The 57,671-nt window shown below is 65.8% G+C and carries 51 protein-coding genes (1 of these 51 running past the window's edge); 22 read left to right on the forward strand and 29 right to left on the reverse strand.

Annotated elements, in window-relative coordinates:
* Positions 1–953: 953 nt before the first annotated feature.
* Positions 954–2,198, reverse strand: a complete 1,245-nt coding sequence (locus QX128_RS31500; protein WP_316239494.1) for a cytochrome P450 — start codon at positions 2,196–2,198, stop codon at positions 954–956.
* Positions 2,199–2,477: 279 nt separating this feature from the next.
* Here QX128_RS31500 and QX128_RS31505 point away from each other — a divergent pair, with 279 nt between their 5' ends.
* The 3 genes from QX128_RS31505 to QX128_RS31515 all read left to right on the forward strand — a co-directional run bounded on the left by QX128_RS31505 (position 2,478) and on the right by QX128_RS31515 (position 7,538).
* Positions 2,478–3,164, forward strand: a complete 687-nt coding sequence (locus QX128_RS31505; protein WP_316218885.1) for a helix-turn-helix domain-containing protein — start codon at positions 2,478–2,480, stop codon at positions 3,162–3,164.
* 1 nt (position 3,165) lies between these two features.
* A complete protein-coding gene (locus QX128_RS31510; RefSeq protein WP_315801367.1) occupies positions 3,166–4,356 on the forward strand; it encodes an efflux RND transporter periplasmic adaptor subunit in 1,191 nt (396 codons plus the stop codon).
* Positions 4,357–4,439: 83 nt separating this feature from the next.
* Entirely contained in the window at positions 4,440–7,538 is a 3,099-nt protein-coding gene (locus QX128_RS31515) for a MexW/MexI family multidrug efflux RND transporter permease subunit (RefSeq protein ID WP_316239495.1), read from the forward strand.
* 234 nt (positions 7,539–7,772) lie between these two features.
* On the opposite strand, the gene QX128_RS31520 is transcribed toward QX128_RS31515, so the two are convergent.
* The 10 genes from QX128_RS31520 to QX128_RS31565 all read right to left on the reverse strand — a co-directional run bounded on the left by QX128_RS31520 (position 7,773) and on the right by QX128_RS31565 (position 19,794).
* Positions 7,773–8,603, reverse strand: coding sequence for an ABC transporter permease (locus QX128_RS31520; RefSeq protein ID WP_316239533.1), 831 nt, complete (start codon positions 8,601–8,603; stop codon positions 7,773–7,775).
* A gap of 64 nt (positions 8,604–8,667) precedes the next feature.
* Positions 8,668–9,609 carry an ABC transporter permease gene (locus tag QX128_RS31525; protein ID WP_315715755.1) on the reverse strand — a complete coding sequence of 314 codons (942 nt, stop codon included), beginning with the start codon at positions 9,607–9,609 and terminating at the stop codon, positions 8,668–8,670.
* A gap of 220 nt (positions 9,610–9,829) precedes the next feature.
* On the reverse strand, positions 9,830–11,341 hold the full coding sequence (locus tag QX128_RS31530) for an ABC transporter substrate-binding protein (protein ID WP_316239496.1): 1,512 nt from the start codon (positions 11,339–11,341) through the stop codon (positions 9,830–9,832).
* An 84-nt stretch (positions 11,342–11,425) separates the two neighbouring features.
* A complete protein-coding gene (locus QX128_RS31535) occupies positions 11,426–12,136 on the reverse strand; it encodes a DUF1028 domain-containing protein (RefSeq protein WP_316239497.1) in 711 nt (236 codons plus the stop codon).
* A 15-nt stretch (positions 12,137–12,151) separates the two neighbouring features.
* On the reverse strand, positions 12,152–13,954 hold the full coding sequence (locus QX128_RS31540) for a gamma-glutamyltransferase family protein (protein ID WP_316239498.1): 1,803 nt from the start codon (positions 13,952–13,954) through the stop codon (positions 12,152–12,154).
* Between the two features lie 165 nt (positions 13,955–14,119).
* A complete protein-coding gene (locus QX128_RS31545; RefSeq protein WP_316239499.1) occupies positions 14,120–15,127 on the reverse strand; it encodes an oligopeptide/dipeptide ABC transporter ATP-binding protein in 1,008 nt (335 codons plus the stop codon).
* Positions 15,124–16,107 (reverse strand): ABC transporter ATP-binding protein, encoded by a 984-nt coding sequence (locus QX128_RS31550; protein ID WP_316239500.1) that lies wholly within the window; start codon positions 16,105–16,107, stop codon positions 15,124–15,126. Before QX128_RS31550 ends, QX128_RS31545 begins: the two co-directional genes overlap by 4 nt.
* 34 nt (positions 16,108–16,141) lie before the next feature.
* Complete coding sequence (locus QX128_RS31555) at positions 16,142–17,107, reverse strand: ABC transporter permease (protein ID WP_316183420.1); 966 nt, start codon at positions 17,105–17,107, stop codon at positions 16,142–16,144.
* 2 nt (positions 17,108–17,109) lie between these two features.
* The gene (locus tag QX128_RS31560) at positions 17,110–18,090 is read right to left on the reverse strand and encodes an ABC transporter permease (RefSeq protein WP_316239501.1); all 981 of its coding nucleotides are present in this window, start codon (positions 18,088–18,090) and stop codon (positions 17,110–17,112) included.
* Positions 18,091–18,198: 108 nt separating this feature from the next.
* Positions 18,199–19,794, reverse strand: a complete 1,596-nt coding sequence (locus tag QX128_RS31565; RefSeq protein ID WP_315801360.1) for an ABC transporter substrate-binding protein — start codon at positions 19,792–19,794, stop codon at positions 18,199–18,201.
* A 524-nt stretch (positions 19,795–20,318) separates the two neighbouring features.
* Between QX128_RS31565 and QX128_RS31570 the strand changes: the two genes are divergently transcribed.
* Positions 20,319–20,579, forward strand: a complete 261-nt coding sequence (locus tag QX128_RS31570; protein ID WP_315801359.1) for a DUF6489 family protein — start codon at positions 20,319–20,321, stop codon at positions 20,577–20,579.
* A gap of 139 nt (positions 20,580–20,718) precedes the next feature.
* Positions 20,719–21,723 (forward strand): alpha/beta hydrolase, encoded by a 1,005-nt coding sequence (locus QX128_RS31575; protein WP_316218873.1) that lies wholly within the window; start codon positions 20,719–20,721, stop codon positions 21,721–21,723.
* A gap of 275 nt (positions 21,724–21,998) precedes the next feature.
* Here QX128_RS31575 and QX128_RS31580 read toward each other — a convergent pair whose 3' ends face one another.
* Positions 21,999–22,919 (reverse strand): alpha/beta hydrolase, encoded by a 921-nt coding sequence (locus tag QX128_RS31580; protein WP_315801357.1) that lies wholly within the window; start codon positions 22,917–22,919, stop codon positions 21,999–22,001.
* 146 nt (positions 22,920–23,065) lie between these two features.
* Between QX128_RS31580 and QX128_RS31585 the strand changes: the two genes are divergently transcribed.
* From QX128_RS31585 to paaE, 8 genes are all read left to right on the forward strand, one after another.
* Positions 23,066–23,875 (forward strand): hypothetical protein, encoded by an 810-nt coding sequence (locus QX128_RS31585; RefSeq protein WP_316239502.1) that lies wholly within the window; start codon positions 23,066–23,068, stop codon positions 23,873–23,875.
* A gap of 150 nt (positions 23,876–24,025) precedes the next feature.
* Positions 24,026–24,502 (forward strand): phasin, encoded by a 477-nt coding sequence (locus QX128_RS31590; protein ID WP_315801355.1) that lies wholly within the window; start codon positions 24,026–24,028, stop codon positions 24,500–24,502.
* Positions 24,503–24,593: 91 nt separating this feature from the next.
* Positions 24,594–25,475, forward strand: a complete 882-nt coding sequence (gene paaX / locus QX128_RS31595) for a phenylacetic acid degradation operon negative regulatory protein PaaX (RefSeq protein WP_315801354.1) — start codon at positions 24,594–24,596, stop codon at positions 25,473–25,475.
* 78 nt (positions 25,476–25,553) lie between these two features.
* Positions 25,554–26,543, forward strand: a complete 990-nt coding sequence (paaA, locus tag QX128_RS31600; RefSeq protein ID WP_316183426.1) for a 1,2-phenylacetyl-CoA epoxidase subunit PaaA — start codon at positions 25,554–25,556, stop codon at positions 26,541–26,543.
* A 15-nt stretch (positions 26,544–26,558) separates the two neighbouring features.
* Positions 26,559–26,846 (forward strand): 1,2-phenylacetyl-CoA epoxidase subunit PaaB, encoded by a 288-nt coding sequence (gene paaB, locus QX128_RS31605; protein ID WP_006613353.1) that lies wholly within the window; start codon positions 26,559–26,561, stop codon positions 26,844–26,846.
* 141 nt (positions 26,847–26,987) lie between these two features.
* Positions 26,988–27,764: a 1,2-phenylacetyl-CoA epoxidase subunit PaaC gene (paaC, locus tag QX128_RS31610; protein ID WP_316239503.1), complete on the forward strand. Its 777-nt coding sequence runs from the start codon at positions 26,988–26,990 to the stop codon at positions 27,762–27,764.
* Positions 27,758–28,261 (forward strand): 1,2-phenylacetyl-CoA epoxidase subunit PaaD, encoded by a 504-nt coding sequence (gene paaD / locus QX128_RS31615; protein WP_316239504.1) that lies wholly within the window; start codon positions 27,758–27,760, stop codon positions 28,259–28,261. Before paaC ends, paaD begins: the two co-directional genes overlap by 7 nt.
* A gap of 105 nt (positions 28,262–28,366) precedes the next feature.
* Positions 28,367–29,446 (forward strand): 1,2-phenylacetyl-CoA epoxidase subunit PaaE, encoded by a 1,080-nt coding sequence (gene paaE / locus QX128_RS31620; protein WP_316218866.1) that lies wholly within the window; start codon positions 28,367–28,369, stop codon positions 29,444–29,446.
* An 89-nt stretch (positions 29,447–29,535) separates the two neighbouring features.
* On the opposite strand, the gene paaK is transcribed toward paaE, so the two are convergent.
* Both paaK and paaI read right to left on the reverse strand, forming a co-directional pair.
* A complete protein-coding gene (paaK, locus tag QX128_RS31625) occupies positions 29,536–30,864 on the reverse strand; it encodes a phenylacetate--CoA ligase PaaK (protein ID WP_316239505.1) in 1,329 nt (442 codons plus the stop codon).
* A gap of 4 nt (positions 30,865–30,868) precedes the next feature.
* Positions 30,869–31,330, reverse strand: coding sequence for a hydroxyphenylacetyl-CoA thioesterase PaaI (gene paaI, locus QX128_RS31630; RefSeq protein WP_316239506.1), 462 nt, complete (start codon positions 31,328–31,330; stop codon positions 30,869–30,871).
* 215 nt (positions 31,331–31,545) lie between these two features.
* Here paaI and QX128_RS31635 point away from each other — a divergent pair, with 215 nt between their 5' ends.
* Positions 31,546–32,619, forward strand: a complete 1,074-nt coding sequence (locus tag QX128_RS31635) for a YeeE/YedE family protein (RefSeq protein ID WP_316239507.1) — start codon at positions 31,546–31,548, stop codon at positions 32,617–32,619.
* Here QX128_RS31635 and QX128_RS31640 read toward each other — a convergent pair whose 3' ends face one another.
* From QX128_RS31640 to QX128_RS31665, 6 genes are all read right to left on the reverse strand, one after another.
* Entirely contained in the window at positions 32,620–33,837 is a 1,218-nt protein-coding gene (locus tag QX128_RS31640) for a bifunctional alpha/beta hydrolase/OsmC family protein (RefSeq protein ID WP_316239508.1), read from the reverse strand. It abuts the gene before it with no gap.
* A gap of 766 nt (positions 33,838–34,603) precedes the next feature.
* The gene (locus QX128_RS31645) at positions 34,604–34,969 is read right to left on the reverse strand and encodes a hypothetical protein (protein ID WP_315801345.1); all 366 of its coding nucleotides are present in this window, start codon (positions 34,967–34,969) and stop codon (positions 34,604–34,606) included.
* 192 nt (positions 34,970–35,161) lie between these two features.
* Positions 35,162–35,824, reverse strand: a complete 663-nt coding sequence (locus QX128_RS31650) for a sulfite oxidase-like oxidoreductase (protein WP_316239509.1) — start codon at positions 35,822–35,824, stop codon at positions 35,162–35,164.
* 26 nt (positions 35,825–35,850) lie between these two features.
* Positions 35,851–37,173: an MFS transporter gene (locus tag QX128_RS31655; RefSeq protein ID WP_315801343.1), complete on the reverse strand. Its 1,323-nt coding sequence runs from the start codon at positions 37,171–37,173 to the stop codon at positions 35,851–35,853.
* 401 nt (positions 37,174–37,574) lie between these two features.
* Entirely contained in the window at positions 37,575–38,996 is a 1,422-nt protein-coding gene (locus tag QX128_RS31660; protein WP_316239510.1) for an amidase, read from the reverse strand.
* Positions 38,997–39,075: 79 nt separating this feature from the next.
* Positions 39,076–39,852: an SDR family oxidoreductase gene (locus QX128_RS31665; protein ID WP_316239511.1), complete on the reverse strand. Its 777-nt coding sequence runs from the start codon at positions 39,850–39,852 to the stop codon at positions 39,076–39,078.
* 168 nt (positions 39,853–40,020) lie between these two features.
* Between QX128_RS31665 and QX128_RS31670 the strand changes: the two genes are divergently transcribed.
* A complete protein-coding gene (locus QX128_RS31670) occupies positions 40,021–41,094 on the forward strand; it encodes a tartrate dehydrogenase (protein ID WP_316239512.1) in 1,074 nt (357 codons plus the stop codon).
* Positions 41,095–41,498: 404 nt separating this feature from the next.
* On the opposite strand, the gene QX128_RS31675 is transcribed toward QX128_RS31670, so the two are convergent.
* From QX128_RS31675 to QX128_RS31685, 3 genes are all read right to left on the reverse strand, one after another.
* Positions 41,499–42,410, reverse strand: a complete 912-nt coding sequence (locus QX128_RS31675) for an NAD(P)-dependent oxidoreductase (protein WP_316239513.1) — start codon at positions 42,408–42,410, stop codon at positions 41,499–41,501.
* A 218-nt stretch (positions 42,411–42,628) separates the two neighbouring features.
* A complete protein-coding gene (locus QX128_RS31680; protein WP_316239514.1) occupies positions 42,629–43,879 on the reverse strand; it encodes a Zn-dependent hydrolase in 1,251 nt (416 codons plus the stop codon).
* The gene (locus QX128_RS31685) at positions 43,876–44,838 is read right to left on the reverse strand and encodes a LysR family transcriptional regulator (protein WP_316239515.1); all 963 of its coding nucleotides are present in this window, start codon (positions 44,836–44,838) and stop codon (positions 43,876–43,878) included. Before QX128_RS31685 ends, QX128_RS31680 begins: the two co-directional genes overlap by 4 nt.
* Positions 44,839–44,951: 113 nt before the next feature.
* On the opposite strand from QX128_RS31685, the gene QX128_RS31690 reads away from it, so the two are divergent.
* The 6 genes from QX128_RS31690 (at position 44,952) to QX128_RS31715 (ending at position 50,606) form a co-directional block, all read left to right on the forward strand.
* Positions 44,952–45,770 carry a putative hydro-lyase gene (locus tag QX128_RS31690; RefSeq protein WP_316239516.1) on the forward strand — a complete coding sequence of 273 codons (819 nt, stop codon included), beginning with the start codon at positions 44,952–44,954 and terminating at the stop codon, positions 45,768–45,770.
* A gap of 96 nt (positions 45,771–45,866) precedes the next feature.
* Entirely contained in the window at positions 45,867–47,111 is a 1,245-nt protein-coding gene (locus QX128_RS31695) for an ABC transporter substrate-binding protein (RefSeq protein ID WP_315801335.1), read from the forward strand.
* A gap of 193 nt (positions 47,112–47,304) precedes the next feature.
* Positions 47,305–48,183, forward strand: a complete 879-nt coding sequence (locus tag QX128_RS31700) for a branched-chain amino acid ABC transporter permease (protein ID WP_316239517.1) — start codon at positions 47,305–47,307, stop codon at positions 48,181–48,183.
* Positions 48,183–49,190, forward strand: coding sequence for a branched-chain amino acid ABC transporter permease (locus QX128_RS31705; RefSeq protein ID WP_315801333.1), 1,008 nt, complete (start codon positions 48,183–48,185; stop codon positions 49,188–49,190). The genes QX128_RS31700 and QX128_RS31705 overlap by 1 nt, the downstream gene beginning before the upstream one ends.
* Positions 49,187–49,918, forward strand: a complete 732-nt coding sequence (locus QX128_RS31710; RefSeq protein ID WP_316239518.1) for an ABC transporter ATP-binding protein — start codon at positions 49,187–49,189, stop codon at positions 49,916–49,918. The genes QX128_RS31705 and QX128_RS31710 overlap by 4 nt, the downstream gene beginning before the upstream one ends.
* Positions 49,902–50,606: an ABC transporter ATP-binding protein gene (locus QX128_RS31715; protein WP_316239519.1), complete on the forward strand. Its 705-nt coding sequence runs from the start codon at positions 49,902–49,904 to the stop codon at positions 50,604–50,606. The genes QX128_RS31710 and QX128_RS31715 overlap by 17 nt, the downstream gene beginning before the upstream one ends.
* 429 nt (positions 50,607–51,035) lie before the next feature.
* Here QX128_RS31715 and QX128_RS31720 read toward each other — a convergent pair whose 3' ends face one another.
* The 6 genes from QX128_RS31720 to QX128_RS31745 all read right to left on the reverse strand — a co-directional run bounded on the left by QX128_RS31720 (position 51,036) and on the right by QX128_RS31745 (position 56,730).
* Positions 51,036–51,938, reverse strand: coding sequence for an ABC transporter permease (locus QX128_RS31720; protein ID WP_316183452.1), 903 nt, complete (start codon positions 51,936–51,938; stop codon positions 51,036–51,038).
* Position 51,939: 1 nt separating this feature from the next.
* On the reverse strand, positions 51,940–52,875 hold the full coding sequence (locus QX128_RS31725) for an ABC transporter permease (protein ID WP_410053199.1): 936 nt from the start codon (positions 52,873–52,875) through the stop codon (positions 51,940–51,942).
* Between the two features lie 88 nt (positions 52,876–52,963).
* Positions 52,964–54,253 (reverse strand): PotD/PotF family extracellular solute-binding protein, encoded by a 1,290-nt coding sequence (locus tag QX128_RS31730; protein ID WP_315801328.1) that lies wholly within the window; start codon positions 54,251–54,253, stop codon positions 52,964–52,966.
* Between the two features lie 33 nt (positions 54,254–54,286).
* Complete coding sequence (locus tag QX128_RS31735; protein ID WP_315801387.1) at positions 54,287–55,324, reverse strand: ABC transporter ATP-binding protein; 1,038 nt, start codon at positions 55,322–55,324, stop codon at positions 54,287–54,289.
* A gap of 510 nt (positions 55,325–55,834) precedes the next feature.
* On the reverse strand, positions 55,835–56,047 hold the full coding sequence (locus QX128_RS31740; RefSeq protein ID WP_316239520.1) for a hypothetical protein: 213 nt from the start codon (positions 56,045–56,047) through the stop codon (positions 55,835–55,837).
* 5 nt (positions 56,048–56,052) lie between these two features.
* Positions 56,053–56,730, reverse strand: a complete 678-nt coding sequence (locus QX128_RS31745) for an aldolase (RefSeq protein WP_316239521.1) — start codon at positions 56,728–56,730, stop codon at positions 56,053–56,055.
* Positions 56,731–56,859: 129 nt separating this feature from the next.
* Between QX128_RS31745 and ltnD the strand changes: the two genes are divergently transcribed.
* Positions 56,860–57,671: the 5' portion of an L-threonate dehydrogenase gene (gene ltnD, locus QX128_RS31750; protein WP_316239522.1), read on the forward strand. The gene runs 103 nt beyond the window's last position; the window shows 812 of its 915 coding nt (coding positions 1–812); its start codon is at positions 56,860–56,862; its stop codon lies off the right edge, out of view.

Genomic DNA, 57,671 nt, shown 5'->3' on the forward strand with positions numbered 1-57,671 from the left:
CAAAAACCCACAACAGTTGAGCCTCGCAATATGCGGAAGCTGAACCGGACAGCCGTGGGTCAAGCCCGGGCATGACGAGTAACTCAATAGCTCGCCCCTCGGCGGTCTCCTTATGCGCGGCGTCATCGCGAGGAGCGCAAGCGACGAAGCAATCCAGAGTCGCGTGCGCGGCCCTGGATTGCTTCCGCCGTCGCCCTTCGGGCTTTGGCGGACACGTCGCTTCGCTCGCAATGACGGTGAGAGTTGTTCTTGGACGGTGAGACTCAAGCGGACGGCGGTGAAACATGCGGTCACCATCTCGCGGCGCGATGTCGCGTCCGAGTCTTGCCCTTCGTCCTACCCTCTCCGAAGAGAGGGCACGGGGAATGCCGGGCGCTGGCCGCACCCATGGCCCGCCTGCGGAAAAAAATGCAGGCGGCAGGAACCACAGGTTCAGCCGAGACATCCCGGCATTCCCCGCGCGATGGTTTTGACGGCTGCTTCGCGTTCTCCCCGGTGCTCCGGGCTTTCTGGCCACCGTTGCCCGCGCGGCGCGTGAGCGCCAACGCAAGCGTGACACCAGCGTCGGGGTGTCAGGACCACGCGACTTGACCGTGCGCATCGATGCCGTTCGTCGGCGCGGAAAACCACGCTGCGACACCAACACGCCCACCGCATCCCGCCTCAACGTTCGTGACGACCGCGAAGCGCCCCTCTTGTGAGACGGGACGGCGCGCGTATAACATGATTTCTGATGAAGCGAAACAAAAATCTTGCAATTCGAAAACAAAGCGAGGAGCGCTACGTAAAGTCGGTAGGGCGGATTAGCGAAGCGTAATCCGCCGCGCCAGCAGCAGAGCGTGTCCTTCAACAGCAGTTGACCGTGTCAGCGGCGGATTACGCTTCGCTAATCCGCCCTACGAACTGCCGCCCAGGCCGTCATGGCTGGGCCGTCTGAAGTCAAGACCGAGGGGCTATCGCGAGAGCGACGATCGCGTCAGCCCCCCAACCACACACGGCACGCTCGCAAACCCGCGAAATCTGACCCGCCCCCCACGCACCGCCTCGCCGTCCAGCTGATAGTTCGGAAACCGCGCCAGAAACCGCGAGATCGCCACCGCGCCCTCCAGTCTGGCCAGCGCCATCCCGGCGCATTGGTGGGCGCCGGTGCCGAAGGCGAGGTGGCGGTTGGCGAGGCGGGTGATGTCGAAGCGTTCGGGGTCGTCGAACTGGGCGGGGTCGCGGTTCGCGGCGCCGATGCACAGCGTGACGGAGGTGCCAGCCTCGAGCCTGACGCCGCCGAGCTCGACGGGCTCCGTGGTCATTCGGTTGCCGAGCTGGTTGGAGCTCTCGTAGCGCAGGATTTCTTCGACCGCGGTGCGGATCAGGCCGGGCGCCTCGATCAGCCGCTGCCGCTCGGCCGGATGCTGGCACAGCAGCACGAGGCCGTTGCCGATCAGATTGGTCGTGGTCTCGTGGCCGGCATTGAGCAGGAAGATGCAGTTGTGCAGCAGCTCCGTCTCGCTCAGCCGCTCGCCGTCGGCCTCGCCCTGGATCAGCCGCGTCAGCACGTCGCGCTCGGGATTGCCGGGGGCGGCGCGCCGGCGCGCGACCAGGGTTTCGAGATAGGTCAGCATGTCGCCGACGGCCTGGTTGCCGCGTGACAACTGCTCCGGCGTCAGCACCGGCTCCAGCGCGCCGAGGATGGCGAGAGACCAGTCGCGCAGCGGCGCGCGCTCGTCATGCGGCACGCCGAGCAGGTTGCCGATCACCTCGATCGGAATCGCGGCGGCGAAATCCTCGATCAGCTCGAATCTGTCCTTGGTCGCGATCCGGTCGAGCAGCCCGTCGACCAGCGCGATCAGCGCAGGCTCCATCTCGGCGATCGCGCGCGGCGACAGCGCGCCCATGATCAGGCGGCGCACCCGTGTGTGCGCCGGAGGATCGTTGAAGACGAGGCTCGTCGTGTGATGCTCGTACAGCAGCGAGTTGCCGTATTTCGGCGCGAACTCGCGCTTCTTGTCCGACGAGAACGTCCTGGTTGCCTTGTAGGCGGTGACCAGATCGTCGTAGCGGGTGAGGAAATAGGAGCCGTTGCGCATGCGCTTGACCGGGGCGTGCCGGCGCAGCGCGCGATAGGTCGGGTAGGGATCGGCGTAGAACTCCGGCGTCAGGCTCTCGAGATCGAACTGGCTGGCGAGCGCTGCGTCGTCGGTCATGTCTGGTCCTCCCGGCCGATTCTTGTTGTTGTCGCGGTGACCGTCGCATGGCGCGCGGCGGAAGAAAATGCGCCCGCGGCGGTGGTCCCGCGCGGTATTGCACCCATCGATGGAGCGGTGCCGCAGATCCGCCGCTTTGAGAGGTATAGAATTGCCTTTGGCGCCCGTGAAATCCCACCTGTAATTTCAGGGACTTGGCCGCCGACCCTGCTGCGCCGCGGCATCTTTCTTGACATAGATCAAGTGAGTATTTACTCACGGCCGATGTCCACTTTGCGCATGACAAGCGATCTCCGGAGGCAGCTGATCCTCGGTGCAGCCAAGCGCTGCTTCGCGCGTCATGGCTATGCCGGCACCACGACCAAGAGCGTGGCCGCGGCGGCGGCGATCTCCGAAGCGCTGCTGTTCAAACATTTCCCCTCCAAGGCGGCGCTCTATGCGGAGATCCTCACCGAGGAGTGCGAGACCGATCCGGATTTCGAGGTGCTGCTCAGTCAGGAACCTTCGACCGCGACGCTGGTCATGATGATGGCCGGGATGGTCCGGCATTTCCTCGGGATCGCCGACGGCCCCAATGAGGAAGAAGAGCAGCGGCTGCGGCTGATGGCGTCGAGCCATCTCGACGATGGCGAATTCGCAAGGCTGCTGTATACGAAGATCGATGATCTGATCGGCGCGAAGTTCGTTAACTCCTTGGAAAGTGCCATTGCGTGTGGTGATGCCGTGCGTCTCGTGGCTGCGCCCCGTGACCTGTTCTGGTTCGCGCACCACACCGTATTGATGGCGGCCTTGACGCGGCTTCCATCCGTTCCGTGTGTGCCGTATGGAACTGCTGCGAGCCTGGAGCGCCAGCTCAGCGAATTCATTCTCCGCGGCATCGGCCTGACCGATGCCGCCATTGCGTGCCACCTCGATCACGAATTGTCGCAACCTCCGGCCCGGCCGGCGACGGCAGAAAGTGCATGACATGAACATTGCGACGGAACCCAAGCTCTCCGGAAAGCCGGTCGACGACAAGCCGCGCAAGCGCACCCGCCCGGTGCTGTGGTTCATCGTCGTGGGCGCGCTGCTCGCGGCGCTGGTCGGCGGCTTCGTGTGGTTCAACATGTTCCGCGACAAGATGATCGCGCAGTTCTTCGCCAACATGAAGCCACCGCCGCTCAATGTCAGCGTCGCGACGGCGAGTTCGGAGACGGTGCCGAACCTGTTGACCGCAGTCGGCGATCTCGCCGCCGTTCATCAGGTCAACGTCACCTCCGACGCCTCGGGCCGCATCACCGACATCATGTTCACGCCGGGCACGACGGTGAAGCAGGGCACGCCGCTGGTGCAGCTCTATGATGCGCCGGAGCAGGGCGACCTCGCCAACTACAAGGCCCAGGTCACCGTGGCGCAATTGTCGCTCGACCGAGCCAAGCAATTGGCCTCGCGCCAGTTCGGCCCGCAGGCGACCGTCGACCAGGCCCAGGCCGCCTACGACCAGGCCCAGGCCGGCGTCGCCAAAACCGAAGCGCTGATCGCGCAGAAGCTCGTGCGCGCGCCGTTCGACGGCGACCTCGGCGTCCGCAAGGTCGAAGTCGGCCAGTATCTGTCCGCCGGATCGCAGATCGTGTCGCTGACCGATCTGTCGCAGCTCTGGGTCAACTTCACCGTGACCGAAAAGGACAGCGGTCAGCTCAAGGTCGGACAGACCGTGCGCGTCGGCGTCGATGCCTATCCGGGCAAGACGTTCGAGGGCAAGATCACCACGATCGAGCCGCAGATCGCGACCGACACACGCAACATCCGGGTGCAGGCGACGATCGCCAATCCGGAGCGCATCCTCAGGCCCGGCATGTTCGCGACCACCACGGTCGTGCTGCCGGACAAGCCGCCGGTGCTGACGGTGCCGGAGACCGCTGTCGACTACACGCTCTATGGCGACTCGGTGTTCGTCATCAACGAGAAGAAGACCGACGACGGCAAGACCGCGCTGACGGCCGACCGCATCTATGTGCAGACCGGCGACCGCATCAACGGCCGCGCGGTGATCCTCAAGGGCCTCAAGGAAGGCGATCGCGTCGTCGCCGTCGGCCAGCTCAAGATCCAGTCCGGCGCCGCGGTCGCGATCTCCACCGATCCGCTGCCGCCGGTCCCGGCGAAGCCGCCGCGCTACTGAGCGACCTCTGAGCCAATGACGGGCCGCCTGATCGTGGCGGCCCGTCCGGACCTCATCTGACCTCTGCTGACGGGATTGCCGCGATGCGTTTCACCGATATCTTCATCAAGCGCCCGGTGCTGTCGGTCGTGGTCAGCCTGCTCATTCTGCTGCTCGGCCTGCGCGCCGCCTTCGTGCTGCCGATCCGGCAATATCCGAAGCTGTCGAACACGGTCGTCAACGTCACGACGGTCTATCCCGGCGCGTCCGCCGACCTGATGCAGGGCTTCATCACCACCCCGCTGGAGCAGGCGGTCGCCTCCGCCGAGGGCGTCGACTACATCACCTCGTCCTCGGTGCAGGGCACCAGCACGATCCAGGTGTTCATCAAGCTGAATTTCGATCCGAACCAGGCGCTCACCGAGGTGCTCGCCAAGGTCAATTCGGTCCGCTACCTGATCCCGAAGGAATCCAACGACCCGATCGTCACCAAGACGACGGGCCAGACGACCTCGGTGATGTATCTCGGCTTCTCCAGCGAGGAGCTGTCGGGATCGGCGATATCCGACTACCTGACGCGCGTGGTCCAGCCGGTGCTGTCGACGGTCGACGGCGTCGCCGCGGCGAACATCCTCGGCGGCCAGACCTTTGCGATGCGGATCTGGCTCAACCCCGAGAAGATGGCCGGCCGCAACGTGTCGCCGACCGACGTCGCGGCAGCGATCGCGGCCAACAACTTCCAGTCCGCGGCCGGACAGGCCAAGGGCTACTTCATCGTCTCCAACGTCACGACCAATACCGGCCTGACCGACGTCAACCAGTTCAAGCGGATGATCGTCAAGGCCAAGGACGGCGGCTTCGTTCGCATGGAGGATATCGCGACCGTCGAGCTCGCGGCGCAGAGCACCGACGCCAGCGTCGCCTTCAACGGCGAGCGCGCCATCTTCATCGGCGTCGATGCGACGCCACAGGGCAACCCGCTCAACATCGTCAGGGGTGTGCGCGCGCTGTTCCCGGACCTCGAGCGCAACCTGCCGCCGTCGATGAAGATGAAGGTGGCCTACGATTCCACCAAGTTCATCCAGTCGTCGATCGACGAGGTCGAGCACACGCTCGGCGAGGCCGTGCTGATCGTCATCGTGGTCATCTTCCTGTTCCTGGCCTCGCTGCGCTCGGTCATCATCCCCGTCGTGACGATCCCGCTGTCGCTGATCGGCGTCTGCACGATGATGCTGGCGCTCGGCTTCAGCATCAACCTGCTGACCCTGCTGGCGATGGTTCTGGCGATCGGCCTCGTCGTGGACGACGCCATCGTCGTGGTGGAGAACATCCACCGCCATCTGGAGGAGGGCAAGGCACCCGTGCAGGCTGCGCTGCAGGGCGCCCGCGAGATCGTCGGCCCCGTCATCTCGATGACGATCACCCTGGCTGCGGTGTATGCCCCGATCGGCTTCCTCGGCGGTCTCACCGGCTCGCTGTTCCGCGAATTCGCCTTCACGCTCGCCGGCTCGGTCATCGTCTCCGGCGTGATCGCCCTGACCCTGTCGCCGATGATGTGCTCGGTGCTGCTGCGCAGCGCCGAGGAGGGCCGCTTCGCGCGGCTCGTCAACCGGGTGTTCGGCGCGATGACGCGCTGGTACGGCCGCCAGCTCGACCGCTCACTCGACTACCGGCCGGTGACGGCGCTGTTCGCGCTGACGATCCTCGGCCTCGTCGGCTTCCTCTACGTGCACACCGCCAAGGAGCTGGCGCCGGAGGAGGATCAGGGCATCGTGTTCTCGATCACCAAGGCGCCGAAATACGCCAATATCGACTACATCAACTTCTACACCGACAAGGTCGACAAGGCGTTCCAGAAATTCCCCGAGACCGATCTGCGCTTCGTCCTGAACGGCATCCAAGGCCCGCAGGGCGGCTTCGCCGGCATGCTGCTCAAGCCGTGGGACGAGCGCACGCGCTCCTCGATCAAGCTGAAGCCGCTGGTGCAGGCGGAGCTGTCGAAGATCGAGGGCATCAACGCCTTCGCCTTCAACCTGCCGGCGCTGCCGGGCGGCCCCGGCGGCCTGCCGGTGCAGATGGTGATCAGCTCGACCAGCGGCTTCCAGGCGGTCTATGAGCAGATGGCCAAGCTGAAGGACGCCGCCCGCAAGAGCGGCATGTTCATCGTCTCCGACAGCGACCTCGATTTCAATCAGCCGGTGGTCAAGGTCTCGATCGATCGCAGCAAGGCGAGCGATCTCGGCATCAACATGCAGTCGATCGGCAACACCCTGGCCGTGCTGCTCGGCGGCAACTACATCAACCGCTTCAACCTCGAGGGCCGCTCCTATCAGGTGATTCCGCAGGTGCCGCGCGACAAGCGGATCTCGCCGGAATCGCTGTCCGGCTACTATGTCGCGACCTCGGCCGGCCAGCAGGTGCCGCTGTCGACCGTCGTCAGCATCGAGACCGCGACCGACCCGAACTCGCTGACGCATTTCAACCAGCTCAACTCGGCGACCTTCTCCGCCGTGCCGATGCCGGGCGTCACCGTGGGGCAGGCGGTCGACTTCCTGGAGAAGCAGGCCAAGAACCTGCCGTCCGGCTTCAGCCACGACTATCTCGCCGACGCCCGTCAATACGTCCAGGAGGGCAATCAGCTCGCCATCACCTTCGGCTTCGCGCTGATCATCATCTTCCTGGTGCTGGCGGCGCAGTTCGAGAGCCTCAGGGATCCGCTGGTGATCATGATCAGCGTGCCCATGGCGATCGTCGGCGCGCTGATTCCGCTGTTCTTCGGGCTGGCGACCATGAACATCTACACCCAGGTCGGCCTGCTGACGCTGGTCGGCCTGATCACCAAGCACGGCATCCTGATGGTGGAGTTCGCCAACGAGCTGCAGCTCAACGAGGGGATGGACCGCCGCACCGCCATCGAGACGTCCGCGCGCATCCGCCTGCGGCCGATCCTGATGACCACGGCGGCGATGGTCACCGGCCTGATCCCGCTCCTGACCGCGACCGGCGCCGGAGCCGCCAGCCGCTTCTCGATCGGCCTCGTCGTCGTCGCCGGCATGTCGATCGGCACGCTGTTCACGCTGTTCGTGCTGCCGGCCGTCTACACCGTCATCGCCACCAACCACCAGGCCGCCGCCAAGTCGCAGCGCGCCCGGCAGATCGCGCAGTTCGACGCCGAGACCGATCATGCGCTGAAGGCGACGTGACGAGGGCGCCTGGTCTCACGACATCGACGGCGGCTGCCCTGGCAGCCGCCGTTTTGTTTTGACCGGTCTCTCGACACCCCTCGCTGTCGTCCCGGCGAACGCCGGGACCCATAACCCCAGGCAGTGGTTTGAGGCAGGCGCGGAGTGACCTTCTCGCGCAACAAACGACCGACGGTGGCTATGGGTCCCGGCGTTCGCCGGGACGACACTGGAGGGTGTTGCGCTAGCGAGGGCCTACTCCTCCTGCTGCGGATCGAGCGCGTCGCGCAGGCCGTCGCCGAGGAGGTTGAGGGACAGCACCACCAGGAAGATCGCGAGCCCCGGCCAGATCGCCATCCAGGGGGCATTGGTGAGGAAGCGCTGGGCGGCGTTGAGCATGCTGCCCCAGGACGGCGCCGGCGGCTGCTGGCCCAGGCCTAGGAATGACAGCGCGGCCTCGGCGATGATGGCGGCGGCGACCGACAGCGTCGCCTGCACCAGCAGCGCCGGCATGATGTTGGGCAGGATGTGCCTGACCGCGATCTGCAGGTCGGTATCGCCGACGCTGCGGGCGGCCTCGACATATTCCTCGACCTTGACGCTCAGCACCTCGCCGCGGGTCAGCCGGACGAAGATCGGCGTCGCCGAGATGCCGATCGCGATCATCGCATTGCCGAGGCTCGGGCCCAGAAACGCCGCCAGCGCGATCGCCAGGATCAGGAACGGGCAGGCCAGCATCGCGTCGGTGATGCGGCTGATCAGGGCATCGATGAAGCCGCCGCGATAGCCTGCGGTCATGCCGATGGGGACGCCGATCGCCAGCGCGATGGCGACCGAGATCGCGCCGGCCAGCAGCGAGGCGCGCGCTCCATAGATCACGCGGGCCAGCACGTCGCGGCCGAGATCGTCGGTGCCGAACCAATGCGCCGCGGACGGCGCCTTGCGCACGAGCGCCCAGCTCGTCTTGACGGGATCGTAGGGCGCCACCAGCGGCGCTGATACGGCGAGCAGGATGAAGGCCGTGATCAGGCCGAGCCCGACCATTGCGCCTTTGCGCTTTACCAGCCGGCGCCAGGTGCGCTGCATCGGCCGCTCGAGCGGGGCGAGGGCGCGCGCGCCTGATGGAGCTGACAGCGTCGTCTCGGCCATGTCAGCTCCTCAAGCGCGGATTGACGAGGACATAAGCGAGATCGGCGATCAGGTTCAGCATGATGTAGACGGTGGCGGTGACCAGCACGACGCCCTGCACGACGGCGTAGTCGCGGTTGAACACGGCGTCGACGATCAGCTTGCCGAAGCCGGGGATCGAGAAGATCTGCTCGGTCAGCACGGCGCCGGACAACAGCGTGCCGAGCTCGAGCGCGCCCAGCGTGATCACCGGCGTCAGGGCATTGCGCAGCGCGTGGCGCAGGATGACCTGGCGCTCGGAGATGCCCTTGGCGCGCGCGGTGCGGATGTAGTCGCTGCCCAGGACCTGCAGCATCGCGCTGCGGGTGTGGCGCATCAGGATCGCGGCGATGGCGTTGCCGAGCACGAAGGCCGGCATGATGGTGGCTGCGAGGCTGGCGCGCCAGTCCTCGGCGGGCGAGACGTAACCGGAGGCGGGGAGCCAGCCGAGCTGGATCGAGAACAGGAAGATCAGCATGATGCCGAGCCAGAAGTTCGGCGTCGAAATGCCCCACAGCGCGAAAAGGTTGGCGGCATAGTCCCAGGCCGTCCCGCGCTTTACGGCGGAAACGATGCCGGCGGGAATGCCGATCAGGAACGCGATCACGATCGCCATCGAGGCGAGCTGCAGGGTCACGGGCAGCTTCTGCAGGATGAGATCGCGCACCGGCATCTTGATGCGCAGCGACTCGCCGAAATCACCCGAGAGCACGCCCTTGATCCAGTAGCCGTATTGAACGGGCAGGGGCTGGTCGAGGCGATACTGCTTGCGGATCTGCTCGATGACAGCGGGATCGCGCTCCTCGCCGGCCATCACGAGCGCGGGATCGCCGGGCAGCAGCTGCTGCAGCGAGAAGATCAGGATCGAGACGAAGATCAAGGTCGGGATAATCTGGGCGATGCGGCGGGCGAGGAAGGTCAGCATGATCAGTGCCTCTCCCGACGCTGATGCTTGCAATCAGACTCCGGTCGTGCCGCTTGCGTTCCCTCCCCCCTTGTGGGGGAGGGACAGGGAGGGGGGTGCCCCAAGCGAGATCGGAGTGCGTGGCACCCCCCTCCCCAACCCTCCCCCACAAGGGGGGAGGGAGCGGAGTGAGTGCGGGGCGCCGGCTGCGCGTCCCAACGACCAGGTGCCACCTGACCGCTCACTTCAGCTTCAGCCCGACCACCCTCACCAGGCCGTCCGGCATCTGCTTGTAGCCCTCGAGCTTCTTGGTGTGCGCGATCAGGATGCGGCGGTGATAGAGGTAGAGGATCGGCTCGTCCTCGATTTCGAGCTTGGTCAGCTTCTCGTAGAGCGCCTTGCGCTGGGCCATGTCTGTGACGAGGCGGGCGTCGTCGAGCGCCTTGTCAGCCTCGGCATTGGCCCAGACGCTGTAGTTCTGCGGCGCGTTGCTGTGCAGGAACACGTAGCTGTTGCCGTCGGGATCGATCCGGCCGCTCCATGACAGCATGAACGCCTGATAGTCGCCGGCCTCGGCCTGCTTCAGCGAGGTCGCGAACTCCGTCACACGGATCTTCATGTCGAAGCCGGCCTCGGCGGCCATCGACTGTACCACCTGGGCGGCCGCCTCGGTCTCGGCGCCCTTCGGCACCATGAAGTCGACCGCGACAGGCGTCGTCACGCCGGCCTCTTTCAGCAGCGCCTTTGCCTTCTCGACATCGCGGGCACGCACCGGGAAGGCCTTCTGATAATACGGATGCGAGGGATTGACCCATTGGTTGCCCGGCATGAATTCGCCGTTGAAGACCACCTGGTTGAGCGCCTCGCGGTCGATCGCGAGATCGAGCGCCTGGCGCACCTTCGCTGACTGGCTGAGTGGGCCCTTGGCCTTGTCCTTGCCGATGTTCAGCGTGATGCCCTGGTAGCCGAGCTCGATGGCGGTCGACAGCGCGAGCCTGGAATCGGCGCGAACGTCCTTGATGTCGGTCGCGAGCACGCGCTCGATCAGGTCGAGTCCGCCCGACTTCAAATTCGCCAGCCGCACCGTGGCGTCGACGATCGGCTGGTAGACGATCCTGTCGATGAAGACGTTGTCCTTGTTCCAGTAGTCGGCGAACTTCTCGAACACGATCTTGTCCTGCTGGACACGTTCGACGAACTTGTACGGACCGGCGCACACCGGATGCAGGCCGAACTTGTCGCCGGCCTCCTTGGCCGCCTTCGGCGACACCATCATGCCGGCGCGATCGGTGAGCTGGGCGATCAGCGGCGAGAACGGCGCTTTCAACACCAGCTTGATCGTCAGGGGATCGACGACGTCGACATGATCGAGCGAGGCCAGCTCAGGCTTGCGGAACGAGCCGGGAAAGGTCAGGTGGCGGTCGAGCGAGAATTTGGCGGCCTCGGCGTCGAACGGCTCGCCGTCGTGAAACTTCACGCCGGGCCGCAGCTTGATGGTGACCTCCTTGCCGTCGGCGGATGTCTGCTGCGACAGCGCGAGCTGCGGCACGATGTTGAGCTTCTCGTCGATATCGAACAGCTTGTCGCAGGTCGCGGCGAACACGATGCGGCCGACATAGGTGCGGGCCATCGTCGGATCGAGAACGTCGGGATCCTCGGCAAGCCCGATGCGCAAGGTGGTCTGCGCCTGCGCGGCCGGCCCCCAGGAGGCCACGACAACGGCCGCGACGGCGGCCAAGCACCAGTTCCTCATCATCCGATTTCCCCTACGAAAATGCAGCCTGCGTTGTTGCACTATCCATACCAACCCCGGTCACGCGCCGTCCTTCCGGCCCGGTCATGTCTGGTTCGCGAGCGCCGCGGCGATGTCGGCATCGATCGTGGCGCGATCCGTAATCCCCGCCGGATTGTCGCGCGTCGGCATGAACTGCCGGAACACCGCCCAATGCCTGCGGCTGACGCCTTCCAGGCGTGCGAGCTCGGTGAGCGGATCGGCGTGATCGTCGACACGCAGATCGAGCTCGGACCATTCCTCCTTGCCGTGGATGAGGAGGGCGGCGGACTGCTTCCCGCGCTTGTCACCGCCGGCGGCCTCGCCGGCCTTCATGGCCGCGATCAGACGCTGCGCGAAGGGCAGGGCGCCATGAGTGAGAAACGCGTTCGCGGTTTCGTTGAGCACCTGCGGGCCGGCCAGCATGTTGCCGGCAATCGAAAAGCCCCGGCCTTCGAGATGGCCGCACCAGTCGATGCAGTCGCGGCCGGTGTGGGCGGCGATCTGGCCGTTGTGATCGAGGATGTGGAGCTGGCGGCTCTCGCGGCCGGGATCGGCCGACGTCAGCAGTTGCACGATCTCGCGCGGGTGCCGGCCGTCGCGCAGCAGTGCGACGCCGTCGATGCCGTAATAGGGATTGACCAGCGCCTGTGTGGCGATGCCGCCGTGGCCGGCGACGATGAAGGGCACGCGCGCGCCGACGGCGAAGAAGCGGGTGGCGACGGCGATGCCGATCCAGCCGGTGAGATCGTCCTTGGCAATGATCGACCAGGTCATCGTCGCGCTGCTCTCTTATCGTCCGGCGGCGTAACCCTGCATACCCCGCGGATTGGCGGCGGCGCGGCGGCGGCGGCCGACACGTGATGCGGCCGTGAGCCGGCCCTCCGACCAGTCGGGGCCGACCTCGACGACATGGCCGCGGCGGCGCAGCTCCTCGACGGTCGCCTTGGGCACGCGGTTCTCGACCACGAGCACGCCGGGGCGTGCGGTGCGCGGCCAGAACGAGATCGGGAAGTGCTCGGAGTGCCACGCCGGGGCGTCGATCGCTTCCTGCAGGTTCATGCCGACATGGACGTGGCGCAGGAAGAACTGCGTGTTCCACTGGTCCTGCTGGTCGCCGCCGGGAGAGCCCCAGGCCACATAAGGCTCGCCGTCGCGCAGCGCCATGGTCGGCGACAGCGTCGTGCGCGGCCGCTTGCCCGGCACCAGCGCCGCGGGATGATCCTCCTCCAGCCAGAACATCTGCGCGCGCGTGCCCAGGCAGAAGCCGAGCTCGGGGATGACCGGCGAGGATTGCAGCCAGCCGCCGGACGGCGTGGCCGAGATCATGTTGCCTTGGGAATCGATGATGTCGAAATGCACGGTGTCGCCGCGCACCTCGCCGAAGCGGCCGACGGTCGGCTCGCCCGAGCCCATCGCGCCGACGGCCTCGCGGTGGCCTGTCGCCTCGCGCAGCTTGACCTTGGCGCCGTAGCCGTCGAGCGTGCCGGGACGCAGCTCGAGCGAGGCCTTGTCGGTGATCAGCTTGCGCCGCTCGTCGTTGTAGGCATCGGACAGCAGCGTCTGGATCGGGATGTCGGCGAAGGCGGGATCGCCATAGAACGCCTCGCGATCGGCGAACGCCAGCTTGGCGGCTTCGATCTGCCAATGGATGAAGTCCGGCCCGGTCGGATCGAGACCGTCGAGCGCAAAGCCCTTGAGCAGCGCGAGCTGCTGCAGCAGCACCGGGCCCTGGCTCCAGACGCCGGCCTTGCACACGGTGTAGCGGCCGTACTGATAGGTCAGCGGCGCCTCGATGGTCGGCTGCCAGCGCGCCATGTCGTCGGCGGTCAGCACGCCCTTGTGGCGCGAGCCCGAGACGTCCATGACCTCCTGCGACCGGCAGAAGCGGTCGATTGCCTCGGCAACAAAACCCTGCGACCAGGCCTGGCGCGCGCGCTCGATCTGCGCGTCGCGATCAGCACCCGCGCTTTCGCCTTCACTCAGGATGCGCGCGTAGGTTTCCGCGAGCCGTGGATTGGTGAACAACGTGCCCGGCCTCGGCACCTCGCCACTGGGCAGATAGAGCGCGGCCGAGGTCGGCCAATGCGTCTTGAAAAGCTGCTCGACGGTCTGGATCGTCGCCGAGACGCGCTCGACAAGCGGATAGCCGTCGCGCGCATAGGCGATCGCAGGCTCCAGCACGTCGCGCAGCCGCATCGTGCCGTAGTCGCGCAGCAGCAGCATCCAGGACTCGAACGTGCCGGGCACGCAGGCCGCGAGCAGGCCCGTGCCGGGCACCATGTCCAGGCCTTCGTTCCTGTAGTGCGCGATGGTGGCGCCTGATGGCGCCGGGCCCTGGCCGCAGATGACCTCGGTGCGACCGCGCTTGACGTCGTGCAGGATGATCGGCACGTCGCCGCCGGGACCGTTCAGATGCGGCTCCACCACCTGCAGGGTGAAGGCCGCCGCGACGCCGGCGTCGAAGGCGTTGCCGCCGCGCTCCAGCATCGCCATGCCCACCGCGGTGGCGAGCCAGTGCGTGGAGGTCACGACGCCGAAGGTGCCGTCGATCTCGGGGCGGGTCGTGAAGGGATCGGGGTTGATGAAGCTCATCGCCGGCTTTGCCTATCCTAAGTACTCGCCGTCATTGCGAGCCACCCGGTCCGCGCGAAGCGCGGCCGGATGACAGGCTCCGCGAAGCAATCCAGGGTTCCGATGTGACTCTGGATCGCTTCGTCGCTTCGCTCCTCGCAATGACGACTTCATTCAGATTCCGCTTCACGCAACCGATGCCGTCACAACGGTCCTGTCAGCCGGCTGGTTCACCGCATGGCAGGCCACGCCGCCGATGAGTTCAGGCGACTGCTGCCGACAGAGATCGAATGCAAGGGGACAACGCGGGTTGAAGGTGCAGCCCGAAGGCGGATTGATCGGGTTCGGGATCTCGCCCTTGACCGGGATGCGCTGGCGGCCGGACATCGACAGGTCCGGGACGGCGCCGAGCAGCATCTTGGTGTAGGGCATGCGCGGATCGTTGAAGAGCGAGCGGCCCTCCGCGATCTCGACGATGCGGCCGAGATACATCACGCCGATGCGGCTCGCCATGTGACGCACGACCGCGAGATTGTGGCTGATGAACAGATAGGTCAGGCCGAACTTGTCCTGCAGATCGCGCATCAGATTGAGGATCTGCGCCTGCACGGAGACGTCGAGCGCCGAGGTCGGCTCGTCGCAGACGATGAACTCGGCCTCGGAGGCGAGTGCGCGTGCGATCGCGATGCGCTGGCGCTGCCCGCCGGAGAATTCGTGAGGAAACTTCTGGCCGTCGTCCGGATGCAGGCCGACCAGGGTCAAGAGCTCGCCGACGCGCTCCTTGATCTGGCGCTCGCCTTCGATGACGTTGAAGGCCCGGATCGGCTCGGCGATGATGGAATCGACGCGGAAGCGCGGATTGAGGCTCGCATAGGGGTCCTGGAAAACCATCTGAATGCGCCGGCGCAGCTTGCGCCGCGCCGCGCCCTGGCGCGGATCGGTCATCGAGATGCCGTCGATGATCACATCGCCCGAGGTCGGCCCGAGCAGCCCCACCACCATGCGTGCAACCGTGGTCTTGCCTGAGCCGGACTCGCCGACGAGGGCAAACGTCTCGCCCTTCCTGATGCCGAAGCTGACGCCGTCGACCGCCTTCAGGAACTCCTGCGGCTGACGCTCGATCACGCGGTTGAGCCAGGGCTTCGAGACGTCGAACACCCGGCGCAGATCCTTGACCTCGACGAAATCGCTCATGCCGCGGTCTCCGTCGCGCGATCATAGAGGTGACAGGCGACCGCCTGCGTGCCCTGGCGCAGCGGCTCCGGCCGGTCGACGCGGCAGCGGTCGAAGGCTGCGCTGCAGCGCGGATTGAACGAGCAGCCTGGCGGGATGGCCGACAGCCGCGGCATCGAGCCTGGGATCTGCACCAGCCGCTTCTCCTCGCCGGCGAGCGTCGGGATGGCGCCCATCAGGCCCTTGGCATAGGGGTGCAGCGGGTTCTGGATCACCTCCTGCACCGGGCCGATCTCGGCGACGCGGCCGGCATACATCACCGCGACGCGGTCGCAGGTCTCGGCGATGACGCCCATGTCGTGGGTCACGAGCATCACCGCGGTGCCGTGGTCGCGGCCGAGCCGCTTGATCAGCGAGATGATCTGCGCCTGCACGGAGACGTCGAGCGCGGTGGTCGGCTCGTCGGCGATGATCAGTTCCGGCTCGGCGCACAAAGCGAGCGCGATCACGACGCGCTGGCGCATGCCGCCGGAGAATTCGTGCGGGTAGCCGTCGATGCGCTTCTCGGGCGCTGATATGCCGACCTCGGCGAGCAGGTCGATGGCGCGCTTGCGCGCCTGCTGCTCGGTGAGGTTGGTATGGGTCCTTATGGTCTCGATGATCTGGTCGCCGACGCGATACAGCGGATTGAGCGAGGTCAGCGGATCCTGGAAGATCATGCCGATGCGCTTGCCGCGCACCTTGCGCATCTCCTCCGGTGGCAGGTTGTCGATGCGCAGGCCGGAGAGCTGAATCTCGCCACCGGAGATGCGGCCCGGAGGATCGATCAGGCCGATCACGGCAAGGCCGGTGACGGATTTGCCGGCGCCGGATTCGCCGACGACGCCGAGCACCTCGCCCTTGGCGATGTCGTAGGAGACGCCATCGATCGCGCGCAGGATGCCGCGTCTCGTGGCGAACTCGACCTGCAGATTGCGCACGGACAGAACGGGGGCGGTCATGAGCTCGAGCCTCGGAAGGACGCAATCACGCGGGTCATCGCAGTTTCGGGTTGAGGGCGTCGCGCAGCCAGTCGCCGAGCAGGTTGATCGCGAGGATCAGCCCGGCGAGCGCGATGCCTGGGAAAGCGACGATCCACCATTCGCCGGCGAACAGATAGTTGTTGCCGATCCGGATCAGGGTCCCGAGCGACGGCATCGTCTCCGGCATGCCGGAGCCGAGGAACGACAGGGTCGCCTCGGTGATGATCGCCAGCGCCAGGTTGATGGTGGCGATCACCAGCACGGGACCGGTGGTGTTGGGCAGCACGTGGCGCAGCATGATGACGGGCGCGGGCAGGCCGATCAGTTGTGCGGCGGCGACGTAGTCCTTGTTCTTCTCGACCAGCACCGAGCTGCGCACCGTGCGCGCATACTGCACCCAGAAGGAGAGGCCGATCGCCAGGACCAGCACGACCAGCATGCTGAGCCAGTCCAGCCGGTTGCCGGATACGGACTTGGCGATGCCGTTGACCAAGAGCGCAATCAGGATCGGCGGAAAGGTGAGCTGGACATCGGCGATGCGCATGATCACGGTGTCGACCCGGCCGCCGAAATAGCCCGCGATCAGGCCGAGGCCGATGCCGAGCGCACCGGAAAAGGCGACGCCGAGAATGCCGACCAGGAGCGAGATGCGCAGGCCGTAGAGGATGGCCGAGAGCACGTCACGGCCCTGCTCGTCGGTGCCGAGCAGGAACGGGCTCTGCCCGTCGGCGGTCCACAGCGGCGAGATGCGCGAATTCAGGAGCTGCAACTGGGCCGGGTCGAACGGGTTCTGCGGCGACAGCAGCGGCGCGAAGATCGCCAGCAGGAAGAACAGCAGCGTGATCACGGCCGCGGCGACCGTCAGCTTGGAGCGGCGGAACGAGTAGAACAGGTCGCTCGCAAACGCACGCTTCAGCCAGCCGTCGGCGGCGCGCGGCGTCTCGACCGGCGTGGGGTGGGGGAGGGCGGCATCGCTCATGATCAGGCCGGACGGCTGATGGTCGCGCGCAGGCGCGGATCGACCACGGTGTAGAGGATATCAACCACGAGATTGATGGTGACGAAGATCAGCGACACCATCATCAGGTAGGCCGCCATGATCGGGATGTCGACATTCTGCACCGCCTGCACGAACAACAGGCCCATGCCCGGCCATTGGAACACCTGCTCGGTGATGATCGAGAACGCGATCACCGAACCGAACTGCAGGCCGACCACGGTGATGACCGGCACCAGCGTATTGCGCAGCGCGTGGCCGAAATGGATCGCGCGCGTGGTCAGCCCGCGGGCGCGGGCGAAGCGGATATAGTCGGTGCGCAGCACCTCGAGCATCTCGGCGCGGACCAGCCGCATGATCAGGGTCATCTGGAACAGGCCGAGCGTGATCGAGGGCATGATCAGCGCCTTCCAGCCGGAGACGGTGAACAGGCCCGATGTCCACCAGCCGAACCTGACGGTGTCGCCGCGGCCGAACGACGGCAGCCAGCCCAGCGTGACCGAGAACAGGTAGATCAGGAGGATGCCGATCAGGAAGGTCGGCAGGGAGATGCCGATCAGCGACAGCATCTGGAACAGCTTGGCGAGCAGGGAGTCGCGGTGCAGCGCCGAGAACACGCCCATCAGGATGCCGAAGACCAGCGCCAGGATCGTCGCGCAGACCGCCAGTTCCAGTGTGGCGGGCATGCGCTCCTTGAGGAGATCGGAGACCGGCTGCCGGAACTGATAGGAGACCCCGAACTTGAACTGCGCCGCGTCGAACAGATAGCGTCCGAACTGCACGATGAAGGGATCGTCGAGCCCGAGCGACTGGCGGATGCTGGCCCGTTCCGCGGCCGACGCATCGATCGGCACGATCTGGCTCACCGGATCTCCGGCGAATCGGAACATGGCGAACGCGATGATTCCGACGGCGATCATGACGCCGATGGCCTGAATTGCTCGGCGAAGCGCGAAGGCGAGCATCTGATCCTTTCAGGTCCCTCAAGATGCGGCGGCGCGTAGCACCTGCCGCGGGAAATGAAAAGTCCCGAAAAGCAGTTCTGCTTTCCGGGACTCGTCGTCGCGTGAGGACTACTCGGTCTTGGTGGCGAGGAACAGCAGCACGGCGTTGTCGGCGCGCAGCGGAATCTTCACCTTCTTCGAGACGCCCCAGGCCACCGCCTGCTGATGCAGCGGGATGTAGCCGTAATCCTTGATGCCGATCTCGAACGCCTGCTTGATCAGTTGATTGCGCTTGGCGGTATCGGTCTCGACCAGGACCTTGTCGGTCAGGGCGTCGAACTCCTTGTTGCAGTAATTGCCGAGATTGGCCTCGCCCCGGGTCGGGTCCTTGGCATCGTCACGGCAGCCCATGATGTCGTGCATCACGTTGTGCGCGTCCATCGAGGAGGGCGTCCAGCCGAGCAGGAAGAACGAGGTGTTGTAGCCGCCGGGCTTCAGCACCTTGGCGAAGTACTGCGCCTTGGGCTGCGCGTTCAGGTTCACCTTGACGCCGATGCGGGCGAGCATGCCGACCACGGCCTGGCAGATCGCGGCGTCGTTGACGTAGCGGTCGTTCGGGCAGTCCATGCCGACCTCGAAGCCGTCGGGATAGCCGGCTTCCGTCAGGAGCTTCTTGGCCGCGTCGGGATCGTATTTCGGCCGGGTGAACTCCTTCGACAGCGGGAACAGCTCCGGCGCGATCATCAGCGCCGACGGCGTCGACAGGCCGCGCATGACGCGGGTCTTGATCAGCTCGACGTCGATCGCCTTGTAGAAGGCCTCGCGGACGCGGATGTCCTTGAACGGGTTCTTGCCCTTGACGTTGGAGTACAACAGCTCGTCGCGCGTCTCGTCCATGCCGAGGAAGATCGTGCGCAGCTCCGGTCCCTTCAGGACGTGAGCGTTCGGGCTCGAGTCGACGCGGCCGATATCCTGCACCGGGACCGGCTCGATGATGTCGACCTCGCCGGACAGCAGCGCCGCGACGCGCGTGGCGTCGGAAGCGATGGTGGTGAACACGATCTCCTTCAGATTGTGCTCGGGCTTGCCCCACCAGTTCGGATTGACCTTGAACACGGTCTTCACACCGGGCTGATGGCTCTCGATGATGAAGGGGCCGGTGCCGTTCTCATGCAGCGCGGCGTAGCTCGGCGTGGTTGCCGACACCGGCGTCGGCGCGACCGAGTTGTTGTCCTCGCACCACTTCTTGCTCATGATGTACCACGTATCCCATTGCGAGATCAGGATGGGATTGGGGGCATCGAGCTTCACGTCGACGGTGTAGTCGTCGACCTTGATGAATTTTGCGTCCGGCGGAACGTTGGAGAGGAAGTTGGAGCCGGTGGCGCGGACACGATCGGCGGAGAAGATCACGTCGTCGGCGGTGAAGGGTTCGCCATTGTGGAACTTGACGCCCTTGCGCAGATGGAAGCGCCAGCGGGTCGGCTCGGGCGTTTCCCAGCTCTCGGCCAGCGCGGGGATGATCTTCAGATCCTTGTCGCGCGCGGTCAGCCCCTCATAGACGTGAGCATGGTGCGCAATCGTGGTCGATTCCTTGAAGGTGTAGGGATCGAGCGATTTCAGGGTGCCCTGGTTGGCATAGCGCAGGGTCTGGGCCGAGGCCGGCATGACGGCGAGGCCGAATGCGACCGCTGCCGCGATGAGCAGGGATTTGCGTCCCGACATATGTCCAAATTCTCCGCGTTTGACGCTTGGTTTTTCGGCAGGCGCGATTATGTCCGGCCTGCTTTGCTTCGAAGTTCGTGTTGTCTGCAGCGCCTCTTGCACGAACTTCAAGAAGCAACAAGACGCCGGGCGATATGCTTGCAAGTCTGATGCCGCGCCGGAATGAACTGATCCCGTTGGCTCTGGCCTGGCGGTGCGCCGTACGACCCGCGGCAGATCGATCCGAATATGTTGCCAGAGTTCAGCGGCGGCACACAAGTGCAGTTTGTTTAAGCCTAAACGATATGGTTATCCCCCGCGGCCGCTGTGCAGCGCACGCGACAGGCGGCGTCCGGGATCGGGCTGAGGGCCCGCCGGATTGACCATGTCCCGGGAATTGCGCACCTGCAGCAACGCGCCGCTTGCTAGAGGGGGGCCGGCGCGGTGATACTGGACATCCCTGCCGAGAGTCCGGGATGGGCGTTCCTTGTGAAGGGGGCCCGGCCCGGGGCTGGCGTCGGGATGGTTCGAACAGCGGAGCGGACATGAAAGTCAATATCGAGATCGATTGCACACCGCTCGAAGCGCGGCAGTTTTTCGGACTTCCCGATGTCGGTCCGATGCAGGCCGCGGTCATGGACCGGCTGCAGAACCAGATGACGAGCAACATCGACAAGCTCACGCCCGAAGCCATCATGCAGAGCTGGTTCACGTTCGATCCTCGCCTGGCCGAACGGTTTCAGGACCTGATGCTGACCATGACAGGCCTCGGCGGCAGCCGTTCGAGCGACAAGAAGTCGGCCTGACGAGGCAAACGGCTGCTCGGATTTCGCTCGCGCGGAACTCCGAGGAGAAGCGGCGTGACGTCACGGCATGGAGCAGGCTCCACGCCGGAGCCGAAGACCGGTCGAAAAAGGCCGGCTGAACAGCTTCAGGGGAGGAGGCATGACCGATCCGTCTTGGATGCCGGCGCTGCAGTTCGCGACGACCAATGGCATTCGCATGGGCTATTACGAGGCGGGCCCCGTCAGCGACAGGCCGCCGATGATCCTCTGTCACGGCTGGCCGGAGCTGGCCTTCTCCTGGCGGCACCAGATCAAGGCGCTGGCCGAGGCTGGCATCCGCGTCATCGCACCCGACCAGCGCGGCTATGGCGCGACCGACCGGCCGGAGCCGGTCGAGGCCTATGACCTCGAGCATCTCACCGCCGACCTCGTCGGCCTGCTCGATCATCTCAACATCGACAAGGCGATCTTCGTCGGACACGACTGGGGCGGCTTCGTCGTCTGGCAGATGCCGCTGCGATACCCCGATCGAGTCGCGGGCGTGGTCGGCATCAACACGCCGCATCTGCCGCGCGCGCCTGCCGATCCCATCGCCATCATGCGCAAGCGGTTCGGCGACATGATGTACATCGTGCAGTTCCAGGATCCCGCACGCGAGCCGGACCGCATCTTCGGCAGCCGCGTCGGGGAGACCTTCGATGCGTTCATGCGCAAGCCGCTGCCGCGCAGCGATGCGCCGCCGACGGAGCCGCCGGCCGGCGGGATCGCAGCGTCGCCGTCGCTCAATCTGGCGTTCCCGCAGATGATCGCGGCCTATGACGCCGCCAAGGACACGCGGCAGCCGATCCTGTCGGAGGCCGAGAAGCAGGTGTTCGTCGACACCTTCACGCGCACCGGCTTCACCGGCGGCATCAACTGGTATCGCAACATGACGCGCAACTGGCAGCGCGCCGAAGGGCTCGACCATACGGTGCGCGTGCCGTCGCTGATGATCATGGCGGAGAACGATGCCGTGCTGCCGCCCTCGGCCACGGACGGCATGGAGAAGCTTGTCCCGGACCTGGAGAAATATCTCGTCCGCGACAGCGGCCACTGGACGCAGCAGGAGCAGCCGGAGGAGGTGAGCGCCAAGCTGATCGAATGGCGGCGGCGGAGGTTTGGGTAGGGGCTTCCGGCGGTTCGTTTGAAGAACGGCTGAGACACAGACTCGCGTCGGGTGAGGCAATAGCGACCCCCAGCAACATGTGTCGTCCCGGACAAGCCTGTCGACGCAACGCGTCGGCAGGCGCCGATCCGGGACCCATAACCACAGGCCCGGATGGCTGAAGCGGGCTGGAGCCACAGCCCGTCGCCATCACCAAAGCCGGTGGTTATGGGTCCCGGCGTTCGCCGGGACGACAGCTCGTTTCCGGGCGGCGGCGGTGACCACCGACTGCCATTCTACGCCGCCTGCGCATTCGCGCCGTGCGCGTGCTCGGCGATGGCGTCGATGATCTGCGGCCACATCGGCCGCGGGGTGGCGTGACCCATGCCGTCGATCATCAGGAGCTTGGCATTCGGAATCGACTCCGCGGTGTCCTTGCCGGCGGTGGGATGAACCAGCGGGTCGACCTTGCCGTGGATCACGAGTGTCGGCGCGGTCACCAGATGCAGCCGCGGCTTGCGGCTGCCGGAGGCCAGGATCGCGCGCAACTGACGTCCGACGCCGGCGGGATTGATGCCGCGCGCGAAGCAGCGTTCGGCGAGCGCCACGTCACTTGCCTCGTCCTCGGGGAAGGAGCCGACGCGCAGCGCCTTCCAGGTCCTCTGGAAGCGCTTGATGTACTCGTCCTTGGTCTTCGGCGGCGGCGCCATCAGCAGCATCGCGACCTCGCGCGTCGGCGGCGGGATGCGCGGATTGCCGGTCGTCGACATGATCGATGTCAGCGAGCGCACGCGATGCGGAAAGGAGATCGCGATCTCCTGCGCGATCATGCCGCCCATCGACGCGCCGACCAGATGCGCCGACTTGATGTCGAGTGCGTCCATCAGGCCGACCGTGTCCTTGGCCATGTCGAGCAGCTTGTAGGGCGCGGCGACGGGAATGTTGAAGAAGCGCAGCTTGAGCAGCTCGAACGGCGTCAGGCGGCGTCCGCCATGCAGCTTGCTCGACTGGCCGATGTCGCGATTGTCGAAGCGGATCACGCGAAAGCCGCAGCTTGCGAGCTGTTCGCAGAACTCATCGTACCAGATGATCATCTGCCCGCCGAGGCCCATGATCAGCACGAGAGGAGGGGCCGCCGGGTCGCCGAAGATCTCGTAGCAGATGTCGATACCGTTGGCGCGCACGGTCTGCGGCGGCTGATGAGCATTTGCAGTCACGATGATCCCTCGTTCAAGGCCAACAGGCCATCTATGGCATGGTTCCGCCGACAGAGAGAAGCGGCCCCATGATCCTCCCGCATCGCAGCGATGACGTGCTATGATAGGTTGTGTTGAGTCTCCGCGTGGCCTGAAGGAGCGTGCCGATGGTGAACAAGTCCGGCGATCCGATCGCATTCTGGCAGCAGATGGTCGGTGAGATGCAGAAGAGCTTCACGGCCTTCACGCGATTGCGCCCGCTGGGCGCGGCCCGCTCATCCTCCGACGATCCTGCAACTGGTTCTGGAAACGGACAGAAGCCCATGGCCGATCTGATGGAAAACTACTTCGCCGGCATGAACGTGCCGAGCCGCGGTCAACTGACTGCGCTCAACGAGCGGCTGGCGTCGATCGAAGGCGAACTGGCGGAGACGCGGGCGCTGTTGAAGGAGCTGCTGGGCGCCGCGAAGATGCCGCTGCCGGCATCGAAACCGCCGGTGGATCTCGCTCCCCAGTTGAATGAGATCAAGAGCTTGCTCGACGCGCTTCTCACCGCATCCAAGGCGCAGCCGGTTGCGCCGGCTCCGGTCGACGTCACGCCTGAGCTGAACGAGATCAAGGCCTTGCTCAACGAGCTTGTTGCCACATCCAAAGCGCCGCTCCCCGGAACGAAGCCTGCCATCGATGTCACGCCCCAGTTGAGCGAGATCAAGGCGCTGCTCGACCAGATTCTGAAGGCGGCGCAGCCGTCCGGTCCTGCCCCGATGGCGTCCATCGAGGCGCAGCTGCGCGAGATCCGGGAGGTGCTCGACAGGGTGATGAAACCGTCGCTGCCGGCGGAACCAGAACCCGCGGCGGTCGAGACCGCGCCGGGAACGGCCGAGCCGGTCCGGCCCGGAAAGTCTCGCAACAAGAAGCATGGGGGCGGCCCTGATCGAGGCTCGCGCCAAGGCAATGATGCGCCGTCGGGCACTTGAGCGGGGACGGCCTTTCCCCCATCCTCCCTGGATGGTGCATTGCAACATTTTTGTTGCGATGCACTATGTGTGCTGGTATAGCTGAGTCACTCCGGTTTCATAAGGGACGGAGCGAGCCATAGCTCAGAAGCATTGAGGATGGAGACAGCCATGACCACCGAGACCAATACCGTGTTCGACACCGTCAAGGATGCCTTTGCGCCGGTGACCGACGCGTTCAAGAACCTGCAGACGATGGAAGTGCCGGAGTCCGCGCGGGAGTTCGTCAAGAAGACCGCCTCGACCGCCAAGGAGCGCGCTGCGGAGGCCCTCGCTGGCTCCGAGAAGGTGACGTCGGCGATCGAAACCGCCGTGTTCGACGGCGTGACCGAGGCCGGCAAGATCAGCCGCAACATCCAGCAGGCGCTGTATCAGGACACCGAAGCGTTCTTCGACGGCCTGGACAAGCTGGCGTCCGCGAAGTCGATCAGCGAAGCCGTTCAGATCCAGGGTGAGCTGGCCCGTGCCCGAGGCGAGGCGCTCGTCGCCCGCGCCAAGTCGACCAGCGAGTATGTCGGCAAGCTCGTCACCGAGGGTGCCAAGCTCGCGCAGGAGAACATGGCCAAGGCCTACAACAAGACCGCCTGATCGCCTCGCGCGTCAGTCGATCCATCTGCAAGGCCCGCTCCATGCGGGCCTTTTCTTTTGCGATCGGGCGAAACCGGCTAAAGCCTGCACCATGCCGCAGCCGCTGTCCCGCATCGTCCATGAGCTCAAGAGCGAGCCGTCGCGCACGGGCTCGCTGATCATCACCGTGTTCGGCGACGCCATCGTGCCGCGCGGCGGCAGCGTCTGGCTCGGCAGTCTGCTGGCCTTCTTCGAAGGGCTCGCGATCGACGGCAGCGTGGTGCGCACCGCGATGTCGCGGCTGACGGCGGAAGGCTGGTTCGAGCGGACGAAGAGCGGCCGCAACAGCTTCTATCGCCTGACCCGGCGCGGCGAGCAGACCTTTGCCGGCGCCACCCGCCACATCTACGATTCGCCGCCGGCGGAATGGAACGGCAGCTTCGAACTGCTGCTCATCGGCAGCGCTGATGACCGCGAGCAGGCGCGGATCGCGCTGCGCGACGCCGGCTTCGGCAGCCCGCTGCCGGGCGTGTTCGTGGCGCCCTCGAGCATCGCCGTGCCGGACGCGGTGGAGGGGGCGGTCCGCCTGCAGGCCTCCGCAGGCTCGGATATGGCGCGGCGGCTGGTCGCCGAGAGCTGGGCACTGGAGCGGACTGCGGAAGCCTATCGCAAGTTCAGCGCCTCCTTTGCGCCGCTCAAGGCCAGCATCGAACGCGGCGAGCCGCTGTCCGACGGCCAGGCCTTCACCGCCCGCATCCTGCTGATCCATCACTACCGCCGCATCGTGCTGCGCGATCCCTTGCTGCCGGCCGAGCTGCTGCCTGGGAACTGGCCGGGACGACAAGCGCGTGTGCTCTGCGGCGACATCTACCGGCTGCTGCTGCCGGGTTCCGAGCGATGGCTCGACGCTCACGCGACCAATGAAGAGGGGCCTTTGCCTGCGGCCGGCGCGACGCTGCTGCGGCGGTTCGCCGATGCTCATGAGGTGGGCTGATATATTACAGAATTCGATTGCACGGATAAAATCTCGTTATATATTGGCGGCAACCAAGTCCTGGGAGGACGCCGCCGCATGTACACGCAGGCGCTCAATTCGCCCGAGGAGGGCAGCTTCGCCGAGGACGCCGGACGCGCCTCGCGCTTTCAGGCGCGCATCGATGCCGAGGAGCGCATCGAGCCGAACGACTGGATGCCGTCGGCCTATCGCAAGACGCTGGTCCGGCAGATTTCCCAGCACGCCCATTCCGAGATCGTCGGCATGCTGCCCGAGGGCAACTGGATCACGCGCGCGCCGAGCCTGCGCCGCAAGGCGGCGTTGCTCGCCAAGGTCCAGGACGAATGCGGCCATGGGCTGTATCTCTACGCCGCGGCCGAGACGCTTGGCGCCTCGCGCGAGGAACTGGTCGACGCGATGCTGGCCGGCAAGGCCAAGTACTCCTCGATCTTCAACTACCCGACCTTGACCTGGGCGGATATCGGCGTGATCGGCTGGCTGGTCGATGGCGCCGCGATCATGAACCAGATCCCGCTGTGCCGCTGCTCCTACGGCCCCTATGCGCGCGCGATGATCCGCGTCTGCAAGGAGGAATCGTTCCACCAGCGCCAGGGCTACGAGATCATGCTCACGCTCTGCCGCGGCACGCCCGAGCAGAAGGCGATGGCGCAGGATGCGTTGAACAGATGGTGGTGGCCGGTGCTGATGATGTTCGGCCCGCCGGATCAGGCCAGCCAGCACAGCGACGCCTCGACGAAGTGGAAGATCAAGCGCTTCTCGAATGACGAGCTGCGCCAGAAGTTCATCGATGCCACCGTGCCGCAGGCGCAATATCTCGGCCTGACGATTCCCGATCCAGCGATGACGCAGGACGAGCAGGGCCACTGGCAGCACGGTCCGATCGACTGGAACGAGTTCAAGCAGGTGCTGGCCGGCAACGGCCCGTGCAACCGCGACCGTATGGCGGCGCGCCGCAAGGCGCATGCCGACGGCGCGTGGGTGCGCGAAGCCGCGGCCGCCTACGCCGAGAAGCGTGCGCAGCGCCGGATGGCGCAGGCCGCCGAATAGACAAGGGAGAGCGAGATGGCGACACCGAACACGCCGTTGTGGGAGGTCTTCATCCGCAGCCGCAACGGGCTCGCGCACAAGCATTGCGGCTCGCTGCATGCGCCGGACGCGACCATGGCGCTGCAGGCCGCGCGCGACCTCTACACCCGGCGCGGCGAGGGCCTGTCGATCTGGGTGGTGCCGTCGAGCGCCATCACCGCGTCCGATCCCGCCGACAAGGGCATGATGTTCGAGCCGGCGGAAACGAAGATCTATCGGCATCCGACCTTTTATGAAGTGCCCGAGGAAGTCGGACATATGTAGGTGCAACTCCTCATGGTGAGGAGGCGCGCAGCGCCGTCTCGAACCATGAGGCCCGATACGGCTCCTGGCCCATCCTCGAGACGCCCGCCTGCGGCGGGCTCCTGGAGGAGGTCAAATGCGTGGCTTCAGAGGCGAAACGTCATGACCGCCCCCTCGATCACTGTCTCCGAAACGCCGCTGGTGCTCTACACCTTGCGCCGCGCCGATGATGCGCTGATCCTCGGTCATCGCCTCTCCGAATGGTGCGGCCACGCGCCCATGCTCGAAGAGGACATGGCGCTGTCCAACATGGCGCTCGACCTGATCGGCCAGGCGCGCGAGCTCTATGGCTACGCGGCAAAGGTCGAGGGCCGCGACAATGACGAGGATAAGCTCGCTTATCTCCGGGACGTCAGGCAGTACCGCAACCTGCTGCTGGTCGAGCGTCCGAATGGCGATTTCGCGCACACGATGGTGCGGCAGCTGTTCTACGCGGCTTTCGCCGATCTGTATTGGCGCGGCATGATGGGCTCGACCGATGCGACGCTCGCCGCCATCGCGGCCAAGTCGGAGAAGGAATCCGCCTATCATCTGCGCCATGCCAGCGAGTGGGTGATCCGGCTCGGGGACGGCACCGACGAGAGCCACGCCCGCGCGCAGGCCGCGATCGACGATCTCTGGGCGTACACCGGCGAGATGTTCAGCGTCGACGACTCCGAGCGCGGACTGATCGATGCCGGCATCGCGATCGACCCGACGATGCTGCTGACGGAATGGCTGTCGATCGTCTCGCATGTCGCGCGCGAGGCGACCCTCGTGCTGCCTGAGAACGACTGGATGCAGCAGGGCGGCCGCGACGGCCGCCACAGCGAGCATCTCGGCCATCTCCTGAGCGAGCTGCAATACATGCAGCGCAGCTTCCCCGGTGCGACGTGGTAGTCGCCGACACCAGTCCTGCCGAACTCCGCCAGCGCGCCTGGGAGGCGGCGGGGTCGGTGGCCGATCCGGAAATCCCGGTGCTGACGATCGACGATCTCGGCGTGCTGCGCGAGGTCGAGGTGGTCGGGGAACGGGTGGAGGTCGCGATCACGCCGACCTATTCCGGCTGCCCGGCGATGAACATGATCGCGCTGGAGATCGAGCTGGCGCTGGAGCGCGCCGGCTTCCGCGAGGCCAGCGTGCGCATTGTGCTGTCGCCGGCCTGGACCACGGACTGGATGAGCGAGGAAGGGCGACGCAAGCTGCGGGAGTACGGCATCGCGCCGCCGCCGCCGTCGAGTGGCCGGCGCGCGCTGTTTGGTGTGGCCGAGGTGGCGTGTCCGCAATGCGGGTCTGATGACACCGAGCAACTCGCCGAGTTCGGCTCGACCTCGTGCAAGGCGTTGTGGCGCTGCAGATCGTGCCGCGAGCCGTTCGATTACTTCAAGTGTCACTGATGCTAAAGCCGTCATCGCGAGCGCAGCGACGCGATCCAGGGCCACGCCCGGAGCCCTGGATTGCTTCGTCGCTTCGCTCCTCGCAATGACGTGAGGATGGGTTCGATGTCGACAACGCCGCGCTTTCACCGTCTCGCCATCCGTGACCTGCGCCGGGAGGCACCGGATGCGGTGTCGCTGACGTTTGCCATTCCAAACGAACTCGCGGACGACTATCGCTTCGCGCCCGGACAGTATCTCACGCTGAAGACGACGCTCGGCGGCGAGGAAGTCCGGCGCTCTTATTCGATCTGCTCCGGCCCCGATGACAACGAGATCCGCATCGCCGTGAAGCGCGTCGATGGCGGCGCGTTCTCGAGCTTCGTCACCGACGAATTGAAGCGCGGCGACGAGATCGACGTGATGACGCCGACCGGACGTTTTGGCGTGGCGCTGGATCCTGCGGCGGCGCGCACCCATGTCGGATTTGCCGCTGGCTCGGGCATCACGCCGATCCTGTCGATCGTGAAGGCCGTGCTGGCGCGCGAGCCGGACAGCCGCTTCTTCCTGTTCTACGGCAACCGCACGACCGCCGGCATGCTGTTCCGCGAGCAACTGGAGGAGCTGAAGGATCGCTTCCTCGACCGCTTCTCGGTGTTCCACGTCATCTCCGGCGAGGAGCAGGATCTTCCGATCCTGCACGGTCGTCTTGACAGCGAAAAGGTGCGTATGCTCTTGCGCTCGCTGGTGCCGGCGGAGACGGTCGACCACGTTTTCATCTGCGGTCCGACCGGGATGAGCGAGGACATCGAGGCTGCCTGCCACATCCTCGGCATTGCCGACGAGCGCATCCACGTCGAGCGCTTCGTCTCCGGTGCGGGCGGCAAGCCGCGGCCGAGAGCTGTCGTGCCCGATACGGCGCCGCCCAAGGCGGTCGCCGCCCTGATCATCGACGGCAAGCGCCGCGAGGTCCCGGTCGCCGACGGCGAGGCCATCCTCGACGCCGCACTCCGCGCCGGCGTCGACCTGCCATTCGCCTGCAAGGGCGGCATGTGCTCCACCTGCCGCGCCAAGCTGGTCGAAGGCAAGGCCGAGATGGAGCTGAACTACTCGCTGGAGCCGTGGGAGCTCAAGGCCGGATTCGTGCTGACGTGCCAGGCCAAGCCGGTGACGGAGCGGGTGGTGGTGGATTACGATCATATGTGAGATGGCGATGTATGGAGCGGGACTCGTCGTTCGAGATGCGCCTTCGGCGCTCCTCACCATGAGGGGTGACAGCGCGGCGCACTCCCCAACTACCCCACCGGCCGCTTGTCCTTGATCCGTTTCGCCTTGCCGGCCGAGCGCTCCAGCGTGTCTGGTGCCACCACCTTCACCTTGGCGGTCAGGCCGATGGTGTTCTTGATGTGGATCGAGATCCGCTCGGCGTGCGCGCCGAGGCCGGTCTCGTCCCAGTGCTCCGGGCGCGACTCCGCGTAGATCGTCAGCTCGTCCATGCGGCCTTCGCGGGTCAGCTCCAGCATGAAATGGCCGCCGCACCATTCGGTCGACAGCAGGATCTCCTCGATCTGTGACGGGAACAGATTCACGCCGCGCAGGATGATCATGTCGTCGGAACGGCCCGTGACCTTCTCCATGCGGCGCATGCCCGGCCGCGCGGTGCCCGGCAGCAGCCGCGTCAGATCGCGGGTGCGATAGCGGATGACGGGAAAGGCCTCCTTGGTCAACGAGGTGAACACCAGCTCGCCGATCTCGCCGTCGGGCAGCACCTTGCCGGTGTCGGGATCGACGATCTCCGGATAGAAATGATCCTCCCAGATGTGCAGCCCGTCCTTGGTCTCCAGGCATTCCTGCGCCACACCCGGACCGATCACCTCGGACAGGCCGTAGATGTCGGTGGCGTCCATCGCGAACGCATCCTCGATCTCGGCGCGCATCGCATTGGTCCATGGCTCGGCGCCGAAGATGCCGATCTTGAGCGAGCTCTGCCGCGGGTCGAGCCCCTGGCGCTTGAACTCGTCGAGGATGGCCAGCATGTAGCTCGGCGTCACCGTGATGATGTCGGGCCTGAAATCATTGATCAACTGCACCTGCCGCTCGGTCATGCCGCCGGAGATCGGCACCACCGTGCAGCCGAGCTGCTCGGCGCCGTAATGGACGCCGAGACCGCCGGTGAACAGGCCGTAACCATAGGCATTGTGGATGATCATGCCGCTGCGGCCGCCGGCAGCGCGGATCGAGCGCGCCATGACGGTGGACCAGGTCGCGATATCGTTGCGGGTATAGCCGACCACGATCGGCTTGCCCGTCGTGCCCGACGAGGCATGCACCCGCACCAGTTGCTCGCGCGGCACTGCGAACATGTTGAACGGGTAATTGTCGCGCAGGTCCGTCTTGACCGTGAACGGAAACTTGGCCAGGTCGGCAAGCTCGCGGAAGTCGGAGGGATGCACGCCAGCCTTGTCGAAGGCGCGACGGTAATGGGCGACGTTGTCATAGGCGTGCGTCAGCGAACAGGCGAGGCGCTTGGTCTGCAGCGCCATGATTTGGTCGCGCGAGGCGCGCTCGGTGCCGTCCATCTCGGGTACGTAGCTGCCGGCCGGTTGAGGTTTGCTCGATGTCATCGTGTCAGTCCTCCGGCAGAGCCGTGGGGGTCGGCACCAGCGTGCCGCCGATGCTGCGGGAATGGCCGCGAAACTCCGCGATCACGGTGTCTTCGGCGCTGACGCGGACGTCGTAGATGCCGGAGCGCCCGCTGCGCGACACCTCGCTGGCGCGGGCGGTCAGCACATCGCCGAGCTTGCCCGGCCGGATGAAGCTGATACTGCCCTGGGCCGCCACGGTGCGGTCATTGTGGGAGTTGCAGGCGAACGCGAACGCGGAATCGGCCAGCGTGAAGATGAAGCCGCCATGGGCGATGCCGTGGCCGTTGACCATGTGCGGCTGGATGGTCATGCGCAGCGTCGCGCAGCCTGGGCCGATTTCGATGATCTGCATGCCCAGGCCCTGGCTGGCGCGATCGTCCTGCCACATGGCATCGGCGCAAGCGCGGGCGAGCGCGTCGGGGGAGAGCGGGGCCGCGCCACTCACCGGCGAGCCCCCGGCGGCGAACAGGCCAAGATCGGCGCATGAGGATGCGCTGGTGACACCACGGCATTCTCTCCCGTTGATGCTTGTTGGAACAAGCATTCTGAACTAGTTAAGCTCGATATCGTGGCGAATAATCCGCGCGCGTCAAGCGAAAGCGGTGCTTGCGCAGCCCGCGTGCCGCCGCCTCTTTTCCGCAACCAGAAGGACTCCTGCGCGTGCCGGAAGCTGCTGATGTCGCCGTCGTAACCGGTCTCGGTATCGGCCTGGTCTATGGCGTGGTGGGGCTGCTCAGCGGCTTCTGCATGATGAGCAGCCTGCGCGGCTGGTGGGCCGACGGCGACAGCCGCCTGGTGCGAAGTTACGCCCTGGCGATGGGCATCGCCATCATCGCCACACAGCTGCTCGCGGCCAACGGCGCCGTCGATCTCGGCAAGTCGATCTATCTGCAGCCGACCTTCTCGGTGCCGCTGATGTTCGCCGGCGGTGTCCTGTTCGGCTACGGCATGGTGCTCGCCAATGGCTGCGGCTCGCGCGCGCTGGTGCTGCTCGGCCGCGGCAATCTGCGCTCCTTCGTTGTCGTGACGGTGCTGGCGATCGCCGCCGAGATGACCTTGAAGGGCCTGATCGCGCCGCTGCGCATCGCGCTGATGCAGGGCTCGCAGACCACGGCGACCGCGACGTCGCTGCCGGCCGTGCTCTCGGTCGGTGGCCTGCATGGTGCCGCGGCGCGGCTGCTGCCGGCGCTCGCGCTCGGCGGCGCGCTGATCGTCTTCGCCTTTGCGCATGCGCCCTTCCGGCGCGCGCCCGGCCAGATGCTCGCGGGCCTCATCGTCGGCCTGCTGATCGCAGGCGGCTGGTTCGCGACCGGCTATCTCGGCGCGGACGATTTCAACCCCGTGCCGGTGGCGTCCCTGACCTTCGTCGCGCCGATCGCCGATGCCCTGCAATACATCATGCTGTCGACCGGCTCGACCGCGAATTTCGGCATCGCCACCGTGGCCGGGGTGCTCGCCGGCAGCCTCGTTACCGCCGTGGCGACGCGCCGCTTCAAGCTCGAGGGCTTTCATTCGCCGCAGCATATGCTGCGCTCGGCGGGCGGCGCCGCGCTGATGGGCATCGGCGGCGTGATGGCGCTGGGCTGCTCGGTCGGGCAGGGGCTCACGGGACTGTCGACCCTGGCGCTGCCCTCGTTCGTCGCCATCGCCGGCATCTTCATCGGCACGGCGGCCGGCCTGCGCGGAGCGTTGCGCGTCAGGCCGCTGAAGATCGAGCCGCAGGCGGCGCGTTGATCACTCCGCCGCGCGCGTGACGATGCGGATCTCCGACGTCAGCGTCCGGTGCACCGGGCATTTGTCGGCGATCTCCATCAGCTTCCTGCGCTGCTCCTCATCGAGCGCGCCGTCGAGGTGGATCTCGCGGTCGAGCTGATCGATCAGCCCGACCTTGGTCTCGCATTCCGCGCAATCTTCCGCATGGATCTTGCTGTGGCGCAGGGTGACCGTGATGCGGTCGAGCGGCAGGGATTTGCGGTCGGCATAGAGCCGCATCGTCATCGAGGTGCAGGCGCCGAGCGCCGCGAGCAGCAGGTCGTAGGGGCCCGGGCCCGTGTCCTGGCCGCCGACGGAGAGCGGCTCGTCGGCGGTGAGATGATGCGGGCCGAGCGCGATGGCCTGCTGCAGCTTGCTCGACCTGGTCTCGCGCACGACCACGTCGCGCGGGCCATCCGCGGGCGCCGGCTCGGCGGCCTCCGGCGCGACGTAGCGGCCGGCCCAGCTCGCGATCACCTCGGCGATGTAGGCGGCGTCCTCCTTCCCGCTGATGAGATGATCGGCGTGATCGAGCGAGATGAAGCTCTTGGGATGCCTGGCGGCGACGAAGATCTTCGTTGCGTTGTCGATACCGACGGTGTCGTCGAGGGGCGAGTGCATCACCAGCAGCGCCTTGTGCAGATGCTTGATCTTGTCGAGCAGGCGCTGCTCGGCGATGTCGTCGAGGAAGGAGCTGCTGATCCGGAACGGGCGCCCCGCGAGCGAGACCTCGGCCGAGCCGTCGCGGCGGATCGCCTCGAGTCGGTCCTTGAACAGCGCCGTCACATGGGCCGGATCCGACGGCGCCGCGATCGTCACCACCGCCTTCGCATCGGGGATGTCGCCGGCCGCGGCCAGCACGGCGGCGCCGCCGAGGCTGTGGCCGATCAGGATGGCCGGCGCCTGCCGCGTTTCACGCAGATGATTGGCGGCGCGGACGAGGTCGGCGACGTTGGAGGAGAACGTCGTGTTGGCGAAGTCGCCTTCGCTGGAGCCGAGGCCGGTGAAGTCGAACCGCAGCACGGCGATGCCATGCGCCGTCAGCGCCATGGCGATGCGCCGCGCGGCGTGGGTGTCCTTGCCGCAGGAGAAGCAATGCGCGAGCAGCGCGTAAGCGCGCGGCGCGCCGCCGGGCAGCTCGAGCGCGGCAGAAAGCTTGTCGCCGCTGGCGCCTTCAAACTGGAAACGTTCGGTCGGCATTATGTGGTCCCCATCCGTTGCGTCTTCACGGCCGCGCGCGGCGATGACATCGCATGGTCTCACATCGAGATATAACAGACATCGCCGTACACGCAGATATGATGGGGCATTCTCGCGGCCTGCAAGGCCCGAGCTTTGCGGATCGTCGCCCTCTTGAAGCGAGAGGGCGCAGGGAAGGTCGGGAGCCTGCCGCCCCCATGGCCCGCCTGCGGAAAAAATGCAGGCGGCAGAACCACAGGTTCGGCTGAGGACATCCCGGCCTTCCCTGCGCAATGGTTGGAACGGCTTATACGCGCTCTCTCCGGGGAACGGCTGTCTTGCCCCCGTCATCGCGATGCGCGTCAACCGCACCACGACTTGACGCCAGCACCGCGGCGCCGAGACCACACGATTTCACCGTGCGCACCGGATCGTTCGTCCGCATGGACAACCATGCTGCGACCCGTTGCGCCCACCGCATCCCGCGCTCCACGTCCGTGACGATCGCGATACGCCCCTCTGCAACGAGGCGGGACGGTGGGAGTAAATCACGATTTTCAGAAATTGGCAAGGGGAATGTTTTGGGATGCGAGCTTTGGCAATAGCGGCAATACCGCCCGGGTGCCAAGGCTATCCGCGAGCGGAGTTTTGCGCTCACCTGTCTCCTCATCGTCATGGCCGGGCTTGTCCCGGCCATGACGGAGTAACTAACTAGCCAGCTCGCGCGTTGCGACGTTGGGCTGTTGCCAGCCTAGATCCGCGATCAATCTCACCAGCCCCGCCACGATCACTCGCGCTGAGGCAGCAGCTCGATCACCTGCTCACCGTTCCGGATCGCTGTCGGCAGGTCCTGCGCGACGAGATCGGCAATCCATCGGACCAGCTCGGGAAGAGCTTCGTCCTTCGCCTGCCGGCGGAGTGGGGGCAAGTCGCGCTCGTGCGCTGTGCCCACTTTGATGTTGAGACGCTCATATGGAATGTCGCCGTCCGGCGGCCGATATCGCGCATCGAACAGACGCCGGCCGTGGCTGCGAACGAGGTGGATGCGAATGCCGCCGAGATCTCGTGCGGTCAGCGCGGCCAGGATGACGCTCGGCTTGAGAAGGTACCCATAGCCCTTGGGTATTTTGCCGGTTTCTGAGGTGAACTCCATGTTGTGTCTCTGGCACGTTAGGATATCGCGGTGGCCGCGCTTCGGTGCGGAAGCGATAACATGTAGTCCGTAGGGTGGGCAAAGCGAAGCGTGCCCACCATTCTTTTCTTTTTTGCGGGGCGACGGTGGGCACGACGCTTCGCGTCTTTGCCCACCCTACGGCTCCGTTGGCCTGGCTTGAGCGGAGCCCGATCACTCCGAATAGCGCTGCTCGGCCCAGGGATCACCGCGGTTGTGATAGCCGCGCACCTCCCAATAGCCGGGTTTGTCGGAGTCGAGAAACTCGATCGCCTTCAGCCACTTTGCGCTCTTCCAGAAATACAGATGCGGCACCACGACCCGCACCGGGCCGCCGTGCTCCCTGGTGAGCGGCGCGCCGGACCAGCTGTGCGCGAGCAGCGCATCCTCGGCGGCGAAATCCTCCAGCGTCAGATTGGTCGTGTAGCCGTCGTAGGAATGCAGCACGACGAAATCAGCGCCGTCGCGCGGCCGGCAGGCGGCAAGCAGGTCGCGCGTCGCAAGCCCTTCCCATTGATTGTCGTAACGCGACCAGGTCGTCACGCAGTGAATGTCGGATGTGAACTGGCGCTGCTCCTGGGCGCGGAAGGCAGTCCAGTCCCAGAACAGGGGATTTTCCACCGCGCCGTAGACGTCGAGCCGCCAGCGCTCCGATGTGACCGACGGCGTCAGGCCGAGATCGAGCACCGGCCAGTCGCGGGTCAGGTGCTGGCCCGGCGGCAGGCGCTGGTCGTCGGGCCGCACGATGCGGCCGGTCAGGAACTTGCCTTCGCGCGCCCAGCGCTCCTTGGCTCGGCTCAGCTTGCTCTCGGGCGGCAGCCCGGACTCGTCAGCCATCGGCACCCCTCGTCAGTTCGTCCTGCTCATTCGTGCCGATGCATCGCCGACGCATGCTTGGTGTCACGCATGGTCGCATAGATGAGCAGCGACAGGAAGATCACGCTTGTGAGATAATAATAGAACCAGGTCTCGTGCCCAATGCTCTTGAAGTAGAGCGCGATCGCCGGCGCGGTGCCGCCGAACAGCGAGACGGTGATCGCGTAGGGCAGGCCGACACCGAGCGCACGGACATTGGTCGGAAACAGCTCGGCCTTCACCACCGCGTTGATCGAGGTGTAGCCCGCCGTGAAGATCCAGGCGCCGCAGATCAGCAGGAAGGCCGTGAACGGCTCCTTGGTGCCCTTCAGCACGGTCAGAATCGGAATCGTCGCCAGCGTGCCGGCGACGCCGAAGAAGATCAGCAGCGGCTTGCGGCCGATGCGATCGGAGATCGCCCCATAGAGGGGCTGCAGCACGCAGGCGAACAGCAGCGAGCCGAAGATCACCATCGTGGTCTGGTCCGCTGTCAGGCCGACCGAGAGTTTCACGAAGGTCTGCATGTAGGTGGTGAAGGTGTAGAATGCGGCGGTGCCGCCCGCGGTCAGGCCGACCACCAGCAGGAGCTCCCGCGGATATTTGAACAGCGCGGTGATCGAGCCGGAAGGGCCGACGGTCTTCTTGGCCTCGACGAAGGCCTCGGTCTCGTGCAGGTTCCGCCGCATCACCGCCACGAAGATCGCGAGGCCGGCACCGATTGCGAACGGAATGCGCCAGCCCCAGGCCCGCAATTCGTCCGGGGTCAGGAACACCTTCTGCAACAGCAGGAGCACGATGATCGCGGTGAGCTGGCCGCCGATCAGCGTGACGTATTGGAAGCTCGAATAGAAGCCGCGATGCCTGGCGTCGGCGACCTCGGACAGATAGGTGGCGCTGGCACCATATTCGCCGCCGAGGCTGAGGCCCTCGATGACGCGGGCGAGCGCCAGGATGATCGGCGCGGCGATGCCGATGGTGGCATAGGTCGGCGTCACCGCAATGATCAGCGAGCCGAAGCACATGCAGAGCACCGAGACCGTCAGCGACAGCCGCCGGCCGTGGTGATCGGCGAGATAGCCGAACAGCCAGCCGCCGAGCGGGCGCATCAGGAAGGTCGCGGCGAACACGACAGCGGCGTTGAGCTGCTCGACCACCGGGTCCTTCGATGGAAAGAAGGCCGGCGCGAAATACAATGCGAACGCCGTATAGGCATAGAAATCGTACCATTCGACCAGGTTGCCGGCCGAGCCGATCAGGATCGCCTTGATGCGGCGCTCGACGTCGGCGAGCGACGTGGTCTCGGTGGCAGGCTCGATCGCCTGGTCTGTCATATCCGGTCTCCGGCAAGCGTGATTTGCGGCCCTTCTACGGCAGCCGCAGGGATTGCCAACAGACGATAACGGACATGGGTCCCATGTTCAGCGCATGGAACTCTGCGCCAATCAAAGCAGAACTGCCGGCCCTCATGGTGAGGGGCGCTGCTCCGCCTCGCTGGGAGAACCATCAGGCCAAGGTTCGGGGCCTCGCCCTTCGAGACGCTCGCCTTCGGCGAGCTCCTCAGGGTGAGGGGGAAGGTCATGCCGGGAAGAGCGAACTGTGCAGGCCAGCGAGAATCTCAACCCTCATGGTGAGGAGCCCGCCGAAGGCGGGCGTCTCGAACCATGAGGCCAAGCGCCCGGGCCTCACCCTTCGAGACGCCGCTGCGCGGCTCCTCAGGGTGAGGGGGAGCATTTCACCTCGGCGCGCGCGGATCGATCGGCGTGGAGCTGGCGACTCCCAGCACGTCCTCGAGCAGCTTGGCACCCGCCAGCAAACCGGCGTCGTTGCGCGGCCGCGCGATCACCTGCAACCCCACCGGCAGGCCCGACGCGGTGAAGCCGCATGGCAGCGAAAGCGCCGGGCAGCAGGCGAGCGTGATGGCGTAGACGATGCCGAGCCACTGCACGTAGTTGTCGAACTTCTGTCCGGCGCATTCGGCGACGTAGCGGTTCTCGACCGGGAAGGGCGGCACGATGGTCGCCGGCGCCAGCAGCAGGTCATAGGTCTCGAAGAACTTGACGGCGCGCGCGGTCATCGCCACGCGCTGCGCTTCGGCGCGGGTGATCTGCGCGACGGTGAGCTTCAGCCCTTCCTCGATGTTCCAGATCACTTCGGGCTTGAGCAGGTCGCGCTTGGTGCGCAGCAGCTCCTGCTTGCTCATCGCGAAGTCGAGCGCGCGCAGCACGTGGAAGCATTCATGCGCCTCGCTGAAGTCCGGATGCGCCTCCTCGACGATGACGCCGAGCTCGGAGAAACGCTGCGCCGCCTTGCGGGTGACCGCGATCACTTCGGGGTCGACTGGCGTGATGCCGAGATCGGGCGAATAGGCGACGCGGATCGGCTTCTTGCCGGAGCGGGCCGCGGTGAGGAAGGAGGTCGCGGGCGAGGGCAGCGAGATCGGGTCGGCGGCGTGCTCGCCGCTCATCGCGTCGAGCAGCAGCGCGAGGTCCTCGACATTGCGGGCCATCGGGCCCTGGACGCCGAGATTGCGGTCGATGGCGACGGCCGGCGTATGCGCGACGCGGCCGAAGCTCGGGCGCAGGCCGACGATGCCGCAGAAGCTCGCGGGGTTGCGCAGCGAGCCGCCCATGTCCGAGCCGTGCGCCAGCCACGCCATGCCGGTCGCAAGCGCAACCGCTGCGCCGCCCGACGAGCCGGCGGCCGAGCGCGACGTATCCCAGGGATTGCGCGTCGCACCGAACACCTCGTTGAAGGTGTTGGCGCCGGCGCCGAACTCCGGCGTGTTCGACTTGGCGTAGATCACGCCGCCATTGGCTTCGAGATGCTCGACCAGGAGATCGGAGTGTTCCGGAATCCGGTCCTTGAAGATCGGCGAGCCCTGCGTGGTCAGTACGCCCTGGACGTCGGTGAGATCCTTGATCGGCACGGGCATGCCGGCGAGCAGGCCGCGTTCAGAGGCCTTCTTCTGCATCAGCGCCTTGGCGTGATCGCGCGCGCGATCGAAGCACAGCGTCGGCAGCGCATTCACCTTGCCGTCGACGGCCGTGATGCGCGCTTCCAATGCATCGAGGCAATCGAGCGGGGTGACCTCGCCGGCCTTCAACTTGTCGACGACGGCGCAGGCGGTCTCGCGGATCAATCCTTGGTCGGCCAAAGCTTGGTTCTCCTGATTGGAAGCATCCCGGCGCTGTGTTGTAGACCATGTTTCGCCGGACGTGGAAAGGTCGCCGCGATCAACCCCACCCTGCACTGATGCCGCCATCGACGGTATAGATCACGCCCGACGTATAGCCGGCGCGGTCGGAGGCCAGGAACGCCATCAGGTCGGCGATCTCTCGTGGATGCGCGGGACGCCCGAGCGGCAGGCCTTTCTGGAATTCCGTGTAGCGGCTCTCGTCGCCGAACTGCTGCTTGGCGCGGGTCTTCAGCAAAGTGACGTGGCGGTCGGTGCCGACCGGGCCCGGATTGATGCCGACCACGCGGATATTGTCGGCGAGGCTCTTGGAGCCGAGCGCGCGGGTGAAGGCCATCAGCGCGGCGTTGCCGGCGCTGCCGCAGATGTAGTTGAAGTCGAACTTCTCGCCGGCCGCGCCGATGTCGTTGATGATGACGCCCGCGCCGCGCGCCTTCATGTCAGCATAGACAAGGCGCGTCAGGTTGATGAAGCCGAACACCTTGAGGTCCCAGGCATGCCGCCACGCCGCCTCGTCGATCTTGTCGATGGCGCCGCCCGGAATGTCGCCGGCATTGTTGACGAGGATGTCGATGTCCGCGGCCTCCTGCGCGAGCCGCGTGACATCCTCGGATTTGCGCAGGTCGACGACATGCGCGGCCGCATCGATCTGGTGCTTCGAGCGGAGCTGCTCGGCCAGCGCCGACAGCCGGTCGGCGCTGCGCGCCGCGAGCCGGACGTGGCAGCCTTCCTCGGCAAAGGCCTCGGCCGCCGCGGCGCCGATGCCCTTGGAGGCGCCGGTGATGAGAACGCGCTTGCCGCGCAGGTGAAGGTCCATGAAGGCTTCTCGCTGAATGGAGGAGACCGGATTGTCTTGTGCGATTGTCTTGCGCGTCAGCCATGCGGTCAATCTTGCACCGCAGCGTTGCGCTTCCCGGTCGTTTGGTCCATTCAGGCGATCGACGATTTCAGCCGGGACACGGCGCAACACGCAAGGATCCGCTCGATGAGCAAGAAGCCCTATCGCATCGCAGTCATTCCCGGCGACGGCATCGGCAAGGAGGTCATGCCCGAGGGCATTCGCGTGATCGAGGCGGCCGCCAAGAAGCACGGCGTCGCGGTGCAGTTCGATCATTTCGACTTTTCGAGCTACGACTATTTCGAGAAGCACGGCCAGATGATGCCGGACGATTGGAAGACGCAGATCGGCAGCCATGACGCGATCTATTTCGGTGCCGTCGGCTGGCCGGCCAAGATCGCCGACCACGTCTCGCTGTGGGGCTCGCTGATCAAGTTCCGCCGCGAGTTCGATCAGTACGTCAACCTGCGCCCCGTGCGCTTGATGCCGGGCGTGCCGTGCCCGCTGGCGAACCGCAAGCCGGGCGACATCGATTTCTGGGTGGTGCGCGAGAACACGGAAGGCGAGTATTCGTCGGTCGGCGGCCGCATGTTTCCTGACACCGACCGCGAGTTCGTCACGCAGCAGACGGTGATGACCCGCACCGGCGTCGACCGCATCCTCAAATTCGCTTTCGAGCTGGCGCAGTCACGGCCGAAGAAGCATCTGACCTCGGCGACCAAGTCGAACGGGATCTCGATCACGATGCCGTATTGGGACGAGCGCGTCGAGGCGATGGCGAAGAATTATCCGGGCGTGAAGTGGGACAAGTACCATATCGACATCCTCACCGCGAATTTCGTGCTGCATCCGGACTGGTTCGACGTCGTCGTCGGCTCCAATCTGTTCGGCGACATCCTGTCCGATCTGGGACCTGCCTGCACCGGCACCATCGGCATCGCGCCGTCGGGCAACATCAATCCGGAGCGCAACTTCCCGTCGGTGTTCGAGCCGGTGCACGGCTCGGCGCCTGATATCGCGGGGCAGGGGATCGCCAACCCGATCGGCATGATCTGGTCGGGCGCGATGATGCTGGAGCATCTCGGCGAGAAGCAGGCCGCACAGGCGATCGTCGGCGCCATCGAGCGGACGCTGGCGGAACGGACGTTGCGCACGCGGGATCTGGGCGGGAATGCTGATACCGAGGCGTGCGGCAAGGCCGTTGCGGAGATGGTGGATTAGTTAGGCGCCGCTGATTATTGTCGCCCCGGCGAAGGCCGGGGCCCATAACCACCGGCCGTTGTTATTGAGCAAGGCGTCTGCCACCGTTCGCTACTGATAGATCACGCGGTATGGGTCCCGGCTTTCGCCGGGACGACAGCGGTGGTTGGAGTGATAGCTCGTGCAACAAGCCGCCATTGCGAGGAGCGCAGCGACGAAGCAATCCAGGGCCGTCGCGGGACTCTGGATTGCGTCGCTTCGCGCGCAATGACGGAGAGAGCCGTAGGGTGGGCAAAGGCGCGGCCTGCATCTCCATACGAAGTCGCGGTGGCGCCGTGCCCACCGTCTTGCCGCGGCCGCGCTGATCGACGGTGGGCACGCTGCCGCCTGGCGGCTGCTGCTTTGCCTACCCTATGCGTTCACAACTACGACTTCGCCACGCGGCGGCAGTGCTCCCACGCGGCGTGGATCAGATTCTCGCTCGCTTCCGGCGTGCGGAACGCCGAGTGCGCCGACAGAGTCACGTTGGGGATCGTGGTCAGCACGTGACCGGCGGGCAGCGGCTCGGTATTGAAGACGTCGAGGCCGGCGTGGCGGATGTGGCCGGAGCGGAGGGCGTCGATCATCGCGGTCTCGTCGACGATTGCCGCGCGGGCGGTGTTGACGAAGATCACGCCGGGGCGCATCTGCGCGATGCGCTCGCGCGACAGGAAGCCGCGGGTCTCGTCGTTGAGCAGGAGATGCAGCGAGACGACGTGGCTGTTCTGGAGCAGCGTCTCGAGTTCGACGAACTCCACACCGGGATGGCTCTTCGGTGAGCGGTTCCAGGCGATCACCTTCATGCCGCTGCCCGACGCGATGCGCGCGACTTCCGCGGCGATGCCGCCGAAGCCGATCAGGCCGAGCGTCTTGCCGGTGAGCTGCATGCCGTCGTCACGCAGCCAGTTGCCGGCGCGCATCTCGCGGTCCATCTGTGCGATGCCGCGGGCAGAGGCCCACATCAGCGCGATGGCGGCTTCGGCAACCGCGGTGTCGCCGTAGCCCTTGATCAGATGCACGGTGATGCCGAGCTCGGCGAGCTCCTCCGGGTTCATGTAGCTGCGTGCGCCGGTGCCCAGGAAGACGACGTGCTTGAGCCCCTTGCAGTGCCTCGCGACGTCGGTCGGGAGCGCGGTGTGATCGACCACGCCGATCTCGGCGCCGTCGAGGATCGCCGGCCAGTCCTCCGGCTTGATGTCGGGGTCGAGATGCACGCGCATCCCGGGATCGCCTGGCTGGCGCTGCCGCTCGAAGATCTCGGCAAGCGAGTCGTTGGCGTCGATGAAAACTCCGCGCACGGATACCTCCTGACGAGCCCCGATGAGACAAGATGGGGCAGGGCAACTCAATGTGGTTCAACTTGAAGCATCTCGGGCCTCATGGTTCGAGACGCGCCTTCGGCGCTCCTCACCATGAGGGGAAGCAGCGACATCGAAGACTCTCCCCTCATCCTGAGGAGCCGCGCAGCGGCGTCTCGAAGGATGAGGCCCTAGACAAGCCCGCGAGCGTCAGCCCGTCACGACGCCACGCCGGCCAGCGACAGCACCGTGTGCAGGAGCACATTCGCGCCAGCGGCGCAGTCGGATTGGGTGGCGTCCTCGAGCTCGTTGTGGCTGATGCCGTCCTTGCAGGGGACGAACACCATGGCGGCCGGCATGATGGTGTTGAGGTTGCAGGCGTCGTGGCCGGCGCCGGAGGTGATGCGGCGGTGCGCATAGCCGAGCGTGCCGGCGGCGCGCTCGACGGCATCGACCAGCTTCGGATCAAAATGGGTCGGCGGCTTGCGCCAGACCTGGTCGATTGCGATCTCGACCTTGCGCTTCTTCGCAATCTCGCCCGCGGCCGCGCGCAGGCTGGCATCGAGCGCCTCCAAGGTGTCCGCGTTGGCGCTGCGGCAGTCGATGGTGAAGGCGATCTCGCCGGGGATGACGTTGCGCGAGGGATTGGCGATGACGGCCTCGCCGATGGTGGCGACCGCGTTCGGCCCGAGCCTGATCGCGATCTGCTCCAGGGTCAGCGCGAACTCCGACAGCGCCAGCAGTGCGTCGCGGCGCAGCGGCATCGGGGTCGAGCCGGCGTGGCTCTCGAAGCCCGTGACCTTGCCGTCGTACCAGAACACGCCCTGGCCGTGATCGACCACGCCGATGGTCTTGTTCTCGGCCTCCAGGATCGGGCCCTGCTCGATATGCAGCTCGACGAAGCCGGAGAATTTCTGCGTGCCGACCTTGGCCTCGCCGCGATAGCCGATGCCGTCCAGCGCTTCGCCGACGGTCGTGCCGTCGGCATCCTTGCGCGACAAGATGTCCTCGACGGTGAAATCGCCGACATAGGCGGCGGAGGCCATCATCGCCGGCGCGAAGCGCGAGCCTTCCTCATTGGTCCAGTTGACGATGCACAGCGGCGCGTCGGTCTCGATGCCGGCATCGTTGAGCGTGCGGATCACTTCCAGCGCGCCAAGCGTGCCCAGAATGCCGTCGAACTTGCCGCCGGTCGGCTGGGTGTCGAGATGCGAGCCGAGCCCGATCGGGGCCTTCGACATGTCGCGCCCCTTGCGAAGGGCGAACATCGTGCCGAGCGTGTCGACATGCACCTCGAGCCCGGCGTCCTCGCAGGCCTTGCGGAACCAGTCGCGGACCTGCTTGTCCTCCTGGCTCAGGGTCAGCCGGCGCACGCCGCCCTTCGGCGTGGCGCCGAACCTGGCGGTCTCGTGGATGCTGTCCCAGAGGCGGGCGGAATCGATCTGCAGATTGGTGACGGCGCGGCTCATGCTTGAATTCCCTGTACTCCGGCGTCCTGTCCATCGCGCGCCGCGACGAGCGCGTCAACCGACGCCGAGGGATGGCTGGCCGTCTGCGCGGTCCGGGCTGCGAGCTCCGCCACGCGCTCGATCGCGACCATCTCGGGGGATGACAGCCAGCTCGCGGTGAAGGTCAGCGGCGGAATCCGCAGGTCCGTCTTCAGCTCCTGCAGTCGTCCGCGCTCGATCTCATTGGCCACGATCGCCGCGGGAATGACGGCGACGCCGAGACCCTCGACCGCCATGTGGATCACCGTCGCCAGCGAGGCGCTGGCGTGCAGCCGCATCGGCGGCAGATGCGGGCGGTTGAACAGCGAGCGCACATTGTCATAGGGCTGGGTGTTGCGCGGGAAGGTGATGATCGGAAAGCGTGCCATCTGCTCGGCTGTGACCACGCCCGTGCCGAAGCCGAGGGCAGGGCTGGCGAGGAAGCTGATCGGATAGTCGCACAGCACGCGGCTGCGGATGCCGGACTCGGACGGCGCGCCCAGTGCGAAGGCGAGCTCGATCTCCTGCGCGAGCAGGCGCGCGTGCAGGTTCGGCGTGACGTCGACCTCGATCTCCAGCGACAGGTTCGGATAGCTCTCGTTGACGCTCTTGATCAGCCGCGGCAGCCAGTCGTGCACGATGGTCTCGGCCACGCCGAGCCGGAGCACGCCGCGCATCGCCGAGCGGTCGCCGACCTCGGCCAGCATTTCCGCGCGCAGGCCGATCAGCTTCTCGGCATAGACCAGCATCTGCCGTCCGCTGGCCGTCGGCGATGCCACGCGATGATCGCGGTTGAGCAGCTTGACGCCGAGCTCGCGCTCGAGCTGGGCGATGCGCTGGGAGATGGCCGGCTGGGTGGTGTTCAGGCGCTGCGCCGCGCCGCGGAAGCTGCCGAGCTTCACCACCCAGAGAAAGGTCTCGATGGAACGGAAATCCAACATCGCGCCCCGCTCGGATCAATTTGTTTTATCGATCCTGATTAAAAACGAAGATTAGACTTTATAGCATGGCTGATGTTCAGTGAGTTTGTCGAGATATTAGGCAAGTGGCACAAATGACTGTTTCTGCGGCATTGCAGCAATCAGCGGGCGAGACAGACCTTCTCCCGAGCCATCAGGCCCGCCTGGACTATCGCACCGGCAAGGGCTGGAGCACCGCCGGCGTCGCCAATGGCTTCGTGCAGGGCAATCTGGCGATCCTGCCCGAGCAGTACGCCGGCGCCTTCCACCGGTTCTGCCAGCTCAATCCGAAGCCGTGCCCGATCATCGGCATGTCCGATCCGGGCAATCCTCATATTCCGGCACTCGGCGCCGATCTCGACATCCGCACCGACGTGCCGCGCTACCGCGTCTGGCGCGAGGGCGAGATGGTGGAGGAGCCGACCGACCTGATGTCGCATTGGCGCGACGACCTCGTCACCTTCGTGCTGGGCTGCTCGTTCTCCTTCGAGGAAGCGCTGATGGCCGACGACCTGCCGATCCGCCATATCGAGCAGGGCTGTCGCGTGCCGATGTATCGCACCAACATTGCCTGCACGCCGTCCGGGCCGTTTGCGGGACCGATGGTGGTGTCGATGCGTCCGTTCAAGCCGGCGCAGGCGATCCGCGCCGTGCAGATCACGACGCGCTTTCCGGCCGTGCACGGCGCGCCGGTGCATCTCGGTCTTCCCGAACAGATCGGCATCGCCGATATCAACAAGCCGGACTACGGCGATCCGGTGCCGGTCGGCTCAGACGAAATTCCCGTTTTCTGGGCCTGCGGGGTGACGCCGCAGGCGGTCATCGCCGCGGCCAAGCTGTCCTTCGCCATCACCCACGCGCCGGGGCTGATGCTGATCACCGATCTCAGGAACAAGGATCTCGCCGTCCTCTAATCAGGCAGCCTTTAATCAGGCAGTCTTGCTGCTTATTGAGCCTTTACCACCGATCTCAACCGCTTCATCGATGCGCTTTCATCAGAGGATCTTGCCATGACCATCACGCGCCGAAACGTCCTGCTTGGAGCCACCGCTGCCGCCGCGCTCGGCCCGATCGCCGCCCGCGCCCAGACCTCGGAAGTGAAGATCGGCGTCATCTATCCGTTCTCGGGCGCCAGCGCGCAGATCGGCGTCGACGCGCAGCGCGCGTTCGAGACGGCGGCCGAGATCATCAACGGCAAGTATGATTACGACCTGCCGCTCGCGCGCACCGAAGGGCTGCCGGGCCTCGGTGGCGCCAAGATCAAGCTGGTGTTCGCCGACCACCAGGCCGACCCGCAGAAGGGCCGCGCCGAGGCCGAGCGCCTGATCACCCAGGAGAAGGTCGCCGCCGTCATCGGCTCGTATCAGAGCGCCGTCGCGGTGACCGCGAGCCAGATCTGCGAGCGCTACCAGATCCCGTATCTCTCCGCCGACAATTCCTCGCCGAGCCTGCATCGCCGCGGCCTGAAGTATTATTTCCGCGCCGCGCCGCATGACGAGATGTTCTCGCAGGCGATGTTCGATTTCTTCGACATGATGAAGAAGAAGGGCACCAAGATCGACACGCTCGCGCTGTTCCACGAGGACACCATCTTCGGCACCGATTCGAGCAACGCCCAGCTCAAGCTCGCCCAGGAGCGCGGCTACAAGGTCGTCGCGGACATCAAGTACCGCGCCAACTCGCCGTCGCTGTCGGCCGAGGTGCAGCAGCTGAAGGCCGCCAACGCCGACGTGCTGATGCCGTCGAGCTACACCACCGACGGCATCCTGCTGGTCAAGACCATGGCCGAGCTCGGCTACAAGCCGAATGCGATCGTCGCGCAGGACGCCGGCTTCTCCGAGAAGGCGCTGTATGACGCGGTCGGCGACAAGCTCGAAGGCGTGATCTCGCGCGGCTCGTTCTCGCTCGACCTCGCCGCCAAGCGGCCGATGGTCGGCAAGATCAACGACATGTTCAAGGCGAAGTCGGGCAAGGACTTCAACGACTACTCGTCGCGCCAGTTCATGGGCCTGATCGTGATGGCGGATGCCATCAACCGCGCCAAGTCGACCGACGGCGAGAAGATCCGCGACGCGCTCGCCGCCACCGACATGCCGGGCGAGGCGACCATCATGCCGTGGAAGCGGGTGAAGTTCGACGAGAACGGCCAGAACAACGACGCCGATCCGGTGCTGCTGCAATATGTCGGCGGCAAGTTCGTCACGATCTTCCCGACACAGGCCGCGGTGGCGGAAGCCAGCTGGCCGATGAAGTAATCAACTCGGATGTCGTCCCGGGCAAGCCGCGATGCGCGCCAGCGCGTGGCGGCGCCGACCTGGGACCCATACGCCGAGGCCGTGGTTGGACGATGATCGGCTGTCGTCGTGCCCCACACAAACAGTGGTGGTTATGGGTCCTGGCGTTCGCCAGGACGACACCCCGAGTCACATCGAGAGTGGGGCAAGATCTGTGACAGCAGAAACAATCATCCAAAGTCTCGCCAGCGGCCTGTTGATGGGCCTGCTCTATGGCCTGATCGCCGTGGGCTTGGCGCTCATCTTCGGCCTGATGGACGTCGTGAACTTCGCCCATGGCGAGTTCCTGATGATCGCGATGTATGCGACCTTCTTCCTGTTCGCCTATTTCGCGCTCGATCCGCTGCTGGCGGCGCCGATCGTCGCGGCCGGATTGTTCGTCTTCGGCGCGGTGGTCTATCTGCTGATCGTGAGATTTGCCGTGCGGGCCAAGGCCAACACCGGCATGGTGCAGATCTTCTCCACCTTCGGTCTCGCCGTCCTGATGCGCGGCGTCGCGCAGTATTTCTTCACCCCGGACTATCGCAGCATTCCGCACTCATGGCTGGGCGGCAAGACGATCTCGATCGCCGGCATCTACCTTCCGCAGCCGCAGCTGGTCGGTGCTCTCATTGCGATCGCGGCCTTTGCCGGCCTGTACTTCTTCATCCACCGCACCGATTTCGGCCGCGCGCTTGAGGCGACCCGGGAGGATGCCGGCGCGGTGGCGCTGGTCGGCATCGACAAGAACAAGGTGTTCGCGCTCGGTTGGGGTCTTGGTGCGGCGCTGGTCGGACTCGCCGGTGCGGTCATGTCGATCTTCTTCTATGTGTTCCCCGACGTCGGCGCGTCGTTTGCGACCATCGCCTATGTCACGGTGGCACTCGGCGGCTTCGGCAGCGTGTTCGGCGCGTTCGCCGGCGGCATCGTGGTCGGTCTCGTCGAGGCCACCACCACCTTGATCATGCCGCCGTCGCTGAAGACGGTCGGCATCTACGGTGTCTATCTCCTCGTCGTCTTCATTCGCCCGCGCGGCCTGTTCGGATCCATCTGATGGACAAGGTATTCATTCAACGCCGGCGGCGCGACCTGATCGTCGCGGCATGCCTGGCACTGCTCGCGACCCAGGTGCCGCGCTACGTCACCGATGTGTACATCCAGAACATGATGATCATGACCCTGATGTATGCAGCGCTGTCGCAGAGCTGGAACATCCTGTCCGGGTATTGCGGCCAGATCTCGCTTGGGCACGCGCTGTATTTCGGGCTCGGCGCCTACGTCACCGCGCTTCTGTACACCAAGTTCGGGATGCTGCCCTGGTTCGGCATGTTCGCCGGCGGGCTGCTGTCGGCGGTCATCGCGATGGCGCTCGGCTATCCCTGCTTCCGACTGGGCGGACACTATTTCGTCATTGCCACCATCGTGATCGCGGAGATTGCGCTCGTGCTGTTCCAGAACTGGGAATGGGCGGGAGCAGCGCTCGGCATCACGATCCCGCTGTCGAAGCAGGATAGCTGGCTGACCCTTCAATTCGCCAAGGACAAGCTGCCTTACTTCTACTTCGCGCTCGCTCTGGCCTGCGTCGCCTGGTTCGTGACCTGGTGGCTGGAGGACTCAAAGTGGGGCTATTGGTGGCGGGCCGTGAAGGACAATCCGGTCGCGGCCGAGAGCTTGGGCGTTGTCGTGTTCAATTCCAAGATGGGCGCGGCGGCCGTGTCGGCGTTTCTCGTCGCCGTCGGCGGCGGCTTCTATGCGATGTACGTCACCTACATTGATCCCGAGAGCGTGATGGGCTTCCAGTTCTCGCTGCTGATGGCGCTGCCCGCCGTGCTCGGCGGCATCGGTACCCTCTGGGGCCCGATGCTCGGCGCCGTCATCCTGATCCCGCTGACCGAGCTGACGCGCTCCTATATCGGCGGCTCCGGCCGCGGCGTCGACCTGATCGTCTATGGCGGCCTGATCATCGCGATCTCGCTCGCCCGGCCGCAAGGACTCGTCAGCCTGTTCTCCCGCAAGCCGAAGCGGGGTGCCCAGCCGGTCAGAGAGGCGGTGGCGTCATGACCGCGCTGTTGGAAACGCGCAACATCACCCAGCGCTTCTCGGGACTGACCGCCAATTCGGAAGTCTCGATCTCGGTCGGGCGCGGCGAGATCGTCGGCCTGATCGGGCCGAACGGCGCCGGCAAGTCGACCTTGTTCAACCTGATCGCCGGTGCATTCAAGCCGACCGAAGGCCAGATCATCTTCGACGGCGAGGACGTCACGGCGCTGCCCGCGGCAGAGCGCTGCCAGCGCGGCATCGGCCGCACCTTCCAGGTGGTGAAAAGCTTCGAGAGCATGACGGTGATCGAGAACGTCATCGTCGGCGCGCTCGTTCGCACCACCAATATGCGCGAGGCGCGGCGGAAGGCACATGAGGTGCTGGCCTTCTGCGGGCTCGATGCGCGGGCCGACGTGCTCGCGAGCGACCTCGTGCCGTCGGAGAAGCGGCGGCTCGAAGTGGCGCGCGCGCTCGCGACCGAGCCGAAGCTGCTGCTACTGGACGAGGTGCTGACCGGCCTGACGCCGGTCGAATCCCAGAAGGGCGTCGAGCTCGTGCGCCGCGTGCGCGACACCGGCATCACCGTGCTGATGGTCGAGCATGTCATGGAGATCGTGATGCCGCTGGTCGACCGCGCCATCGTGCTCGACCTCGGCAAGGTGCTGATCGAAGGCAAGCCCAAGGACGTCGTCCGCGATCCCAAAGTCATTTCCGCCTATCTTGGAGACCGCCATGCTGTCGGTGCGTGACGTCACCACCGCCTATCAGGGCCTGGTTGCGATCTCGAATGTCTCGATCGACGTCGAGAAGGGCGAGATCGTCTGCGTCGCCGGCGCCAATGGCGCGGGCAAGTCGACCTTGTTGAAATCCATCGCCGGCGCCGAGCGGCCGCGCGCGGGAAGCGTGACCTTCGACGGCAACCGCATCGACGGCATGGCGCAGCATCTGATCACGGCACGCGGCATCGCCTATGTGCCGGAGAACCGCCGGCTGTTCCCGCGGCTCTCGGTGCGCGACAATCTCAGGCTCGGCAGCTACCTCTATCGCAGCGAAGCCAACCGCGAGGAACCGCTGGACTTCGTCTTCACGCTGTTCCCGCGACTGTCCGAGCGGCTCGAGCAGCGCGCCGAGACCCTGTCCGGCGGCGAGCAGCAGATGCTGGCGATCGGCCGCGCGCTGATGACCCGGCCGCGGCTCCTGATGCTCGACGAGCCGTCGCAGGGCATCATGCCGAAGCTGGTCGACGAGATCTTCCAGGCCGTCAAGCGCATCCGCGACGCCGGCATGACGGTGCTCATCGTCGAGCAGCGCATGGCGGAATGCCTGGAGATCGCAGATCGGGCCTACATCCTGCAGACGGGTCGCGTGCTGATGCAGGGGACATCAGCGGAGATCAGCGGCAACAAGGATGTGCGGAAGGCGTATCTGGGGTTGTGAGGCAATGACCTCGTAGGGTGGGCAAAGCGACGCCGTCAGGCGGCGCGTGCCCACCAGCGGTGCCGATGAGGAAAGACGGTGGGCACGGCGCGGGAGATGGCGTCGTAAATCATCGGAGACTTTGGGGCGCCTTTGCCCACCCTACGCACCGAGCAAAGTCGCGAGACGACGGCGCTGCGAGATACAGCGCCCTCGCCCCTTGTGGGAGAGGGCATGTACGGCCCATCCACGTACGCGGTTGGGTGAGGGGTATCTCTCCGCGAGTGTCGCTCATAGAGAAAAACCCCTCACCCAACCGAGCTTGCTGCGCTGTCCTATATGCCCTCTTCCACAAGGGGCGAGGGCGCATTTACAGGCACCGCGCTCGCTGCTTGTTGTCAAGCTTTGCCACGATGAGTTCGATCGTGACTGCTTTTCGGCGCTGAACTCCTACACCATCCCCTTGCCGGCATCCGAGCCCTGCCGGCGCTGCCGCGCCTGCAGCACCAGAATCACCGACAATGCCGCGAAGATCACCACGAACGACACCGCCGACGTCAGCGTGCCCAGCGCGTAGATGTCGGGCTTGGTGACGGTCGTCGTCAGGCCCTGCAACTCCAGCGGCAGCGTGTTCACCGAGCCGATCGCCTGGCTCGAACGTGCGAGCTCGTCCCAGGACAAGGTGAAGCCGAACAGGCCGATGCCGACCACGCTCGGCAGGATGATCGGCAGCACGACGTGGCGGAAAGTCTGCCAGGGCGTGGCGCCGAGGTCGCGGGCGGCTTCCTCCAGACGGCCGTCGAAGCGGTTGAAGATCGCGAACATGATCAGCAGGCCGAACGGCAGGGTCCAGGTGAGATGCGCACCTAAGCCCGAGGTGAACAGGCCCATGGCGGTGGTGTAGCCATCGGCGAGCCAGCCCAGGCCAAAGTCGGCGCCGTGCTTGTTGACGAAGTCGTCGATCAGCCGAAACTCCAGCGCGATGCCGAGCGAGGTGATGATCGACGGCATGATCAGGCTGGCGATCGCGGTGTAAAACAGCACCGATGCGCCGCGGAACGGCTTGCGGAACGCCATGCCGGCGGCGACCGACAGCACGACGGTGATGACCATTACGACGAGGCCGAGCGCCAGCGAGCGCTTGAACGCGGCGCCTATGTCGACGATGCCGCCGCCGGAAAACACCTTGCCGAACCAGGTCAGCGACACGCCGTTCATCGGAAACGTCAGGCCGCCGTCCGGTCCCTGGAACGACAGGATGTAGATCGCGATCATCGGCCCGTACAGGAACAGCACGTAGGCCGAAAAAAACGCGGCGAGGATGTAGAAGGAGCGGGGGCGCTTGTCTCCCATCTCAGAGCTCCTTGCGCACGTCGACGATCCGCGTCAGTGCGGAGATGATGATGATGGTGATGCCGAGCAGGATCACGGCATTGGCCGCGGCGGCCGGGAATTGCAGCGCCGACAGCCGGGACTCGATGATCTTGCCGGCGGAGGCGATCTGCTGGCCGCCCATCACGCCGATGGTGACGAAGTCGCCCATCACGATGGTGATGACGAAGATCGAGCCGATCACGATGCCGGGCTTCGCCAGGGGAATGATGATGTTGACCAGCGTCTGCCAGCCCGACGCCCCGGCGTCATAGGCGGCCTCGATCAGGCGCTTGTCGATGCGGATCATCGAATTGAAGATCGGCACCACCATGAAGAAGGTGAACAGGTGGACCAGCGCCAGCACCACCGAGAATTCCGAGAACAGCAGCCATTCGACCGGCTTGTTGACCACGCCGGCGCCGATCAGCCCCTGGTTGACGAGGCCGTTGCGGCCAAGCAGGGGAATCCAGGCGATCATCCGGATCACGTTGGAAGTCCAGAACGGGATCGTGCACAACAGCGACAGCACGATCTGCCAGGTCTTGCTGCGGACGTGGAAGGCAAGGAAATAGGCGACCCAGAAGCCGATCATCAAGGTCAGGCCCCAGGTGAGCAGGCACAGCTTCAGCGTCTTCAGATATGTCTTCAGGATCGTGCACAGCTCGGGCAGGTTTGCGACGCAGCCCTCGAAGGTGTCGGTGTAGCCGCGGAAGCTGAACGCCGGGATCATCTCATATTCGTTGTAGTCCCAGGCGCTGACGACGACAACGAGCACGAGCGGCAGCAGGAAGAACAGCGCAAACACCAGCATCATCGGGCCGGCCTGCAGCCAGGCGATCGAGCGCATGGCGATCTTGCGCAAGGCGCCCTCCGCGGGCGCTACGGTGTCGGGCGAGTTGTCGATCGTCACGGCCACGGGGATACCTGTCGTCCGGTCGCGAATGAGCGCTTAGAAAGCCTGCCGCGCCCGCGATATCATGGGCGCGGCAGTATTCGACGTCACATCAGGCGGCGATGAACTCGTTCCACTTGCGGACCATGTAGTCGTTCTCGTCCATGACGGCGTTCCAGCAGACGACGGCGCCCATGCGGTCGTCGTAGGAGCCGCCGTCGCGCACGGCGCCGGCCTTCTCCATCAGCGTGCCATCCGGCGCCTTGATGTCGGCCTTCGCAGGCTTGCCTTCCATCCAGTAGCCCCACTCGTCCTCGGTCATGTTGGCCTTGGCGGTGGAGAGCACGGCCGAGTAGTAGCCCTGGCGGTTGAGATAGGCGCCGGCCCAGCCGGACAGGTACCAGTTGACGAACTCATAGGCCCAGTCGAGCTTCGGGCCGCCGGCCACCGCCTTCGAGACGCAGAAGCCCGACGCCCAGGAGCGATAGCCTTCCTTCAGCGGCTGGAAGGTGCAGGCGATGCCCATCGAGCGCACCTTGGTGACGGCGGGCGACCACATCGACTGGATCACGGTCTCACCCGAGGCCATCAGGTTGACGGACTCGTTGAAGTCCTTCCAGAACGCGCGGAACTGGCCGGCCTTCTTGGCCTCGGTCAGCACCTTCATGGTCAGGTCGATCTCGGCCTTGGTCATGTTGCCCTTGTCGGCATATTTGTACTGCCCGGTCGCCTCGACGACGAGGGCGGCGTCCATGATGCCGATTGAGGGAATGTTGAGGATCGAGGCCTTGCCCTTGAATTCGGGGTTGAGCAGCTCGGCCCAGGAGTTGATCGGGCGCTTGATCAGGTCGGGACGGATGCCGAGCGTGTCGGCGTTGTACACGGTCGGGATCAGCGTGACCCATTCGGTCGGGGTGGCCGAGAAGGTCTTGGAGTTCGGCCCGTCGAGATACAGCACCTTCCACGGCGCGGTGCCCTGGCCGCCAATCTTCTTGCCGTTGGGCAGCTCGCCCTTGGTGAACACCGGCGTGATGTTGTCGAACTCCTTGATCTTGCGCGCATCGAGCGGAAAGATGTTGCCCGACGGCACCAGCTTCTTGAGCGAGAAATACTCGGTGTCGAGCACGTCGAACGAGTTCGGCTGGGTGATGACGCGCTTGGTGACGTCGTCGGTGGTCGCCGTGATGTATTCGATCTTGATGCCGGTGTCGGCGAGGCACTTCTTGGAGATCTCGTCGCCCTCGTTCACCGCGGTGCCGAGATAGCGCAGTACCTTGGCATCGGCGGCGTGGACGTAGGGCGCGCTGAGCAGCGTGCCCGAGCCGGCGAGACCGGCGACGCCCGCCGCGCCCTTGAGCAGCGAACGGCGGCTGATGGATGTTGTCTTCGATCGATCGGTCATGATCATCTCCTTGGGAAAAGCAGGCAAACGAAATCAGGCGACCAGCTCGGCAGCCGGCGTGGCTGTTGCGGCGGGGCGGGAAGTCAGGGCATCGGCGAGCGCCGGATTCCAGGTCACGACGACGCGCTCGCCGATCACGTGGGTCTGTGCATCGAACTGATCGTCGCTGAGCTGCGCCGAGATCTCGGGGCCACCGTCGGTGGCGACCGCGACCAGCACATAGGTGCCCTGATATTCGATCTTGCTGATCGTGCCCGACACGGCCGGACCGTCGACCGCGGCATTCGGCGCCTTGAGCTGGATGCGGTCGACACGCACGGCGAAGGTCTCGCCGTTCAGCGGAATCACGTTGTGGCCGCCGATGAAGCGGGCGGCGAACTCGGTGCGCGGGTGATTGAAGATCTCGCGCGGGCTGCCCTGCTGCTCGATGCGGCCGCCATTCATCAGCACCACGAGGTCGGACAGCGCCATGGCCTCGTCCTGGCCGTGGGTGACGTGGACGAAGGTGAGGCCGAGCTCGCGTTGCAGCCGCTTCAGCTCGGCGCGCATGCGCAGGCGCAGGAAGGGGTCGAGCGCCGACAGCGGCTCGTCGAGCAGGAGAATTTGCGGCGAGGTGATCAGCGCGCGGGCCAGCGCCACGCGCTGCTGCTGGCCGCCGGAGAGCTGCGCCGGCAGGCGGCCGGCATAGCCCTGCATGTCGACGAGCTCGAGCAGCTCGCGTGCCTTGGCGTGGCGCTCGGGCTTGGAGACGCCTTTCATCTTCAGCGCGAACGCGACGTTGTCGATCACAGAGAGATGCGGAAACAGCGCGTAGGACTGGAACATCATCGCCGTGCCGCGCCCGGCGGGCGGCAGCTCGGTGACGTTCCTGGCGCCGACGATGATGTCGCCCGATGTCGCCGATTCATGGCCGGCGATCATGCGCAGGGTGGAGGTTTTGCCGCAGCCGGACGGGCCGAGCAGGCAGCAATAGGAGCCGGCGGGAATCCGCAGGTCGATTGCGTCCACGGCGGTGACGTGACCGTACATCTTCGTCACCTTCACCAGTTCCAAGCTCGCGCCCGCCGCCATCCGCCCTCCGTCGCCCTGTCCCTTATCGGTCATGATCGCAGCTCGCTCCGTCGCGCGGCCGCGATCCGACCCGTCTGACGTCTGCAACGGATATGCCAAGGGCCGCCGCGGGGGCGGCGCAGCCCGGGACGATTGCGCGTTGGGGGAGATGTGTATGCAACGCTCGAAAGGGCAATCCGCGGTCCCGGCGTCAGCCCGCTCAGATCCGCCGCCGATCCGGTCAAACAGCCGCGCCCACGCCGATGTGGAAGCATTTTGCCCTGTCCTTTCGTGGCTCGGGGCGTGCCGTACGAAGGGGCTGCAATCGATGGTGGACGAGCGGGGCGCATCCTCGCGCCACGGCAGTGATGGGCTGCCGGTGCCGTCCTTGTTCGACCGATCCATCCCTGATGGCTGCCGCAGCCGCACTTTGCCCGAATATTAGGCATCGTTGTCCTCCTGAGGCAAGGCAGCTTGATGAGCGACAAGGCGGCGCAGGCTCCGCCGTATGCAAGCCGGGTTGACGGGACGCTAGACCCGCCGTGCCCGCGATCTGGCCTGCGCGGCGGCCACCAGCATGCGCTCGGCGATGCCGCGCAGCTCGCTGGCCGCGATCGGATCAGAGGCGGCGAACGCGTCATAGGAGTCGGCTGCGATCGGAAACCAGCGATAGAAGCGGGCCTCCTCGTAGAGCACCCGGACCGCGGCATCGATCTCGGCCGGCGTTGTTGCGAAATAGTGCATGCCCATCATCCGCCGGTGGGATCAGTGTGATGATCGCTGTGAGGCAGGGTGAGGCCGAACACTTTGACCAGATCGTCGACCTGCTGCGGCGACAGATGACGCGGGTTGAGCCCGCGCAGCAACAGATAGAGCTTTGCGGTCTCCTCGAGCTCCTCCATCGCGAACACGGCGGCTTCCAGCGTGTCACCGGACACGACGGGCCCGTGATTGGCGAGCAGCACGGAGGCGTATTTGCCGGCGAGACCCTTGATGGCATCGGCGACCGCGGGATCGCCGGGACGATGATAGGGCACCAGCGCGGTCTGGCCGCAGCGCATCAAGTAATAAGGTGTCAGCGGCGGCAGCGCGGCGCGCGGATCGATCTCCGGCAGCATCGAGATCGCGACCGAATGCGTCGAGTGCAGGTGCACGACGGCGCGCGCCGCGTCGCGCGTCTGGTACAGCGCCGTGTGCAGCGGCACCTCCTTGGTCGGCGCATCGCCCGAGACCAGATCGCCGCGCGCATCGAGCCGCGACAGGCGGGCCGGATCGAGGAAGCCGAGCGAGGCATTGGTCGGCGTCACCAGCCAGCCGCCATCATCGAGCCGCACGCTGATGTTGCCGGACGATCCCGGCGTCAGCCCGCGCTCGAACAGCGAGCGACCGAACCGGCAGATGGCCTCGCGAATCGCAGTTTCCGCCACTGGTCTTTCCTCGCATGTCGCTGTTTTGCCGCTTTGTCTCACGCTTTGGCAACGCGGCCAAGCCGTGATACCCAGAGTGCAGTCCGGGGCAACCGGACGTCTCCGGGAAACGCTTCAGGGATCTGCCACATGCCGTCGTCATCGCAATTGAACGTCGCCGTGATCGGGCTCGGCTCGATGGGATATGGCATGGCGACCTCGCTGAAGCGTGCCGGCTTCGCGGTGACCGGCTGCGACGTCTCGGCGGATGCGGTGGCGCGGTTCGTCGCCGAGGGCGGCAAGGGCGCCAAGAGCCCGGCCGAGGCGGCCGCTGGCGCCGACATCGTGGTCAGCGTCGTTGTCAATGCGGCACAGACGGAGGCCATTCTTTTTGGTCCTGGCGGCGCGGCTGAGACCATGCCGAAGGAGGCCGTCTTCGTCTCCTCCGCGACCATGGATCCCGACGTCGCGCGGCGGCTGGCGAAGCAGCTCGAAGCCACCGGCCGGCACTACCTCGACGCGCCGATCTCCGGCGGCGCGCAGCGCGCCGCGCAAGGTGAGCTGACGATCCTGGCCTCGGGCAGCGCGGCTGCGTTTGCCAAGGCGCGGCCGGCGCTCGATGCGATGGCGGCCAAGCTCTACGAGCTCGGCGATGCCCCGGGGCAGGGCGCCGCGTTCAAGATGATCAACCAGCTGCTCGCCGGCGTGCACATCGCCGCTGCCAGCGAGGCCATCGCCTTCGCCGCCAAGCAGGGGCTCGATATCCGCAAGGTCTATGAGGTCATCACCGCCTCGGCCGGCAATTCCTGGATGTTCGAGAACCGCATGCCGCATGTGCTCGACGGCGACTACACGCCGCGCAGCGCGGTCGAGATCTTCGTCAAGGATCTCGGCATCATCCAGGACATGGCGCGCAACCACCGCTTCCCGGTCCCGGTCTCGGCGGCTGCGCTGCAGATGTT

The organism is Bradyrhizobium sp. SZCCHNR1015 (assembly GCF_032489875.1).
Taxonomy (GTDB): Bacteria; Pseudomonadota; Alphaproteobacteria; order Rhizobiales; family Xanthobacteraceae; genus Bradyrhizobium.

Excerpts from the sequence above, each read along its gene's own strand:
- QX128_RS31500 (WP_316239494.1), bottom strand. The coding sequence starts at position 2,198 with ATGACCGACGACGCAGCGCTCGCCAGCCAGTTCGATCTCGAGAGCCTG.
- QX128_RS31505 (WP_316218885.1), top strand. The coding sequence starts at position 2,478 with ATGACAAGCGATCTCCGGAGGCAGCTGATCCTCGGTGCAGCCAAGCGC.
- QX128_RS31510 (WP_315801367.1), top strand. The coding sequence starts at position 3,166 with ATGAACATTGCGACGGAACCCAAGCTCTCCGGAAAGCCGGTCGACGAC.
- QX128_RS31515 (WP_316239495.1), top strand. The coding sequence starts at position 4,440 with ATGCGTTTCACCGATATCTTCATCAAGCGCCCGGTGCTGTCGGTCGTG.
- QX128_RS31520 (WP_316239533.1), bottom strand. The coding sequence starts at position 8,603 with ATGCAGCGCACCTGGCGCCGGCTGGTAAAGCGCAAAGGCGCAATGGTC.
- QX128_RS31525 (WP_315715755.1), bottom strand. The coding sequence starts at position 9,609 with ATGCTGACCTTCCTCGCCCGCCGCATCGCCCAGATTATCCCGACCTTG.
- QX128_RS31530 (WP_316239496.1), bottom strand. The coding sequence starts at position 11,341 with ATGAGGAACTGGTGCTTGGCCGCCGTCGCGGCCGTTGTCGTGGCCTCC.
- QX128_RS31535 (WP_316239497.1), bottom strand. The coding sequence starts at position 12,136 with ATGACCTGGTCGATCATTGCCAAGGACGATCTCACCGGCTGGATCGGC.
- QX128_RS31540 (WP_316239498.1), bottom strand. The coding sequence starts at position 13,954 with ATGAGCTTCATCAACCCCGATCCCTTCACGACCCGCCCCGAGATCGAC.
- QX128_RS31545 (WP_316239499.1), bottom strand. The coding sequence starts at position 15,127 with ATGAGCGATTTCGTCGAGGTCAAGGATCTGCGCCGGGTGTTCGACGTC.
- QX128_RS31550 (WP_316239500.1), bottom strand. The coding sequence starts at position 16,107 with ATGACCGCCCCCGTTCTGTCCGTGCGCAATCTGCAGGTCGAGTTCGCC.
- QX128_RS31555 (WP_316183420.1), bottom strand. The coding sequence starts at position 17,107 with ATGAGCGATGCCGCCCTCCCCCACCCCACGCCGGTCGAGACGCCGCGC.
- QX128_RS31560 (WP_316239501.1), bottom strand. The coding sequence starts at position 18,090 with ATGCTCGCCTTCGCGCTTCGCCGAGCAATTCAGGCCATCGGCGTCATG.
- QX128_RS31565 (WP_315801360.1), bottom strand. The coding sequence starts at position 19,794 with ATGTCGGGACGCAAATCCCTGCTCATCGCGGCAGCGGTCGCATTCGGC.
- QX128_RS31570 (WP_315801359.1), top strand. The coding sequence starts at position 20,319 with ATGAAAGTCAATATCGAGATCGATTGCACACCGCTCGAAGCGCGGCAG.
- QX128_RS31575 (WP_316218873.1), top strand. The coding sequence starts at position 20,719 with ATGACCGATCCGTCTTGGATGCCGGCGCTGCAGTTCGCGACGACCAAT.
- QX128_RS31585 (WP_316239502.1), top strand. The coding sequence starts at position 23,066 with ATGGTGAACAAGTCCGGCGATCCGATCGCATTCTGGCAGCAGATGGTC.
- QX128_RS31590 (WP_315801355.1), top strand. The coding sequence starts at position 24,026 with ATGACCACCGAGACCAATACCGTGTTCGACACCGTCAAGGATGCCTTT.
- paaX (WP_315801354.1), top strand. The coding sequence starts at position 24,594 with ATGCCGCAGCCGCTGTCCCGCATCGTCCATGAGCTCAAGAGCGAGCCG.
- paaA (WP_316183426.1), top strand. The coding sequence starts at position 25,554 with ATGTACACGCAGGCGCTCAATTCGCCCGAGGAGGGCAGCTTCGCCGAG.
- paaB (WP_006613353.1), top strand. The coding sequence starts at position 26,559 with ATGGCGACACCGAACACGCCGTTGTGGGAGGTCTTCATCCGCAGCCGC.
- paaC (WP_316239503.1), top strand. The coding sequence starts at position 26,988 with ATGACCGCCCCCTCGATCACTGTCTCCGAAACGCCGCTGGTGCTCTAC.
- paaE (WP_316218866.1), top strand. The coding sequence starts at position 28,367 with ATGTCGACAACGCCGCGCTTTCACCGTCTCGCCATCCGTGACCTGCGC.
- paaK (WP_316239505.1), bottom strand. The coding sequence starts at position 30,864 with ATGACATCGAGCAAACCTCAACCGGCCGGCAGCTACGTACCCGAGATG.
- QX128_RS31640 (WP_316239508.1), bottom strand. The coding sequence starts at position 33,837 with ATGCCGACCGAACGTTTCCAGTTTGAAGGCGCCAGCGGCGACAAGCTT.
- QX128_RS31645 (WP_315801345.1), bottom strand. The coding sequence starts at position 34,969 with ATGGAGTTCACCTCAGAAACCGGCAAAATACCCAAGGGCTATGGGTAC.
- QX128_RS31650 (WP_316239509.1), bottom strand. The coding sequence starts at position 35,824 with ATGGCTGACGAGTCCGGGCTGCCGCCCGAGAGCAAGCTGAGCCGAGCC.
- QX128_RS31655 (WP_315801343.1), bottom strand. The coding sequence starts at position 37,173 with ATGACAGACCAGGCGATCGAGCCTGCCACCGAGACCACGTCGCTCGCC.
- QX128_RS31665 (WP_316239511.1), bottom strand. The coding sequence starts at position 39,852 with ATGGACCTTCACCTGCGCGGCAAGCGCGTTCTCATCACCGGCGCCTCC.
- QX128_RS31670 (WP_316239512.1), top strand. The coding sequence starts at position 40,021 with ATGAGCAAGAAGCCCTATCGCATCGCAGTCATTCCCGGCGACGGCATC.
- QX128_RS31680 (WP_316239514.1), bottom strand. The coding sequence starts at position 43,879 with ATGAGCCGCGCCGTCACCAATCTGCAGATCGATTCCGCCCGCCTCTGG.
- QX128_RS31685 (WP_316239515.1), bottom strand. The coding sequence starts at position 44,838 with ATGTTGGATTTCCGTTCCATCGAGACCTTTCTCTGGGTGGTGAAGCTC.
- QX128_RS31690 (WP_316239516.1), top strand. The coding sequence starts at position 44,952 with ATGACTGTTTCTGCGGCATTGCAGCAATCAGCGGGCGAGACAGACCTT.
- QX128_RS31695 (WP_315801335.1), top strand. The coding sequence starts at position 45,867 with ATGACCATCACGCGCCGAAACGTCCTGCTTGGAGCCACCGCTGCCGCC.
- QX128_RS31705 (WP_315801333.1), top strand. The coding sequence starts at position 48,183 with ATGGACAAGGTATTCATTCAACGCCGGCGGCGCGACCTGATCGTCGCG.
- QX128_RS31710 (WP_316239518.1), top strand. The coding sequence starts at position 49,187 with ATGACCGCGCTGTTGGAAACGCGCAACATCACCCAGCGCTTCTCGGGA.
- QX128_RS31715 (WP_316239519.1), top strand. The coding sequence starts at position 49,902 with ATGCTGTCGGTGCGTGACGTCACCACCGCCTATCAGGGCCTGGTTGCG.
- QX128_RS31720 (WP_316183452.1), bottom strand. The coding sequence starts at position 51,938 with ATGGGAGACAAGCGCCCCCGCTCCTTCTACATCCTCGCCGCGTTTTTT.
- QX128_RS31730 (WP_315801328.1), bottom strand. The coding sequence starts at position 54,253 with ATGACCGATCGATCGAAGACAACATCCATCAGCCGCCGTTCGCTGCTC.
- QX128_RS31735 (WP_315801387.1), bottom strand. The coding sequence starts at position 55,324 with ATGGCGGCGGGCGCGAGCTTGGAACTGGTGAAGGTGACGAAGATGTAC.
- QX128_RS31740 (WP_316239520.1), bottom strand. The coding sequence starts at position 56,047 with ATGCACTATTTCGCAACAACGCCGGCCGAGATCGATGCCGCGGTCCGG.